This window comes from Ectothiorhodospira lacustris (assembly GCF_022227845.1).
Lineage (GTDB): Bacteria > Pseudomonadota > Gammaproteobacteria > Ectothiorhodospirales > Ectothiorhodospiraceae > Ectothiorhodospira > Ectothiorhodospira lacustris.
Window position 1 is genome coordinate 1 of record NZ_JAJNQN010000011.1, and the last position, 57,671, is coordinate 57,671.

General features: G+C 63.4%; 48 protein-coding genes, 1 tRNA gene and 2 pseudogenes (1 of these 51 running past the window's edge). 21 read left to right on the forward strand and 30 right to left on the reverse strand.

Features of this window, described 5'->3' with window-relative positions:
* Positions 1-95 precede the first annotated feature (95 nt).
* On the reverse strand, positions 96-2,624 hold the full coding sequence (locus LQ956_RS09135; protein ID WP_238629860.1) for a TonB-dependent receptor plug domain-containing protein: 2,529 nt from the start codon (positions 2,622-2,624) through the stop codon (positions 96-98).
* A complete protein-coding gene (locus LQ956_RS09140) occupies positions 2,621-5,728 on the reverse strand; it encodes a carboxypeptidase-like regulatory domain-containing protein (RefSeq protein WP_238629861.1) in 3,108 nt (1,035 codons plus the stop codon). The genes LQ956_RS09135 and LQ956_RS09140 overlap by 4 nt, the downstream gene beginning before the upstream one ends.
* A gap of 320 nt (positions 5,729-6,048) precedes the next feature.
* On the opposite strand from LQ956_RS09140, the gene LQ956_RS09145 reads away from it, so the two are divergent.
* Complete coding sequence (locus tag LQ956_RS09145; protein WP_238629862.1) at positions 6,049-7,269, forward strand: toxic anion resistance protein; 1,221 nt, start codon at positions 6,049-6,051, stop codon at positions 7,267-7,269.
* Between the two features lie 406 nt (positions 7,270-7,675).
* Positions 7,676-8,038, forward strand: coding sequence for a hypothetical protein (locus tag LQ956_RS09150; protein WP_238629863.1), 363 nt, complete (start codon positions 7,676-7,678; stop codon positions 8,036-8,038).
* A 117-nt stretch (positions 8,039-8,155) separates the two neighbouring features.
* On the opposite strand, the gene LQ956_RS09155 is transcribed toward LQ956_RS09150, so the two are convergent.
* Together LQ956_RS09155 and serS are read right to left on the reverse strand one after the other, a co-directional pair.
* Positions 8,156-9,169, reverse strand: coding sequence for a thioredoxin family protein (locus LQ956_RS09155; RefSeq protein ID WP_430733413.1), 1,014 nt, complete (start codon positions 9,167-9,169; stop codon positions 8,156-8,158).
* Between the two features lie 19 nt (positions 9,170-9,188).
* Positions 9,189-10,472 carry a serine--tRNA ligase gene (serS, locus tag LQ956_RS09160; protein ID WP_238621803.1) on the reverse strand — a complete coding sequence of 428 codons (1,284 nt, stop codon included), beginning with the start codon at positions 10,470-10,472 and terminating at the stop codon, positions 9,189-9,191.
* A gap of 139 nt (positions 10,473-10,611) precedes the next feature.
* On the opposite strand from serS, the gene LQ956_RS09165 reads away from it, so the two are divergent.
* The 6 genes from LQ956_RS09165 to LQ956_RS09190 all read left to right on the forward strand — a co-directional run bounded on the left by LQ956_RS09165 (position 10,612) and on the right by LQ956_RS09190 (position 18,527).
* Positions 10,612-12,129, forward strand: coding sequence for an FAD-linked oxidase C-terminal domain-containing protein (locus tag LQ956_RS09165; protein WP_238629864.1), 1,518 nt, complete (start codon positions 10,612-10,614; stop codon positions 12,127-12,129).
* A gap of 342 nt (positions 12,130-12,471) precedes the next feature.
* A complete protein-coding gene (locus LQ956_RS09170) occupies positions 12,472-14,451 on the forward strand; it encodes a propionyl-CoA synthetase (protein ID WP_347402053.1) in 1,980 nt (659 codons plus the stop codon).
* Between the two features lie 140 nt (positions 14,452-14,591).
* Entirely contained in the window at positions 14,592-15,350 is a 759-nt protein-coding gene (locus LQ956_RS09175; RefSeq protein WP_238621800.1) for a GntR family transcriptional regulator, read from the forward strand.
* Between the two features lie 36 nt (positions 15,351-15,386).
* The gene (gene prpB, locus LQ956_RS09180; RefSeq protein ID WP_238621799.1) at positions 15,387-16,271 is read left to right on the forward strand and encodes a methylisocitrate lyase; all 885 of its coding nucleotides are present in this window, start codon (positions 15,387-15,389) and stop codon (positions 16,269-16,271) included.
* A gap of 17 nt (positions 16,272-16,288) precedes the next feature.
* Entirely contained in the window at positions 16,289-17,443 is a 1,155-nt protein-coding gene (prpC, locus tag LQ956_RS09185) for a bifunctional 2-methylcitrate synthase/citrate synthase (RefSeq protein WP_238621798.1), read from the forward strand.
* Positions 17,444-17,564: 121 nt separating this feature from the next.
* Complete coding sequence (locus LQ956_RS09190) at positions 17,565-18,527, forward strand: MBL fold metallo-hydrolase (protein WP_238629865.1); 963 nt, start codon at positions 17,565-17,567, stop codon at positions 18,525-18,527.
* 120 nt (positions 18,528-18,647) lie between these two features.
* On the opposite strand, the gene LQ956_RS09195 is transcribed toward LQ956_RS09190, so the two are convergent.
* The 6 genes from LQ956_RS09195 to LQ956_RS09220 all read right to left on the reverse strand — a co-directional run bounded on the left by LQ956_RS09195 (position 18,648) and on the right by LQ956_RS09220 (position 24,828).
* Positions 18,648-20,822 (reverse strand): malate synthase G, encoded by a 2,175-nt coding sequence (locus LQ956_RS09195; protein ID WP_238629866.1) that lies wholly within the window; start codon positions 20,820-20,822, stop codon positions 18,648-18,650.
* Between the two features lie 60 nt (positions 20,823-20,882).
* Positions 20,883-21,401, reverse strand: a complete 519-nt coding sequence (locus LQ956_RS09200) for a L,D-transpeptidase (RefSeq protein ID WP_238621809.1) — start codon at positions 21,399-21,401, stop codon at positions 20,883-20,885.
* 142 nt (positions 21,402-21,543) lie between these two features.
* Entirely contained in the window at positions 21,544-23,052 is a 1,509-nt protein-coding gene (gene purF, locus LQ956_RS09205) for an amidophosphoribosyltransferase (RefSeq protein WP_238621795.1), read from the reverse strand.
* A 42-nt stretch (positions 23,053-23,094) separates the two neighbouring features.
* Positions 23,095-23,589: a CvpA family protein gene (locus LQ956_RS09210; protein ID WP_238621808.1), complete on the reverse strand. Its 495-nt coding sequence runs from the start codon at positions 23,587-23,589 to the stop codon at positions 23,095-23,097.
* A 77-nt stretch (positions 23,590-23,666) separates the two neighbouring features.
* Positions 23,667-24,242 (reverse strand): SPOR domain-containing protein, encoded by a 576-nt coding sequence (locus tag LQ956_RS09215; RefSeq protein WP_238629867.1) that lies wholly within the window; start codon positions 24,240-24,242, stop codon positions 23,667-23,669.
* Between the two features lie 73 nt (positions 24,243-24,315).
* A complete protein-coding gene (locus LQ956_RS09220) occupies positions 24,316-24,828 on the reverse strand; it encodes a GNAT family N-acetyltransferase (RefSeq protein ID WP_238621793.1) in 513 nt (170 codons plus the stop codon).
* Positions 24,829-24,965: 137 nt separating this feature from the next.
* On the opposite strand from LQ956_RS09220, the gene hpnC reads away from it, so the two are divergent.
* The 4 genes from hpnC to LQ956_RS09240 are packed head-to-tail and all read left to right on the forward strand — an operon-like array spanning position 24,966 to position 28,825.
* Positions 24,966-25,835 carry a squalene synthase HpnC gene (gene hpnC, locus LQ956_RS09225; protein ID WP_238621792.1) on the forward strand — a complete coding sequence of 290 codons (870 nt, stop codon included), beginning with the start codon at positions 24,966-24,968 and terminating at the stop codon, positions 25,833-25,835.
* A gap of 52 nt (positions 25,836-25,887) precedes the next feature.
* Positions 25,888-26,751, forward strand: coding sequence for a presqualene diphosphate synthase HpnD (gene hpnD, locus LQ956_RS09230; RefSeq protein WP_238629868.1), 864 nt, complete (start codon positions 25,888-25,890; stop codon positions 26,749-26,751).
* Entirely contained in the window at positions 26,748-28,082 is a 1,335-nt protein-coding gene (gene hpnE / locus LQ956_RS09235) for a hydroxysqualene dehydroxylase HpnE (protein ID WP_238629869.1), read from the forward strand. The genes hpnD and hpnE overlap by 4 nt, the downstream gene beginning before the upstream one ends.
* Positions 28,079-28,825, forward strand: coding sequence for a YciK family oxidoreductase (locus tag LQ956_RS09240; RefSeq protein WP_238621789.1), 747 nt, complete (start codon positions 28,079-28,081; stop codon positions 28,823-28,825). Before hpnE ends, LQ956_RS09240 begins: the two co-directional genes overlap by 4 nt.
* On the opposite strand, the gene LQ956_RS09245 is transcribed toward LQ956_RS09240, so the two are convergent.
* Positions 28,792-29,457 (reverse strand): endonuclease III domain-containing protein, encoded by a 666-nt coding sequence (locus tag LQ956_RS09245; protein WP_430733414.1) that lies wholly within the window; start codon positions 29,455-29,457, stop codon positions 28,792-28,794. The two genes, LQ956_RS09240 and LQ956_RS09245, sit on opposite strands and share 34 nt — an antisense overlap.
* Positions 29,454-30,245: a 23S rRNA pseudouridine(2605) synthase RluB gene (gene rluB, locus LQ956_RS09250; RefSeq protein ID WP_238629870.1), complete on the reverse strand. Its 792-nt coding sequence runs from the start codon at positions 30,243-30,245 to the stop codon at positions 29,454-29,456. The genes LQ956_RS09245 and rluB overlap by 4 nt, the downstream gene beginning before the upstream one ends.
* A 73-nt stretch (positions 30,246-30,318) precedes the next feature.
* On the opposite strand from rluB, the gene moaB reads away from it, so the two are divergent.
* The gene (moaB, locus tag LQ956_RS09255) at positions 30,319-30,840 is read left to right on the forward strand and encodes a molybdenum cofactor biosynthesis protein B (RefSeq protein WP_238629871.1); all 522 of its coding nucleotides are present in this window, start codon (positions 30,319-30,321) and stop codon (positions 30,838-30,840) included.
* Positions 30,841-30,851: 11 nt separating this feature from the next.
* Here moaB and scpB read toward each other — a convergent pair whose 3' ends face one another.
* The 5 genes from scpB to LQ956_RS09280 are packed head-to-tail and all read right to left on the reverse strand — an operon-like array spanning position 30,852 to position 34,861.
* Positions 30,852-31,427, reverse strand: coding sequence for an SMC-Scp complex subunit ScpB (gene scpB / locus LQ956_RS09260; RefSeq protein ID WP_238621786.1), 576 nt, complete (start codon positions 31,425-31,427; stop codon positions 30,852-30,854).
* Entirely contained in the window at positions 31,417-32,262 is an 846-nt protein-coding gene (locus LQ956_RS09265) for a segregation and condensation protein A (RefSeq protein WP_238621785.1), read from the reverse strand. The genes scpB and LQ956_RS09265 overlap by 11 nt, the downstream gene beginning before the upstream one ends.
* Positions 32,259-33,476: a tryptophan--tRNA ligase gene (locus LQ956_RS09270; protein WP_255722268.1), complete on the reverse strand. Its 1,218-nt coding sequence runs from the start codon at positions 33,474-33,476 to the stop codon at positions 32,259-32,261. The genes LQ956_RS09265 and LQ956_RS09270 overlap by 4 nt, the downstream gene beginning before the upstream one ends.
* A 49-nt stretch (positions 33,477-33,525) precedes the next feature.
* Positions 33,526-34,206, reverse strand: coding sequence for a site-2 protease family protein (locus tag LQ956_RS09275; protein ID WP_238621784.1), 681 nt, complete (start codon positions 34,204-34,206; stop codon positions 33,526-33,528).
* A 28-nt stretch (positions 34,207-34,234) separates the two neighbouring features.
* On the reverse strand, positions 34,235-34,861 hold the full coding sequence (locus tag LQ956_RS09280) for an L-threonylcarbamoyladenylate synthase (RefSeq protein ID WP_238629872.1): 627 nt from the start codon (positions 34,859-34,861) through the stop codon (positions 34,235-34,237).
* Positions 34,862-35,371: 510 nt separating this feature from the next.
* Here LQ956_RS09280 and LQ956_RS09285 point away from each other — a divergent pair.
* Both LQ956_RS09285 and LQ956_RS09290 read left to right on the forward strand, forming a co-directional pair.
* Positions 35,372-35,671 carry a YciI family protein gene (locus LQ956_RS09285; RefSeq protein ID WP_238629873.1) on the forward strand — a complete coding sequence of 100 codons (300 nt, stop codon included), beginning with the start codon at positions 35,372-35,374 and terminating at the stop codon, positions 35,669-35,671.
* A 46-nt stretch (positions 35,672-35,717) separates the two neighbouring features.
* Positions 35,718-36,554 (forward strand): peptidylprolyl isomerase, encoded by an 837-nt coding sequence (locus tag LQ956_RS09290; protein WP_238621781.1) that lies wholly within the window; start codon positions 35,718-35,720, stop codon positions 36,552-36,554.
* A gap of 100 nt (positions 36,555-36,654) precedes the next feature.
* On the opposite strand, the gene LQ956_RS09295 is transcribed toward LQ956_RS09290, so the two are convergent.
* The 5 genes and pseudogenes from LQ956_RS09295 to LQ956_RS09315 form a co-directional block, all read right to left on the reverse strand.
* Positions 36,655-38,016 carry a phosphohexomutase domain-containing protein gene (locus tag LQ956_RS09295; protein WP_238629874.1) on the reverse strand — a complete coding sequence of 454 codons (1,362 nt, stop codon included), beginning with the start codon at positions 38,014-38,016 and terminating at the stop codon, positions 36,655-36,657.
* A gap of 33 nt (positions 38,017-38,049) precedes the next feature.
* Entirely contained in the window at positions 38,050-39,057 is a 1,008-nt protein-coding gene (locus tag LQ956_RS09300; protein WP_238621779.1) for an NAD-dependent epimerase, read from the reverse strand.
* Positions 39,058-40,339, reverse strand: a pseudogene (locus LQ956_RS09305) (nucleotide sugar dehydrogenase).
* Positions 40,340-40,417: 78 nt separating this feature from the next.
* Positions 40,418-43,723 (reverse strand): DEAD/DEAH box helicase, encoded by a 3,306-nt coding sequence (locus tag LQ956_RS09310; RefSeq protein ID WP_238629875.1) that lies wholly within the window; start codon positions 43,721-43,723, stop codon positions 40,418-40,420.
* 141 nt (positions 43,724-43,864) lie between these two features.
* Positions 43,865-44,866 (reverse strand): TIGR00341 family protein, encoded by a 1,002-nt coding sequence (locus tag LQ956_RS09315; RefSeq protein ID WP_238621776.1) that lies wholly within the window; start codon positions 44,864-44,866, stop codon positions 43,865-43,867.
* Between the two features lie 82 nt (positions 44,867-44,948).
* Here LQ956_RS09315 and LQ956_RS09320 point away from each other — a divergent pair, with 82 nt between their 5' ends.
* Positions 44,949-45,434, forward strand: coding sequence for a DUF2721 domain-containing protein (locus tag LQ956_RS09320; protein ID WP_238621775.1), 486 nt, complete (start codon positions 44,949-44,951; stop codon positions 45,432-45,434).
* Positions 45,435-45,702: 268 nt separating this feature from the next.
* Here the strand turns inward: LQ956_RS09320 and LQ956_RS09325 are convergent.
* A pseudogene (locus LQ956_RS09325) lies at positions 45,703-46,119 on the reverse strand (secondary thiamine-phosphate synthase enzyme YjbQ); the annotation flags it as partial.
* A 164-nt stretch (positions 46,120-46,283) separates the two neighbouring features.
* Here LQ956_RS09325 and LQ956_RS09330 point away from each other — a divergent pair.
* Positions 46,284-46,360, forward strand: a tRNA-Arg gene (locus LQ956_RS09330).
* Between the two features lie 132 nt (positions 46,361-46,492).
* Here LQ956_RS09330 and bfr read toward each other — a convergent pair.
* Positions 46,493-46,957 (reverse strand): bacterioferritin, encoded by a 465-nt coding sequence (gene bfr, locus LQ956_RS09335; RefSeq protein ID WP_238621774.1) that lies wholly within the window; start codon positions 46,955-46,957, stop codon positions 46,493-46,495.
* 168 nt (positions 46,958-47,125) lie between these two features.
* Complete coding sequence (locus LQ956_RS09340; RefSeq protein ID WP_238629876.1) at positions 47,126-47,359, reverse strand: bacterioferritin-associated ferredoxin; 234 nt, start codon at positions 47,357-47,359, stop codon at positions 47,126-47,128.
* A 312-nt stretch (positions 47,360-47,671) separates the two neighbouring features.
* On the opposite strand from LQ956_RS09340, the gene LQ956_RS09345 reads away from it, so the two are divergent.
* Together LQ956_RS09345 and LQ956_RS09350 are read left to right on the forward strand one after the other, a co-directional pair.
* Positions 47,672-48,970 (forward strand): citrate synthase, encoded by a 1,299-nt coding sequence (locus tag LQ956_RS09345; RefSeq protein ID WP_238623286.1) that lies wholly within the window; start codon positions 47,672-47,674, stop codon positions 48,968-48,970.
* 47 nt (positions 48,971-49,017) lie between these two features.
* Positions 49,018-49,218: a YgaP family membrane protein gene (locus LQ956_RS09350; protein ID WP_238623287.1), complete on the forward strand. Its 201-nt coding sequence runs from the start codon at positions 49,018-49,020 to the stop codon at positions 49,216-49,218.
* 43 nt (positions 49,219-49,261) lie between these two features.
* Here the strand turns inward: LQ956_RS09350 and LQ956_RS09355 are convergent, their stop codons facing one another.
* On the reverse strand, positions 49,262-49,933 hold the full coding sequence (locus tag LQ956_RS09355) for a hypothetical protein (RefSeq protein ID WP_238629877.1): 672 nt from the start codon (positions 49,931-49,933) through the stop codon (positions 49,262-49,264).
* A gap of 166 nt (positions 49,934-50,099) precedes the next feature.
* Between LQ956_RS09355 and LQ956_RS09360 the strand changes: the two genes are divergently transcribed.
* Positions 50,100-50,798: an MBL fold metallo-hydrolase gene (locus tag LQ956_RS09360; protein ID WP_238623289.1), complete on the forward strand. Its 699-nt coding sequence runs from the start codon at positions 50,100-50,102 to the stop codon at positions 50,796-50,798.
* 317 nt (positions 50,799-51,115) lie between these two features.
* On the opposite strand, the gene nifM is transcribed toward LQ956_RS09360, so the two are convergent.
* From nifM to nifV, 4 genes are read right to left on the reverse strand one after another with little or no spacing between them, the layout of a single operon-like run.
* The gene (gene nifM / locus LQ956_RS09365) at positions 51,116-51,961 is read right to left on the reverse strand and encodes a nitrogen fixation protein NifM (RefSeq protein WP_238623290.1); all 846 of its coding nucleotides are present in this window, start codon (positions 51,959-51,961) and stop codon (positions 51,116-51,118) included.
* Positions 51,958-52,410, reverse strand: a complete 453-nt coding sequence (locus LQ956_RS09370) for a nitrogen fixation protein NifZ (protein WP_238623291.1) — start codon at positions 52,408-52,410, stop codon at positions 51,958-51,960. Before LQ956_RS09370 ends, nifM begins: the two co-directional genes overlap by 4 nt.
* 4 nt (positions 52,411-52,414) lie before the next feature.
* Positions 52,415-52,747: a nitrogenase-stabilizing/protective protein NifW gene (gene nifW, locus LQ956_RS09375; protein WP_238623292.1), complete on the reverse strand. Its 333-nt coding sequence runs from the start codon at positions 52,745-52,747 to the stop codon at positions 52,415-52,417.
* A 41-nt stretch (positions 52,748-52,788) separates the two neighbouring features.
* The gene (gene nifV, locus LQ956_RS09380; protein WP_238623293.1) at positions 52,789-53,934 is read right to left on the reverse strand and encodes a homocitrate synthase; all 1,146 of its coding nucleotides are present in this window, start codon (positions 53,932-53,934) and stop codon (positions 52,789-52,791) included.
* Between the two features lie 528 nt (positions 53,935-54,462).
* Between nifV and LQ956_RS09385 the strand changes: the two genes are divergently transcribed.
* Positions 54,463-57,671 carry the 5' portion of a bifunctional diguanylate cyclase/phosphodiesterase gene (locus LQ956_RS09385; protein ID WP_238629878.1) on the forward strand. Its footprint extends 22 nt past the window's final position, so 3,209 of the gene's 3,231 nt are visible here — the first part of the coding sequence; the start codon lies at positions 54,463-54,465; the stop codon falls past the right edge of the window.

Below are 57,671 nucleotides of genomic sequence, written 5' to 3' on the forward strand. Positions count from 1 at the left end.
TCAGGGCCAAAAGCCCCGCCAGCAGGCACTTGCGTGATCGTGACATGGAAATTCCTCTTGCCGATTCGGGCCGGTGATCACCGGTCAGTGTCGTTTCAGAAGTCATATTTCAGGCTGACCCAGTAGTAGCGACCGATCTCCACACCGCTCTGCCCCGGGGTGACGGTATGGGTGCGTTCGTTGAACAGGTTGTTGATCTGTAATTGGGCGGTGAGCAACGTGGAACGCGGCATTGGCTGGGCATAGCTCAGACGCAGGTCGGTGATGAAGGTGACCGGTCTGCTTTCTCGCTCGTACACATCCAGGCTCTCGTACACCACCTCGCCGCCGGGCAACTCGATGCGATTCCCTTCCACCACCCGGCCGGTGCGGTTGATGATGGAATGGCGCCCCCGATAACGGGTGTTCAGATCCACTACGACCCGCTCACCCATGGGACGGGACAGACTGAAGTTGGCCACCCAGGGACGGGAAAAATCCTCCCTCAGGATGTCCAGCTCGCCGTAGCGGACACGCCTGCCCTGATAGGAGACATACTCACCGGAACCGGTGGCATCCACCGGATCGTCATAGTCGGCATTGGAGGTCCTGGTTTCCGAGTAAGTCAGGTGCAGTCCCACCAGGGTCTGGCCGAACTCCCCGAACCAGGCCGTGGACAGGCCCCGGTAGCGGCTGCGTCCTTCGTTGTTCATGATGTAGTAGCGGTAGCCATCGGGCTGGACAGCGGTAGTGGTGCGGGCAAATTCATCCCGGTTCTCCCGCTGCACCAGCTGCAGGTTGAACAGGCCACCCAGCAGGGCCTGCTGCACACCGATCATGACTTCATCGCTGTAGGGGGTATTCAGATCATGGAAGACGTAGCGGAAGGTGCCCTCCCCTGAATCCAGTTCCCAGTCCCGGACGATGTTCTGGGTGGTCCCCCGATACTCCCGATAGAAGGGTGACCGGGCCTCCCGCAGCTTGTAGGTGAGCAGCGCCGCACCGTAATAGCGGTTCACCCCGGCCCGAACCACGGTACGGCCGTCGCCAAAGACGTCCAGGCTTCCCCGGGTGCGATAGGCCACGTCGTGGTTGCCGAGAAAGTCGTCGTGGTCGTAGCGCAGCCCGAAGGTGCCCGACAAGCGCTGCCAACCCAGGGTGGTCTCTGCGAACAGGCCGGTTTCGTTGAGGGACACCTCCACGTCATCGGCGGGATGCACGTTGCGGGTAGAGAAATACTGTTCCCGCTGCAGACAGTCGTCACTGTTGCCACGGCACTGGACCTCGCTGTTCACCACGGGATTCTGGAAAATGTAGAGATCCTCGTCCCGCTGAAAATGGTAGCGCTGGTGATTGACCTCGGCCCCGAAACGATGACGGATCCGGACCTGGCCGACCTGTCCACCCGGGGTCTGGGCCAGCCAGCGCCCCGACAGGCTGGCCTGCTCCTTGTCGAGATCACCAAAGCCCCCCTGGCGGCTGTTGCCCACATCCGCCCGGCGCCCCCAGTCCACACTGCGGGTATTGGCCCAGTTGAAGAAATCCTTGGGGGCAGAACGGCTGTTTTCACTGTAATTCAGACCCACCCGGAACTGCTGGTCCAGGCGATCCCCGGCGTATTCCAGGTTGCCGGTCATGCTGTAGCCACCGCCTTCGATGGTGAAATCGCTGTCCTTCACATCCGTGATAAAGCGCTCGTTCCGGTAAGGGGCATAGCCAAGACTGAAATCCAGCAACCCCCGATCCCCGGCGGGTGTGGTCAACTTCATCAGCAGATTGGTGTTTTCCTGGTCCTGGGAGCGGCTGCGCCCCAGGGTCACCTCCGGGGTAGAAGATCGGGACTGATTGATGCCCAGCACCAGCCCGGATGCCTCTCCCACTGGCGTGGAATAATTCAGCGCCAGACGATCCCGGCTGAATTCAGGGGTACCGGGGGGCTCCGGCGGCAAGGCGCCGGAATCCGGGTCCCAGTCCCGGGTAAAGGTGCGATAGCTCACCCAGTCGCTGCGGGTGGCGCTGTAGGAGACGCTGCCTTGCGGCGTTGAACCCGCACGCCGGGTCTCCACCTCCACCACACCGCCGGTAAAGCGGCTGTATTCCGCCGGGACGTTGCTGTCGAATACCCGGATTTCACCGATCAGCGCACTGTCAATGAACTGGGACTGCTCATGGCCGGGGATATCGTCGATGGCATTGGGTGTATTGGCCGCGGGATCCAGACGATTGCTGATGCTTACCCCATCCAGCAGGAACTGGTTTTCATAAAAGCGCCCGCCGGAGATGGAAAAGGATTCCGGCCTCAGGTCAAACAGGGATTCCGGCGTCAGCGCCGACTCACCGAACTGGAGTCCCGGCACCAGCCGGAGTACGCCGTCCACGCTGCCGTCGGCGCCCACGAAGCGCTCGATGTAACGGGCATCGAAGCGATAACGACCGGCGGCGGTCGTTTCACCGCCCAGGGGGGTCCGATCGGTGGGGCGCACCTCGATGGTATCCAGTCGGGCGTCGGCAGGCAGTGTCACCACCGTTGCCTCCTCCGCCTGTACCAGGGCGGGCAATCCGGAAATCACCAGGGTCAGTATCCAGACCGGGCCGGGCTTGAAGCCGGCACGGCACATCGGGCATGGATCACAGCGGTTCGTCATGCGTCACAACCGGCGCAATAGGGGGTACGATCCTGGGTATCGGGAATGCCATCCCCGTCGATGTCGTCATCCAGGGACAGGGGAGACGCGGCACGATCCGCCGCACTGCTGCCGGGACTAAAGAAGTCCGGACGCCCGTCGCCGTCAAAGTCGAAGCGAGCCAGGGCCGTGCCCGGGAAGTCATCGGCGGTGCTGATGCCGTTGGCAATATTCAGCAACTGCCGGTGACGCTCCGGCGCCGTTTCAATGCCCATGGCCACCATCCTGGCCGTCTCATACTGGCGGGCGGAGGCCAGCCAATTGACCACTGAGTTGATCTGGGTGGTGCGGTCGTTGGCGGCAAACAAAGCGTCGATCATTGCCAGCGATCCCGGCCAGGTACCCGGCAGGGCGTCATCCCCCGACGCCAGCATGCGTGCCCGTTCCCGGGCCATGGCCACCTGATGGCGCTGGGTCTCATCGGCCCAACCGGTCCGGGTGATGGTCTGGCGAAGATCCCGGGCGACCCGGACGTAGCTCTCCATCAGCGAGTCACGTCTTTGTCCGGTGCGGATAAAGGCCACCAGGTCCAGCGCCTGATTGATGGCGGCCTGATCGCTGGAGGAGGTTGCCACCTGGGTAAGCATCTCCACCGCCTCGTCCAGCGCCGACAGGGCTGCTTCGGGATCGCCACCGCTGCTGCGCAGCAGGGCCACTTCCATGAGGTTACGGATGCGGGCCACCGGATTGCTCAACACGCTGCCCAGGGCATGGAGGCGATCGATCAGCTCTGCCTCTCCCGCCATGTCCAGTTGCTGATAAGCCGCGGCCAGGGACCCGGCCACCCACAGCAAATCATCCGTTGTCACGTTTGCATCGTGAAGGACTGAGTCCACATGCCGACGGCAAGACTGCATGCGATCAGAGGCCAGCGCCTGTTGATCCATGCGACTGAGGATCAACGCGGTCTTCCGGCACCCCTGGTCCAGAAAATTCCGTGCGGAGATGAGTTGATGGGTCAACTCATCCACAAACCGCTCGGACATGGCCAGTTCCCAGGCTGCGTCCATCACCTGCCTGGCTTCATCCAGGGCACCTTGACGCCAGAGCAGCACGGCCAGGTGAGGCGTGCCGACATCACTGGCTCCCATACCCACCTGGGTCAATTGCGTGATGGCGGCCTGTACGGTGTCGGCCTGCGCCGCCACCTGGTTGATGGCCCCTTCAACATCACCGCCGAGCGCACGATCAAGGGCCTGATAAAGCACCGCATTATCCCGGGCCGAGTCGGCGTTGGACTCGTTGATCGGACGGACATGTCCCTCAATCCAGGCCAGATAGGTCTGAATGTCTCCCAGTTCGCCATGAATCGGCGCCATCCGGGGGCTCATGGTGGCACCATAGGTCAGATTGCAATCCGTGGTGGCCAAGCCCCGAAAATCATCAATGGCCTGCCGCATACCCGTGGTGCTACCCAGACGCCGATAGAAATCGGCGTAGGCCGTCACCATCAGGGTCTTCATGGCCTCGCAACGACCAGCCAGCGGCTGACGACCGGTCCCCAGGGTGGCCTCCCGGAAAAAATCCACCGCGTTCAGCGCATCGTTGAACGCCCTACCCGACAGACCCGTCGCTTCGGCCACATCCACGGCCGCCGAGGCAGCATCTCTCAAGCTGACCATAATCCGGCCATAAGCGGTGGTATGGGGCTGCCCCCGCTGGGATTCGATAAACTCCCGCACGGCCAGAAGGGCCGTCTCGGCATCGTCCCTGAATCCGGCGTTGAGCAGATCGCTGTTGAGGGACTGGAAGAACGCGGCGTCATCACCCTCCAGATTGCTGATGCCCTTGCCTTCCCTCAAGGCGGTTTCGTAGGTCTGACGTGAGGCATTCCAGTACACGCGGGCCGTTTCAAGATCGTTGACCCCACTCAACGCCCGGGCCACCTGCAGCTGTGCCATGGCCCGCTCGGTGGGCTGGAAGATGGCGGCCCGCAGGGTCAGTTCGGCCTCATCCAGCAGTCCCGCCGTGGCGAGATTGTAGGCGTTGGCCCGGAACATGGGGTCCAACACGCCGTCATCCAGCACCCCATCGAACAGGCGTTCGGACAGATAAGTGGGAGACACATCGGAGCGGAAGAAGTAGGCGGCCCGGGCATCGTTGTCCATGCCCAGGGTCTCGCCGCCGGCCAGGGGAATGGTATGGTCGATCACCCGCAGGGCGGCCAGATCCCGGAGGATGACATCATGACGGATGTCATCCAGGGGCAAGTCAGCCGCCGGATCGCTCAGATCGCCAGGCATCTCATGCACCTGGAACACGTAGCGGATGATGTTGAGCAGGGCCGGTCCCTCGGCGGGGACGCCTCGTCTCCCCATGCCTTCCCAAAGGGCACCGGACAAAGTGACCAGGTGGTTGTCATGGATGGGTTGCCCCGCAATCTCGAAGAAGCGGGTCAGGCCATGCCCCAGGTTCTGCAACGCCAACGCACGGATCATCTCCTGGGCGGATGCCGCGGCATCCAGGCTCAGCAGATATTCGGCGCGTTCGGCCACGCCTTCAAGCCTGTCACCCACCGGACCAGCGTGATCCAGGGCAAGGCGCTGGGCCACCTGGTCCAGGCGCCCGGGGGCCATGCCGTTCATGGCGTCCTCCAGCAGCTGCCACGGATCGGCCTGGCCTTCCAGTGCCACCAGGATTTCGGTCATCAGCAGGCTGGCCCGCTGGGCGGAGGCATCACCGGCCGGATCGGCCATGACCACCGCGGGACTCAGAGCCAGACGGGAGGCCACGGCGGACAGGGCCTGGTCCCGACTCATGCCACCCTCACGCATGGATCGATCCACCAACGTGGTCAATGGTGATACCAGCATGTCATCAACGGCACCGCCTTCGAGCGGCGCGCTCAACATCAGATTGCCCAGGACCTGGCCCGTCACCGTGTCGATCCCGCCCCGCGCCAGGATCCGGTGCACCTCCCTGGCCAGGTCTTGCGTCAGGGTCACACTGAAGCGGCCATCGCTGCCGGTGAGTTCCAAGGTGGACAGGGCATCGCCCTGGGCATTCACCAGCCTTACCGCGGCCCCCTCGATCGGCGGGTCCGTCACCAGGCCGGACAGATGCACAGAAGCGTCTCCCCCCGAGGAGGACCCTCCCCCGCCCGTGCAGGCGACGATAAGGGCAAGGGACAGTACCGCAGCGGACGTCCGCAGGGACGAAACAATGACAGGAAAACCCATGATCGGCCTCACCATAATAAACACGATCAGGAATTTACAATAAAATACCAATGATAACCAATATCATTTCGATATATTTTCAGGCACCACTTCTTCAGGGCGAATGATCACATAGGGTATACACTAGGCCCAGGAGCATCGACGCCTCTTCCCGGCGGCCTTCTCGGGCAATTGATGCGACGTTGGATCAAAACTCTGGAGGCAGCATGAACCCCAACCACTCAGAGCCCCCCGCAAACCCGGCGTTCAACCTTTCCCTGCCGCCGCTTGCGGAAGTGGAGACGGAGATCAAACGGGACTCGGACCCTGAGCAGACCATCGACGACCCGGAACTCCTGCGCATTGCGGATACCTTCCTGTCGGAGTTGCTGAAAGACCAGGATCAGGCGCAGATTGACCCCCGGCAACGCCGGGCTGTGGACGAGATGGGGCTGGACATACAGCGTCAGGCGGCCCATCGCAGCAAGTTGTTGCAGACCCCCATCCGCAAGCTGGCCCATCAGGGGGATGAGGGTGGGCCGGTGGCCCGTTCCCTGATCGATCTGCGTACCCGCATGCTGGAACTGGACCCCCGCAATCACAATCTGAGCCGTGAAGGGATCGGCCGCATCCTGGCCTTGATCCCCGGGGTCGGCACCCCCCTGCAGCGTTATTTCCACAGGTTCGAAACCGCCCAGGAGGCCCTGGACGCCATCATCAGGGACCTGGAGGCGGGCAGGGACATGCTGCACCGGGACAATCTCACCCTGAGCGATGACCAGCAGTCCCTGCGGGAGAGCCTGGTGCAGCTCCAGCGGCAGATCGCCCTGGGACGGATCATCGACCGCAAGCTGGCCGGCGAGGCCGCCACCCTGCCCCAGGACGCCGCCAAGCGCCGATTCCTGGAAGAGGAGCTGCTGTTTCCCCTGCGCCAGCGGCTCGTCGATCTGCAGCAACAACTGGCCGTCAGTCAGCAGGGCATCCTCGCCCTGGAGGTGGTGATCCGCAATAACCGGGAACTGATGCGGGGTGTTGACCGGGCCATCAATGTGACCGTCTCGGCGCTGAATGTGGCGGTGACGGTGGCCCTGGCCCTGGCCAATCAGCGGCTGGTGCTGGATCGGGTCGAGGCCCTCAACACCACCACCTCCAGCCTCATCGCCGGTACCGCCGAGGCCCTGCGAACCCAGGGGGTGGAGATCCAGAACCGGGCCGCCTCCACGGTGCTGGACATGGAGCAACTCGAATCCGCCTTTACCAACGTCATCGGCGCCATCGACGAAGTCTCCCGCTATCGCCGCGAGGCCCTGCCCAGGCTGGATGCCCAGATTGACCGTCTGGAGGCGCTGGCGGCCCAAGGGGATGCGGCGATCCGGCGCATGGACAAGGGTGACGGGATCGAGATGGACAAGGTGGTGGCCCGGCAGGGCGCAAATGATATCCCGTAGAGGGGCACAGCCTCGCACCGGGGCATTCCCACGTGCGCGGGAATCCAGCTTTGCCCGGCACCACCCGACCGACCAGAAAGCCGTCATTCCCGCGCACGCGGGAATCCAGGCCAGGCCGGCAGTGACCAGCCAGGCGAGGCTCAGTCATTCCCGCGAACGCGGGAATCCAGGGGGGTAGCTGTACTTGCCCTGCTCCCTATCCCGTCATTCCCGCGAACGCGGGAATCCAGTCAACTGTTGAAGGCTGAAAATCCTTGACTCCCGCTTTCGCGGGAGTGACAGCATGGGTAATACGGGAGTGACGGCATGGGTAGCGCCGGAGTGACGAAATATGCAGCGCGGGAATACCTGCGTCGGCGCGATGTCGTAGACTGGATTCCCCTCTCCCCTGCCCGCCTGGAACCCCATGCCTTCGAACCCGACCTCCGACCTGCCTGTCCACCACGCGGTGATCGCCTACTTCTGGGCGCCCTGGCATCTTCGCCGGATGCCGAGGGCCACGCCGGAAGACCGGATGACTCGGGCCGTCTGGTGCCGGGATCACTGCGCCACCCTGGCGGGACGCTGGATCCTGCTGGGCTTTGCCCTGTGGATGATCCAGATTTCCCCGCTGGGCTTTGTGTTCGTGATCGGGGGCTGGCCGGTACTGGGCCTGCTGTTTCCGGTGACCTTCATGGTGGGCATCGGTCACCTGGTGGCCCATCTGGTGGCCCAGAAAAAGGCCGGACCACCGAAGATCGATCCGCCGGTGGAACGGGACGAGGAATGAGCGACCGAACCCGCCGCCGCCGTATCCCTAACTCTCATGAATCTTGGTGGCGATACACCCTCGATGATGAAGGACGGCCATAGGGCGTGTCTGTGACTGAACCCGGCTTCTTTCACGTTAACGGTTGCGCCAGCGCTGGAATGAGGGGTATGCCTCGTAACCCCGGGTGAGCACATATTCCAGCACCGCCTGCAGGCGATGCAGGCGGATCACCGAGTCCACCCGCAGGACCTCCTCTCCCAATTCATCGAAGAACACCAAGGTGGGGGCATAGAACAGGTCCATCTCCTCGGCCCACTGTCGGGCCGTCAGGTGACGGCCATTGGGTGTCACCACCGGGGTGTCGGACCACATGTCCAGCTGCACCACATCGAACAGGGACAACAGTTTCAGCACCTCAGGATCACCCAGCGGCTCGGTGTGCAGCACGTCGCAGGCATGACATTCCCCCTGCTCGAAAAACACCACCAGGGGTCGTTCGGCCGCCACCTGCGAGCGATCCAGCTGATGGGGAGGCGCACTGAAAAAGTCCCGATGATTAAGATCATCGGCATCAAAGCGCGGCGGCGGATCGGCCCGGGCCAGGTAATCTCGGAAGCTCTCGCGCTGGTAGTGGGCGTCGGCCACGTATTCCAGCGCGGCACGGAAACGGTAGGGGGAATGGTAGCCCCGCAGGATGAAGACTGGCTCCCCTTCCAGATCATGGAAGAGGAAGGAGGGGGTAAAGTTCAGGCGCTGCCGGATGGCGAACTCCCGTTCCGTGAGTGACCGACCTTCCAGGGTGATCATGGTACGACTGCCCAGCACGTCCAGGGCCACCACCAGAAAGTGCCGACGGGTGTATTCGACGATGTCCGGCTGCTGGAAATTGACCTGGAACAGGGCCTCGCAGTAGGGACAGTCATCCATGCCCAGATAGACCACCAGCCCGCGCTTGCCCTCATCGCGGGCTGTCTGCAGGTCCTCGCCCAGGTCCAGGAACGACAGATGGAACCAGTCCGGGGCCTGCAGGCCGATGAGCCTGGGACGGTCATCGATCGGCGGCTGGTCGTCAGCGCAGACGACACCGGCCAGGATCAGGACCAGCCATCCGAGAATCAGTCGGGCAAGGCGGGATGACAGTCTCGGCACGGTTCAACCTCCAGCGGGATCAGGCCCCGGGATCAAGCACCGTCATGCCCCCCATGTAGGGCTGCAGGACCGACGGGATGTGAATGCGGCCCTGGGCATCCTGACCATTCTCCACCAGGGCCACCAGGGTGCGGCCCACGGCCAGACCCGAACCATTGAGGGTATGCAGCAGTTCCGGCTTGCCCGTCTCGGGGTTGCGGCAACGGGCCATCAGGCGCCGGGCCTGGAAATCCTCGAAGTTGGAACAGGAGGAAATCTCCCGATAGCAGTTCTGGGCCGGCAGCCACACCTCGATGTCGTAGGTCTTGGCCGCCGCAAAGCCCATGTCCCCGGTGCACAGGGCCATGACCCGGTAAGGCAACTCCAGCCGCTGCAGGATCGATTCCGCATGACCGGTCAGCGCCTCCAGGGCATCCCAGGACTCGCCGGGGCGCACCAGCTGCACCAGCTCCACCTTCTCGAACTGGTGCTGGCGGATCAGACCCCGGGTGTCCTTGCCGTAGGATCCGGCCTCGGAACGGAAACAGGGGGTGTGACAGACAAACCGGGCCGGCATGGCGTCGGCGTCCAAAATGCTGTCCCGGGCCAGGTTGGTCACCGGCACCTCTGCCGTGGGGATCAGGTAGTAACCGGGATCACCACCCATGCGGAACAGGTCGGCCTCGAACTTGGGCAATTGTCCGGTCCCCCGCAGGCTGTCCGCGTTCACCAGGTAGGGCACATAGACCTCCTGGTAGCCATGCTCCCGGGTATGCACGTCCAGCATGAACTGGATCAAAGCCCGGTGCAGGCGGGCCATGGGGCCGCGCAGTACCGCAAAGCGACTGCCGCTGAGCTTGGCAGCGGCCTCGAAATCCATCCAGCCCTGAGGGGCGCCCAGATCCACATGGTCCAGGGGCGTGAAGTCCAGACGTCGGGGCTCACCCCAGCGGCGCACTTCCTGATTCTGGGCCTCATCCCGTCCCACCGGCACGGATTCATGGGGCAGGTTGGGAATTCCCATCATGAAGTCGGACAGGGACTGCTGCAACTCCGCCAGACGGGCCTCGCAGGCCTTGAGTTCGTCCCCCAGTCGCCCCACCTCCGCTTTCAAAGGCTCGATATCCTCACCCCGGGCCTTGGCCTGACCGATGGACTTGGACCGGGTATTGCGCTCGTTCTGCAGTTCCTGGGTCCGTACCTGCAGGGCCTTGCGCTCGGACTCCATGTGGTTGAAGGCCTCCACATCCAGGGCAAAACCCCGGGTGGCCAGGCGGGCGGCAACGGTATCCAGGTCGGTACGGAGGGTCTTGGGATCGAGCATGAGGTCTGGGTCCGGGATTGAATGGACGGTTTGTTTTGGTCTCGGCGATGGTAGCACAGGGCCACCGCCGGTGATTGACCCGGGTGCGCGCCGGGTAGACACTCAGACCTGAATGCCCGGCAAGCGCAAGGAGTCCGCCATGGCTGACCATGATCCCGCTCGCGACCCGCTCTATCCCGACCCTCGGCGCCAGGTCTCCCCCCAGGAGCGAGACGCCCTGATTGCGGCCCTGGACCAGGTGCTCCCCAAGGACGCCCTGCTCCACCACGGGGAAGACCTGCGGCCGTACGAGTGCGACGGCCTGTCCGCCTATCGGCGTCTGCCCCTGGCGGTGATCCTGCCCCATGATCTGGACCAGGCCCGGGCCGCCCTCGGCATCTGCCGGGAGCGAGGCATCCCGGTGACGGCCCGGGGCGCCGGCACCGGCCTGTCCGGCGGTGCCCTGCCCTTTCCCGACGGCGTGCTGCTGAGCCTGGCCCGCTTCAACCGCATCCTGGAACTGGACCCGAACCGCCGTATCGCCCGAGTCCAGCCCGGGGTCCGCAATCTGGCCATTTCCGAGGCTGCCACACCCCATGGTCTCTACTATGCCCCCGATCCGTCTTCCCAAATCGCCTGCTCCATCGGCGGCAACGTGGCGGAAAACTCCGGCGGGGTGCACTGCCTGAAATACGGCCTGACGGTCCACAATGTGCTGGCCGTGCAGATGCTGACCATCGATGGTGAACTGCTCACCTTGGGTGGCGAGGCCCTGGACAGCCCGGGCTATGACCTGCTGGCCCTGGTCCACGGCTCCGAAGGCATGCTCGGCATCATTACCGAGGTCACGGTCAGGCTGCTGCCCAAACCGGAACGGGCACAGGTGCTGATGGCGGCCTTTGATGATGCCCAGAGCGCTGGCGAGGCGGTGGCCGGCCTGATCGGGGCCGGGATCATCCCCGGCGGCCTGGAAATGATGGACAACGACGCCATCCGGGCGGCGGAGGATTTCGTTCATGCGGGCTATCCGGTGGACGCCGCCGCCATCCTGCTCTGTGAGCTGGACGGCACCGAAGCGGAGGTCTCGGAACAGGTGATACAGGTACGCAACCTGCTGCTGGAAAGCGGCGCCACCGAGGTGCGCACGGCCCGGGACGAACAGGAACGCATGCGCTTCTGGGCCGGCCGCAAGGCCGCCTTCCCGGCGGTAGGCAGGATCTCCCCGGATTACTACTGCATGGACGGCACCATTCCCCGGCGCCATCTGGGTAAGGTCCTCGGGGGCATCGCCGAGCTATCCCGCGCCTACGGGCTGCGGGTGGCCAACGTCTTTCATGCCGGTGACGGCAACCTGCACCCGCTGATCCTGTTCGATGCCAATGTGTCCGGAGAGCTGGAAAAGGCCGAGGAACTGGGCGGGCAGATCCTGGAGCTGTGCGTGGAGGTGGGCGGCACCATCACCGGGGAGCACGGGGTGGGCATCGAAAAGATCAACCAGATGTGCGTGCAGTTCCAGCCGGCGGAGCTGACCCAGTTTCATGCAGTCAAGGCGGCCTTTGACCCGAAAGGCCTGCTCAATCCGGGCAAAGCAGTGCCCACCCTGCATCGCTGCGCCGAATTCGGCGCCATGCACGTGCACCGCGGGCAGCTCCCCTTTCCCGATCTGCCTCGATTCTAGGACGCCGGCCAGCCGGCGCAATGCCCGGCCACCCCCGGCAAAACGTTATCAATCGCCCGGCACACTGCCGGGGAGAGCGGGATTTTTTGCTTTTGAAGCCTGCAGGGAAAATACGGAACAAGCGCCCCTGCCCTCCCTCCCGCGCTCGCGGGAATCAATGATTTTCAGCCTGTTACCGGATCCCCGCGGGCGCGGGAATGACTGACTCAGAACATTCTGACCGACGCAGAACAGTCTAAAGGAATGACCTTAGTCCAAAACCTGCACCAGGATTGTTGACACTTTTCAAAAATCCTCTAAGGTCATGCCCTGACAAGATAACCACAAGCACCCCGGCCGAGGGTGCGGACACCACGATGCCGCGCAGACGCAGGCAGCACTACCCCCGCCTGGGGCACTAACAAGCAGGAGCGAGTCATGGGTTATGCAGAGGTTTACGCACGCGCAGTAAACGATCCCGAAGGCTTCTGGGCCGAGGCCGCGCAGGCACTCACCTGGTCCAAGCCGTTTGAGAAAGTGCTGGATGACAGTGCCGCCCCCTTCTACCGCTGGTTCGCCGGCGGGGAGATCAATACCTGTTATAACGCCGTGGACCGGCACGTGGAAAACGGCCGTGGTGAGCAGACGGCCATCATCTACGACAGCCCGGTCACGGACACCAAGCGCTGCATCAGCTTCCGCGAATTACAGGACCAGGTCGCACGCTTCGCCGGCGCCCTGGCCGACATGGGTGTGACCAAGGGTGACCGGGTCATCATCTACATGCCGATGGTGCCCGAGGCCCTGGTGGCCATGCTGGGCTGTGCCCGCCTGGGGGCGATCCACTCCGTGGTGTTCGGCGGTTTCTCTGCCCGAGAGCTGGCCACCCGCATTGACGACGCCACCCCCAAGGTGGTGGTGGCCGCCTCCTGCGGCATCGAACCCTCCCGGGTAGTGAAATACAAACCGCTGCTGGACCAGGCCATCGAGATGTCCACCCACAAGCCTGAGCGGACCCTGATCCTGCAGCGTCCCCAGTCCCCCTGCGACCTGATCCCGGGACGGGACATGGACTGGACCGCGGCCATGGCCGCCGCGGCCCCTCATGACTGCGTCCCCGTCTCCGCCACCGACCCTATCTACATCCTGTACACCTCCGGCACCACCGGCAAGCCCAAGGGGGTGGTGCGTCACAACGGCGGTCATGCGGTGGCCCTTAACTGGAGCATGAAGCATATCTACGGCATGGAACCCGGCGAGGTGTTCTGGGCCGCCTCCGACGTGGGTTGGGTGGTGGGACACTCCTACATCGTCTACGGTCCCCTGCTCTACGGCTGCACCACGGTGGTCTACGAGGGCAAGCCGGTGGGCACCCCGGACCCCGGCGCCTTCTGGCGGGTGATCGAGGAATACAAGGTCTCGGTGATGTTCACCGCCCCCACCGCCTTCCGTGCCATCAAGAAGGAAGACCCCGGCGCCGAACACCTCAAGCGCTACAACCTGGATCAGTTCCGCGCCCTGTTCCTGGCCGGTGAGCGTTGCGATCCGGACACCCTGGAATGGGCACAGAAGATCCTGCAGCGTCCGGCCATCGACCACTGGTGGCAGACCGAGACCGGCTGGGCCATCGCCGGGAACTTCCTGGGGATCGAACAGCTGCCCATCAAGCCCGGTACCGCCGGCAAGCCCACCCCGGGTTATGACGTGCAGATCCTGGATGACAGCGGCAAGCCGGTATCCGCCGGAGAGATGGGGCGGATCATGATCAAGCTGCCCCTGCCACCTGCCTGTCTGCCCACCCTGTGGAACAACGACGCACGCTTCAAGGAGTCCTATCTCAGCGCCGAACCCGGTTACTACCTCACCGGAGACTCAGGCTACATGGACGAGGACGGTTTCCTGTACGTGATGGGGCGGATCGACGACACCATCAATGTGGCCGGGCATCGCCTGTCCACCGGTGCCATGGAAGAGGTGCTGGCCTCTCATCCGGCCGTGGCCGAATGTGCGGTCATCGCCGTGGCGGATGAACTCAAGGGCTCGCTGCCCATGGGTCTGGTGGTGATGAAATCGGGTGTGGACCAGGCCCCGGAGGCCCTGAGCAAGGAACTGGTGAATCTGGTACGCGAGCGCATCGGACCCGTGGCCGCCTTCAAGCTGGTGGCCGTGGTCAGCCGCCTGCCCAAGACCCGTTCGGGCAAGATCCTGCGGGCCATCATGCGCAAGATCGCCGACAACGAGGCCTATCAGACCCCGGCCACCATCGATGACCCGGCGATCCTGGACGAGATCCGGGAAAGCCTGAGCCGGATGGGATATGCAGAGGGTCGGGAAACGGCCTGAAGCAAAGCCCTTCTCCCCTCAGGGGGGAGAAGGGCCTCTGGCTCCGGCAAACAGGGACAGGCGCAGATTGTCACCAGAAATACCACTTTATCTCCAGGAAAAGGCCTGATACCCTAATATTGTCAACAATCGGACGACATATGCCAGATTTCAACGACCAACTCGGGCAACAGGGCGTCACCTTGGCGGATCGGGTCTTCGCGCGCCTGCGCCAGGCCATCGTCGAGGGTGAGATCCCTTCGGGCACCAAGATCAGCGAACCGGAACTGGCCGGCGAATACGGCATCAGCCGTGGCCCGCTCAGGGATGCCATCGGTCGTCTGGAAGCCTGCCACCTGGTGGAACGTCGCCCCAATGTGGGTGCCCGGGTGGTCTCCCTCACCCAGGAAGACCTGCTGGAACTCTACCTGCTGCGAGAAGCCCTGGAGGGCATGGCCGCCCGTCTGGCCGCGGAGCGCATGTCCGGCCGGGACATCGATGAGCTGCGCAAGCTGCTCAAGCAGCACCAGGAACGGGCGGAACTGCAGGAAGGCATCGCCTATTTCCAGACCGAGGGCGATCTGGACTTTCATTACCGCATCATCAAGGCCAGCGGCAATGCCCGCCTGATCAAGCTGCTGTGCGACGACCTCTACCACCTGATGCGCATGTACCGTTTTCAGTTCGGCATGGCCAGCTCCCGGGCCCTGATCGCCTTTCGGGAACATGGCCACATCGTCGAGGCCATTGCCGACCGGGACCCGGAGATGGCAGAACTCATCATGCGCCGCCATATCCGCAGTTCACGGATCAACGTGGAACTGCTGTTTGACGAGAAGGCGCCCAAGGGAGCCAAGGCCACCCCGGCCATCCGCTCCGCCGGCGCCGGGAACAGCGCCGGCGCACCTCCGCCGCTCTGACCACCCCGCATCATCCCCTCAACACAAGGAGATCCAATGACCGAGCCATCCACGCCAGGCGCGCGTCTGCGTCGCGCCGTTGAAGAAGAGCACCCGCTGCAAGTGGTGGGCACCATCAATGCCTATCACGCGATGATGGCCGAACACGTGGGCTACCGGGCACTGTACCTGTCCGGTGGTGGTGTTGCCGCCGGCTCCCTGGCCCTGCCGGACCTGGGTATCAGCACCCTGCACGACGTGCTGGAAGACGTGCGCCGCATCACCTATGTGACCGATGTCCCCCTGCTGGTGGATGCGGATACCGGTTTTGGCCCCAGCGCCTTCAACATCGGGCGCACGGTCAAGGAACTGATCCGCGCCGGTGCTGCCGGCTGCCATATCGAGGACCAGGTGCAGGCCAAGCGTTGCGGCCATCGCCCCGGCAAGGCCATCGTCACCAAGGAAGAGATGGTGGACCGCATCAAGGCCGCTACCGACGCCCGTGACCGGGATTTCGTCATCATGGCCCGCACCGATGCCCTGGCCGTGGAAGGCATGGACTCCGCCATCGAACGGGCCGTGGCCTGCGTCGAGGCCGGCGCCGACATGATCTTCCCCGAGGCCATCAACACTCTGGAGCAGTACCAGCAGTTCGTAGACGCCGTCGGCGTCCCGGTACTGGCCAATATCACCGAGTTCGGCAGTACCCCCCTTTTCACCACTGAAGCGCTCAAGGGCGTGGGCGTGAGCCTGGTGCTCTACCCCCTGTCCGCGTTCCGCGCCATGAACAAGGCGGCCCTGAACGTGTTCGAGGCCATCCGCCGCGACGGCACCCAGCAGGGCGTCATCGATACCATGCAGACCCGCATGGAACTCTACGAGCACCTGGGCTACCACGCCTACGAAGAAAAACTGGACCAGCTATACCGCAAAGGCGGCTAAGACGGAGAATGATGAAAATGAGTGAGACCGAAATCGCCAAGCCCAAACCGAAAAAGTCGGTAGCCCTGTCGGGCACGACCGCCGGCAATACCGCCGTCTGCACCGTGGGCCGTACCGGCAACGACCTGCATTACCGGGGCTATGACATCCTGGACTTTGCCGATGAGGCGGAGTTCGAGGAAATTGCCCACCTGCTGATCCACGGCACCCTGCCCAATGCCGCCGAGTTGGCCCGCTACAAGGCCCGTCTGAAATCCATGCGCGGTCTGCCGGCCGCCCTGCAGAGCGCCCTGGAGCAGATTCCGCCCTCCGCCCACCCCATGGACGTGATGCGCACCGCCGTGTCCATGCTGGGCACCCTGGAGCCGGAAAAGGAAGACATGAACGTGGCCGGTGCCCGCCTGATCGCCGACCGCCTGTTGGCCTGCCTGGGTTCCGCCCTGCTCTACTGGTACCACTTTGCCCATAACGGCCGCTGCATCGACGTGGAGACCGATGACGACAGCGTGGGCGGTCACTTCCTGCACCTGATGCACGGCAGCACCCCACCCGAGGCATGGGTGCGGGCCATGCACACCTCACTGAACCTGTATGCGGAGCACGAGTTCAACGCCTCCACCTTCACTGCCCGCGTGGTGGCCGGTACCAACTCGGATATCTACTCCGCCATCACCGGCGCCGTCGGCGCACTGCGGGGTCCCAAGCACGGCGGTGCCAACGAGGCGGCCTGCGACATCCAGCAGCGCTATCACAACGCCGACGAGGCCGAAGCGGACATCCGCGAGCGCGTGGCCCGCAAGGAGATCGTGATCGGCTTCGGCCACCCGGTCTACACCATCAGCGACCCGCGCAACAAGGTCATCAAGGACGTGGCCCGCCGCCTGTCCGAGCAGGAGGGCTCCATGCGCATGTATGACGTGGCCGATCGCCTGGAAACGGTGATGTGGGACCTGAAGAAGATGTTCCCCAATCTGGACTGGTTCTCCGCCGTGTCCTACCACATGATGGGCATCCCCACCGCCCTGTTCACGCCGATCTTCGTCATTGCCCGTACCACCGGCTGGGCGGCTCACGTGATCGAGCAGCGTCAGGACGGCAAGATCATCCGTCCCAGCGCCAACTATGTCGGCCCGGAAAACCAGTCCTGGCTGCCCCTGGACAAGCGGGCCTGAGTCTGACGGTCCGGCAGTTCGGAAAGCCCCTCTTTCCCAGGTGGAAAGAGGGGCTTTTTTGTCGTGAGCCCTATTTTTTGTAGCCTGGGAACATCATCTCAATCACCCGAGGAGCCCTTTGATGAATCAACCTCACTTCCAGGACCTGGACCATGGCATCACCCTCATCGATGCCCAGGTGGTGCGCCCCGGTCTGGCCGCCAGCTATCTGATCGTGGAAAACGGCCGCGCCGCCTTCGTGGAGACGGGCACATCCCACTCCGTGCCGATGCTGCTCAAGGCGCTGGAACAAAAGGGTCTGTCACGGGAACAGGTGGACTACGTCATCCCCACCCATGTGCATCTGGACCATGCCGGTGGTGCCGGGACCCTGATGGAGCAGCTTCCCAATGCCGAACTGGTGATCCATCCCCGAGGTGCCCGGCACATGATCGATCCGTCCAAGCTCATTGCCGGTGCCACGGCGGTGTACGGTGAAGCGGTCATGGCGCGGGATTTCGGCACCATCCTGCCGATTCCGGAATCCCGAGTCATTCAGGCGGATGATGGTGGGAGTGTGTCGCTGAATGGCCGTGAACTGGTATTCCTGGACACCCCGGGACATGCCCGGCATCACTTCTGTGTGGTGGACGCAAAGGGCCGGGGCATCTACACCGGTGATACCTTCGGTATTGCCTATCGGGAACTGGATACCGAGCGCGGGGCCTTTGTGTACCCCACCACCACGCCGGTGCAATTCGAACCGGAGGCCCTGCATGCCTCGGTGGATCGACTGGTCGGCCAGGGGCTGGATTACATGTATCTGACCCATTTCGGACGGGTGGGCGGCGAGGAATTGAGCCGGCTGCAGACCGAGCAGCATGAGATGATCGAGGAATTTCTTTTGCTGGGTCGCGCCCACAGGAAGGATGGCGAAGGAAGGCACCAAGCCCTGTGCGATGGCATGATGGCCCTGTTCGTGAAACGACTGGCCGCCCATGGCTGCCGGCTACCGGAATCCAGGATTCGGGAACTGCTGGCGATGGACGTGGAACTGAACGTGCAGGGGCTGGAGGTGTGGCTGGACAAGCAGCCGGCGGGGTAGATCGACCTCCCGGGTGCCCTGGGTCCGGCTTATTGCCGAAGGTCGGCCCCCCTCATCCCCGGCCCTTCTCCCCAGGGGGAGAAGGGAGAGGGGTTGGGGTGAGGGGAATCAGGGCTACGACTACCGCAGACCCTTCGCCTTGGCCTCAATGCGACGACGGTGCAGGACCGGCTCGGTATAGCCGTTGGGCTGCTCCCGACCACGGAACACCAGATCGCAAGCGGCCTGGAAGGCCACGGAAGCTTCGAAGTCCGGGGCCATGGGACGGTAGGCCGGATCGCCGGCATTCTGCTCATCCACCACACCGGCCATGCGCTTCAAGGTCTCCATCACCTGCGCTTCGGAGCAGATGCCGTGATGCAGCCAGTTGGCAATGTGCTGACTGGAAATGCGCAGGGTGGCCCGATCTTCCATCAGGCCCACGTTGTTGATGTCCGGCACCTTGGAACAGCCGATGCCCTGGTTGATCCAGCGCACCACATACCCCAGGATGCCCTGGGCATTGTTGTCCAGCTCCTGCTGGATCTCCTCGGCCGTCCAGGCGGGACCGGCTTCCACCGGAATGGTAAGGATGTCGTCCAGACCGGCGCGGCGTTGGCCCGCCAGCGACTCCTGCACCTGGGCCACGTTCACCTGGTGATAATGCAGAGCATGCAGGATGGCCGCCGTGGGGGATGGCACCCAGGCGGTGTTGGCACCGGCCTTGGGATGGGCCACCTTCTGCTGCAGCATCTGCGCCATCAGGTCCGGCATGGCCCACATGCCCTTGCCGATCTGGGCGCGGCCCTTGAGACCACAGGCCAGACCCACGTCCACGTTCCAGTCTTCATAGGCGGATAGCCAGCGGGCCGCCTTCATGGCGCCCTTGCGCATCATGGGGCCGGCCTCCATGGAGGTGTGCATCTCGTCGCCGGTGCGATCCAGGAAACCGGTATTGATGAAGACGATGCGTTCCTTCACGGCACGGATGCAGGCCTTGAGGTTCACCGTGGTGCGGCGCTCCTCGTCCATCACGCCCATCTTCAGGGTGTTGCGCTTCATGCCCAGGACATCTTCCACCCGGGCGAAAAGTTCGTCGGCAAACGCCACTTCCTCCGGGCCGTGCATCTTGGGCTTGACGATGTAGACCGAACCGCAGCGGGAGTTGTGCAGACCGTCGCCGCGCTTGAGATCGTGCAGGGCGATCAGACTGGTGAACATGGCGTCCAGGATGCCCTCGGGCACCGGGTTACCGTCCTGGTCCAGCACGGCGTCGATGGTCATCAGATGACCTACGTTGCGCACGAACATCAGGGAACGCCCCGGCAGGGTCAGGGTGCCGCCCTGGGGGCGGGTGTATTCCCGGTCCGGTTCCATGCGCCGGATCACTTCCCGGCCGGCCTTGTGGAAGCTGGCGGTGAGATCCCCTTTCATCAGGCCCAGCCAGTTGCGATAGACCACTACCTTGTCCTCGGCATCCACCGCGGCCACGGAGTCCTCGCAGTCCATGATGGTGGTGAGGGCCGCTTCCATAAGCAGGTCCTTGATGCCGGCACTGTCGGTCTTGCCGACCGTGCTGGCGGCATCGAACTGGATCTCGAAATGCAGATCATTGTGCCCCAGCAGGATGGCCTTGGGTGCCCCGGCATCGCCCTGGTAGCCGCGAAGCTGTGCCGGGTCCTTGAGTTCACTCAGGCTGCCGTCGGCCAGGGTGACTTGCAGAACGCCCTCCACCACGGCATAGCCCCGGGAACCCACATGACTGCCGCGGGCCAGGGGCGCAGCCTGGTCCAGGAAGTCACGGGCAAAGGCGATGACCCTGTCGCCGCGCTTGGGATTGTAGCCAGTGCCGCGCTCGCAGCCATCATCTTCGCTCAGGGCGTCGGTGCCGTAGAGGGCATCATAGAGACTGCCCCAGCGGGCATTGGCGGCGTTCAGGGCGTAGCGAGCATTCATTACCGGCACCACCAGCTGGGGTCCGGCCTGGCGGGCGATCTCCGGGTCCACCTGTTCGGTGGTGACCTGGAAATCCTCCCCTTCCGGCTGCAGGTAGCCGATCTCGGTCAGGAAGGTCTTGTAGACCGCCATGTCCACGGCACCGAGATGCTGTCGATGCCAGGTGTCGATACGGACCTGGAGATCATCCCGTTTGGCCAGCAGTTCGCGGTTTTTCGGCGCCAGCTCGTGGATGACGGCATCCAGACCGTTCCAGAAGGCATCGGCGGCCACACCCGTGCCGGGCAGCGCCTCGTTATTGATGAAGTCGTGCAGCTCCCGGGCAACCCGCAGGCGACCCGCTGAGACGTAATCATTCATGAAAGCTGTCCTCTGCTCGAAATTCAGGAGGGTGGGTCGTCAACACCCCACGCAACTCGACTACTGGATCACCACCAGCGAGCCGTCGGGCATCAAATCGTACAGTTCTATCACATCCCGGTTGGTCATGCGCACACAGCCCTCGGAAGCCGGGCGTCCGATCAGGCCTTCCTCATCGGTACCGTGGATATAGATGAACCGGGAGAAGGAATCGATCCCCTCCCCCCGATTGATGCCGTATTCCAGCCCTTCCAGCCACAGGATGCGGGTGGTGATGTTGTCCTCGGGGGTGCGCCGGGGGTCGGTGACGATCTCGGCGATGCGGCCGGTATCCACCCGCCCGCGGAACACGGTGCCCAGGGGCGCCTCATCGCCGATCTTCTGGCTGATCCGGTGCACGCCCAGAGGGGTCCGATAGCTGCCCGCCTGGTTGCCGATGCCATGACGGGAGGTGGAAATGGGATATTCCCGCTGGATCCGCCCCTCCCTGACCACATAAAGACGCTGACTGGCCACGTTCACGATAGCCACCGGGTCCGCCATGAAGTATTCGGGAAAATCCGACTCCAGCCGTTCCATGACGGGCTGATACCAGGGCAGCACGATCTTGTCATCGTCATGCACGGGATCGGTCTCCTCCAGCGCCCAGGCCCCCACCGAATTCAAGGGAAACAGACACACACATACCCAGCATGCCAAGGCCAGGCACAGGCGTCTCATGTCAGGCGTTGTTGTGCAGATCCAGGTTGGCGTATTCGCGGTCCTTCTTCCGTTTTGCCAGATCATTGCGGCGTTGTTCCAGGTGTGTCAGGTAGTCGGGGCTGATCTGAGTGACGTATTCACCGGTGAATACGGAACAGTCAAACCGTTCCAGCCGTGGGTTGCCCTTGCGCACGGCGCCCATCAGGTCATCCAGATCCTGATAGATCAGGCGATCGGCCGCAATAGCCTCACAAACCTCGTTTTCGGTCCGCCCGTGGGCGATCAGTTCCTGGGCGGCGGGCATGTCGATGCCGTAGACGTTGGGGTAGCGCACCGGCGGTGCGGCGGAGGCGAAATAGACCTTCCTGGCCCCGGCCTCGCGGGCCATCATGACGATCTCCCGCGAGGTGGTGCCGCGGACAATGGAGTCATCCACCAGCAGCACGTTCTTGCCCTTGAACTCCAGGCCGATGGCGTTGAGTTTTTGGCGCACCGATTTTCTGCGCTGAGTCTGGCCCGGCATGATGAAGGTCCGGCCGATGTAACGATTCTTGATGAAGCCTTCCCGGTATTTCACATTCAGCTCATGGGCCATTTCGATGGCCACGGTGCGACCGGTATCCGGGATGGGGATGATCACGTCGATATCGTGATCCGGCCATTCCCGCAGGATCTTCTTGCCCAGGCGTGTCCCCATGCGCATGCGGGCCCGATGCACCACCACATCGTCCATCACCGAGTCGGGGCGGGCGAAGTAGACATACTCGAAAATGCAGGGAGACAGGACGGGATTCTCCACACACTGCTGCAGATGCACCGTGCCATCCATCTCGATGTAGATGGCCTCACCCGGTGCCAGGTCACGCACCAGCTCAAAGCCCAGGGTGTCCAGGGCCACGCTCTCGGAGGCCACCATGTATTCCGTACCCTCCTCCGTCTCCCGCCGGCCGTAGACCACCGGCCGGATGCCGTGGGGATCACGAAAGCCCAGGATGCCGCGCCCGCAGAACATGGCCACCACCCCATAGGCACCCTGGCAGCGCCGGTGCACACCGTTCACCGCCCGGAACAGGGCCTCGGGATTCAGGGACAGATTCTCCTGACGGATCAGTTCCTGGGCCAGGATGTTGAGCAGGATCTCGGAATCGGATTCCGTGTTGATGTGGCGCCGGTCCTGCAGGAACAGTTCGCGCTTGAGCTCGGCGGCATTGGTGAGATTGCCGTTATGCCCCAGGGTGATGCCGTAGGGGGAGTTTACATAGAAGGGCTGGGCCTCCGCCGAGGAAGCACTGCCGGCGGTGGGATAGCGCACATGGCCGATCCCCATGTTGCCGGTCAGACTGCGCATGTGCTGCTGAGTGAATACGTCCCGCACCAGACCGTTGTCCTTGCGCAGATGAAGATGACCATCCTCGTCGCAGGTCACGATACCGGCAGCGTCCTGACCGCGATGCTGCAATACCAGGAGGGCGTCGTACAGCGCCTGATTGACGGGGCTGCGACCGACTATTCCGACTATCCCGCACATGGGGTGTGCCTCTTTGGTGATTCTGGGAAGACAGGGAGCTGATCAGCCCCCGAAAGAAAAGTGAGACGCCAGATCCGGTGGCAGATAATCGCGCAGCCAAAGGGCGATGCGCTCAAAGTGGGGAACCAGAAGGCTCTCCTGCCACCAGGGTTCCTGCGGAATCACCGTCAGGCCCATGAGCAGGATCACCACGGCCACGATCAGACCGCCGCGGGCCAGACCGAACACCGCACCGATGCTCCGGTCCGTCCCCGACAGGCCCGTCTTCTTGACCATCTGACCGGCCAGGACATTGACGATCCCGCCCACCAGCAAGGTAACGATGAACAGGATGGCAAAGGCAATGCCCAGCCGGAGGGTGGGATCTTCCAGACCGAACGGCAAATGCCCGGCCAGGACACCGGAATAAGCCAGGGAGACCCAGAAGGCCAGAATCCAGGTGGCCAGGGAGATGGCCTCCTTGACGAAGCCACGAAACAGGCTGATCACCGTGGAAACCGCCACGATACCCAGGATAACGAAATCGATCCAGATCATATTCACAGAGATGAAATTATCATGACGCGGAGTTTAACAGAGATTGGGGCGTTCATCGGCAACCGGATGGCGAGCCGTCAGGGATGGCTGACGACAATCCCTCTGAGTGAGTGTTCATGCTGAAGCCTGACCTGCAGGGACTGGGCGGCATGACGCTCCAGTTCCGGGCCCACCTTGACCCGGTAGAAGACGCGGCCATCGGCGCTCGTGCGCTCCACGAAGGCCGGAAACCCTGCCTGGCGCAGCCGGTCCGCCTCGCCTCGCGCATTGGTCTCCTGACCGAAGCTGCCCACCTGGACCACCCAGCCGCCGGCAACCGGTGTATTGGGGTCGGGAGAACGCACCGGAGTCGGACTGCGGGATTCCGCGGGCGGGGGTGGCGGCGGCGACGCCTCCGGCACGGACCGGGCCTGGGGCCGGACCTGAGGGGGAGGCGTAGAAGGCACCGGCGAGTCAACCGGCGACGGCGGGGCCATGGTGGCCGGGCGCCGCTCCTGGATCGGTGCCGGCACGGGGCGCTCAAAGAGCGGTTCCGGCGGCACCGGTTCCGACAGGCTCAGGCGTGCCTCCCGTCCAGCACCATCCAGCAGCATGGGAAGGAAGATGACGGCCAGGGCCACCAGCACGGCAGCCCCGACAAGGCGTTGTTTCAATGGTGTTTCCACGGCTTGGGCGTCCTCGGGCGGCAAGTATAAACCATTCCCCTCCCCAAGGCCCCCTTCCGCTTCAATCCCCCTCATCGAATTCACGTCGCCCCAGCCTCAGATGCATGAGCACACCGGCACGCCCCTGAGCATCCTCATGGCGATCCATGCCGTAGGGCATGAAGCCCTTCTCGTAGCACATGAGCAACGCCGGGACATCCTCGGTGGAGACCCGCACATGCATCTCCCGGCAACGCACCTCCCGAAAGGCGCAACCCATGAGATGGTCCAGCAGACGGGAGCCGATACCACGCCCCCTCAGATCGGCGCGTACCACCAGGTGCCCCACAAAACCCGCCGCCCCCGGCTCCAGGGATTCCAGGGTACCGAAAGCCACCACCTCGCCCCGATATTCCACCACCTGCGCGCGGGCACTGTCGGCAACCACCCTCTGCAGCCATTCCGGCGACACCGGATGGGCCGCGCCGGGAAATACCCAGTCCGCCTCACGGGCATCCTCCGGCAATTGAGTGATGACGCCCAGATCGCTCGACGACACAGGGCGGATGAGAAGACGCGATGGATCGTACTTCACGTTCGATGAAACCTCGTTGGTTTGGTCCGGCAGAGCCGTCCAGGATCCCGGCCCGGGGGCACGTCCCGCAGACGATAACGGTCGCTCCGGTGGCATGGTAGACTGACCCATTCCCACATTGCCTGCGACCCGACGCGATGCACGCCGTTTCACTCAGCACCCGGGAAGCCTATCGCGAATGCCTGCGGCAGGCCCACAGTCACTATGAAAACTTCCCGGTGGCCTCCAAGCTGGTGCCGGCCCGTCTGCGCGGACCCATCGCCGCCATCTACAGCTTTGCCCGCCGCGGCGACGATCTCGCCGACGAGGGGGAGCGCCCCGCCCCGGAACGCCTGGCCGCACTGGATGACTTGGCGGCCCGCCTGGATGCCGCGGTGGCGGGGACGCCGGACCCTGACCCGACCTTCATCGCCCTGGCCCATGCCATCCCCGCCCACGACCTGCCCCCATCGCTGTTCCACGATCTGCTGAATGCATTTCGCCAGGATGTCGTCAAGACCCGCTACGAGGACTTCGGCGAGCTGGTCCAGTACTGCCGCTGCTCCGCCAACCCGGTGGGCCGCCTGCTGCTTCACCTGAGCGGCGAGGCCGACGAGCGGCGCCTTGCCCTGTCCGATGCCGTCTGCACCAGCCTGCAGCTGATCAACTTCTATCAGGACCTGGCCCAGGACTATCACGAGATGGGGCGGATCTACATCCCCCGGGATGACATGGCGCGCTTTGGCGTCACCGAGGCCCATTTCCGCGACCGCATCACCGACCCGCCCTTTCGCAGCCTGATGCGCTACCAGTACCAGCGCGCCGACCAGCTGCTACGCAACGGCGCCCCTCTGGGCGGCCTGCTGAAGGGACGCATCGGCCTGGAGATCCGCCTCATCATTGTGGCCGGCGCCCGGGTCCTGTGGCACCTGCAACGCCAGCAGGACGACCTGTTTTCCCGACCTCGCCTGCGGGCCCGGGATTATCTGGTCATTCTGCGCGACGGCCTCATTCCCCGTCGCCGCTGAAGACCCGACCTGTGGTAGTTTAAGCCCCTGGCGACAACCAGAACCAAGGCCCATGACCCCCGACCAGTACTGTCAGGAAAAGGCCGCCGGCAGCGGCTCCAGCTTCTATTACAGCTTCCTGTTCTTACCCCCGGAACGGCGCCGGGCCATCACGGCCCTGTACGCCTTCTGTCGGGAGGTGGACGATGTGGTGGACGAGTGCCATGACCCGGCCGTGGCCCGCGCCAAGCTGGACTGGTGGCGGGAGGAAGTCACCCGCACCTTCCAGGGTCAGGCCACCCACCCGGTCTGCCAGGCGCTGCAGCCCTTGCTGGAACGCTTCAACCTGCCGCAGGAGCATTTCCGGGAAATCATCGACGGCATGCAGATGGATCTGGACCATGATGCCTATCCCACCTTTACGGAACTCTCCCTGTATTGCTATCGAGTGGCTTCGGTGGTGGGTCTGATGTCGGCGGAGATCTTCGGCTACGAGGATCGCCGGACCACCCGCTACGCCCACGATCTGGGCATGGCCTTCCAGCTCACCAACATCCTCAGGGACGTGCTGGAAGATGCCCGGCGAGGCCGCCTCTACATCCCCCTGGATGAACTCAAGCAGTTCGACGTACAGCCGGTGGACCTGCAAAGACCCCAGACCTCCGAACACCTCCAGGCCCTGTTCGCCTTTCAGGCGGACCGCGCCCGGGAGTACTACCGCCGCGCCTTCGAGCATCTGCCGGAGGGTGATCGCTATGCCCAGCGCCCCGGCATCATCATGGCGGGCATCTACCGCACCCTGCTGGATGAGATTGCCGCCGACGGCTACCGGGTGCTGGAACAGCGGGTCCGGCTGACGCCCCTGAGAAAATTCTGGATCGCTTGGCGGATTGCCCGGCAGGAAAAACGTCGTCACAGAAAGGCCGGACGGCAATGAACCACCCTGATACCGACATCTGTATCGTGGGCGCCGGCTGGGCCGGGCTGAGCGCGGCGGTGCAGCTGGCCCAGGCGGGTCGACAGGTCACGGTACTGGAAGCGGCCCGAACCCTGGGGGGACGGGCACGGCAGGTGGACCTGGACGGTCTTCCCCTGGATAACGGCCAGCATCTGCTGCTGGGCGCCTATACCCATGTCCTGCGGATGATCGAAACCATGGGTCTGCAGGAGTCCCGTATCTTCCTGCGCCTGCCCCTGGACCTGAGCATGCGGGAATCGGGGATGCCGGAACTGTCCCTGTCCAGCCTGTTCCTCCCGGCCCCCTTCCATCTACTGGCCGGGCTGCTCACCGCCCGCGGCATGCCCGGCAAGGACCGCCTGCAGGCCCTGCCCGGCCTGGCGCGGCTGATGCGGTGGAAGGGTCCGGAAGACATGCCGGTATCCCGACTGCTGCATGAACACAAGCAACCCGACACACTGATCCGGCAGCTCTGGATCCCCCTGTGTCTGGCCACCCTCAACACCCATCCCGCCGAAGCCTCGGCCCGGCTGTTCACCGCTGTGCTGCAGGGTACCTTCTCCGGTCATCGCAGCCATGCGGACTTGCTGATTCCCAAGGTCAGCCTGAGCGAGGTCCTGCCGGAGCCTGCCCGCCGCCATCTGGAATCCCTGGGTGGGGCGGTCATCACCGGCGCCCGGGTCCAGGCCGTGCAGCGCGACGGCCACGGTTTCCGGCTGCAGCTGCGGGAAGGGGAGGCATATCGGTGCCGGCAAGTGATTCTGGCCACGCCCCACGGGATCGCCGCCCAGCTGCTGACCGATTTTCCCGCCCTGGCGGAGACGGCTGCCAATCTTGAAGCCCTGCCCTGCGAACCCATCTGCACCGTCTACCTGCGCTATCCGGAAGACACCCGCCTGAGCACGCCTTTCCACGGCATGCTGGGCACCACCGGACAATGGGTCTTCGACCGGCGCTTCACCGGCCAGCCCGGGGTCATGGCGGTGGTCATCTCGGCCTCCGGCCCGCACATGGACCTGGACAATCAGGCCCTGGCGGCCCAGATCCAGGCTGAGTTGCACATGCTCTTTCCCGCCTGGCCCACCCCCCTGCAGCACTGGGTGATCCGGGAAAAGCAGGCCACCTTCAAGGCGGCGGTGAACTGCGACCAACTGCGCCCCGGCAATCGCACCGCCGAGACCGGCCTCTGGCTGGCAGGCGACTACACGGCCAACGGCTTGCCGGCCACCCTCGAAGGGGCGATCATCAGTGGTCTGGAATGCGCCGAATCACTGCTGCAATCGAATGATTCAACCACGGAATACCCATGATCCCGCAACAACTGCTCACCTATTCTCCGGCCCCGGATCTGCTCAAGGACCGGGTCATCCTGGTGACCGGTGCCACGGGCGGCATCGGCCGTACCCTGTCTCTGACCTGCGCCGCCCATGGCGCCACCGTGATCCTGCTGGACAAAGTGATCAAGTCACTGGAAAAGGTCTACGACGAGATCGAAGCCGCCGGTGGTCCCCAGCCGGCCATCTACCCCATGAACCTGGAAGGTGCCACCGCCAAGGACTATCAGGATCTGGCGGAGAACGTGGGCAACGAGTTTGGCCGTCTGGACGGTCTGGTCCACAATGCCGCTTTCGTGGGCTACCTGACCCCACTCAAGCACTATGACCTGGAGCTGTGGGCCAAGGTCATGACAGTGAACCTGCATGCCCCCTTCCTACTCACTCACGCGGTGCTGCCGCTGCTGGAACAATCCCCTGACCCGGCCGTGGTGTTCTCCACCCATGACTGCCAGAAGGCATACTGGGGAGGATTCGGGGTGGCCAAGGCAGGACAGCAAGGCCTGATGGACATTCTGGCCAAGGAGTATCAGGGGGACCGCAAGATGCGGGTCAACGGCGTAGACACCGGCCCGATCCGCAGCCGGTTGCGGGCGGAGCAGTATCCGGGTGAGGACCCCACCACGCTGGCCACCCCTGAAGAGGTCATCGGGCCGTATCTGTATCTGCTGGGACCGGACGCCGGTCAGACCACGGGACAGAACCTCAAGCTGGCCTGACACATCGCCCGCAAGGGGCAGCTTTCGCAACGGGGCCGGGGCCGGCAAAAGGTCTTGCCGTGGGCGACGATCAGGGCATGGAACTCGTTCAGGGCTGGGACATCCTCCCCCAGCACCGCCTCGACTCCGGTCCTGAGCACGTCATAGGGCTCATCTCCCCCGGCCAGTTCCAGGCGGGCAAACAGGCGCCGGGTATAGGCGTCCACCACGAACACCGGCCGCTCAAAGGCGTACAGCAGGATGTCGTCCGCCGTCTCCGGCCCCACGCCCTTCACCGACAGCAATCCCCGGCGCAGGGCCTCGGTGGACCAGCCCCGCAGGGCGGTCTCCCCGCCCTGCTCCAGATACCAACAGCAGAAGGCCTGAAGCCGCCCCGCCTTGACGTTGAAATATCCGGAAGGCCGGATCAGACCGGCAAGATCATTGCGAGACAGGGCCGCCAGGCTCTCCGCGTCCAGCACTTCGGCCGCTTTGAGGTTGGCGATGGCCCGCTCCACGTTGGTCCAGGCGGTATTCTGGGTGAGGATCGCCCCCACCATCACCTCGAAAGGCGTCTCCCCCGGCCACCAGTGCATCGGCCCGTAATGGGCCGATAGCCGTTCCAGGACCGGATGAAGACGCTCCGGATTCACCGCCCGGGGGCTCGACGGGTCTTGGGAGGACGGATGATGCGCGCCTTGCGGGGCGGCTTCCAGGACAGGCCCGCCTGCTGATACAGGGCCTTCATCTCCTGGGACTCCAGCTCCCGCCAACGGCCCAGGCGCAGCCCGGTCCCCAGCTGGATGCAGCCGTAGCGTACCCGGATCAGGCGGCTGACGGTGATGCCCTGGGACTCCCACAGGCGCCGCACCTCACGGTTGCGGCCTTCCTTGAGGGTCACGTGGTACCAGTGATTGGCGCCGGTACCCCCAGCCTCCCGGATATCATCGAAGCGGGCCGGGCCATCCTCCAACTCCACGCCGGCCAGCAGCCGCTGGATTACCGCCGGTTCCACCGCGCCCAGCACCCGCACGGCGTATTCCCGCTCCACCTCGGTGGAAGGATGCATGAGCCGGTTAGCCAGCTCGCCGTCGGTGGTGAACAGCAACAATCCGGAGGTGTTGAGGTCCAGCCGGCCGATGCTCACCCACCGGCCCTGGCGCAGCCGGGGCAGGTGTTCGAACACGGTGGGGCGACCTTCGGGGTCGGAGCGGGTGGTCACTTCCCCTTCCGGCTTGTGATAGACCACCACCCGTTGTGCGGGGGCCTCCACTGAGACGGGGCGCCCGCGCACGGCGATCTGGTCTTCCGGGCCGGCCTGATCCCCTAACTGGGCCACCTTGCCGTTGACGGTCACCAGGCCCTGGGCGATCCAGCGCTCCACCTCTCGACGTGAACCCAGACCCGCCTGGGCCAGCAATTTGTGGAGACGTTCGGTCATGATGTGTTATCCATCGCTGTCAAACCGGTAGTGTACTGATCCGCCCCCCCTTTCCGCCACAGGACGATCCGCCATGAGCGACACCCGCGACTTCATTCCACTGGACATCGCCGTACTGACGGTCTCCGATTCACGCACCCTGGCGGAGGATACCTCCGGGCAGGTGCTGGTGGACGGGCTGACCCAGGCGGGGCATCGGGCAGCCGACCGGCAACGGGTGGCGGACGACATCTACCAGATCAGGGCCGTGGTCTCGGCCTGGATTGCCGACCCGGAGATTCAGGTGATTCTCACCACCGGCGGCACCGGCATCACCGGTCGGGACGGGACACCGGAGGCGGTGGCGCCCCTGCTGGACAAGGAAATCGAGGGGTTCGGCGAGCTGTTCCGGATGCTCTCCCACGAGGAAATCGGCACCTCCGCCCTGCAGTCCCGGGCTCTGGCGGGGGTGGCCAACGGCACCTATGTGTTCTGTCTGCCCGGCTCTTCCGGTGCCTGCCGCACCGCCTGGACCCGGCTGATCCAGTCCCAGCTTGACCACCGGACCCGGCCCTGCAACCTGGTGGTGCTGATGCCCCGGCTGAAGGAGCAATAGGGCTCTGCCCCTCATTTCCGACCCTGCTCCCCCGAGGGGGGAAGCGGGTCAAGGGCTGAGCCCAGGTCCCTTAGTGCCATCAAACTGGGCAACTCATCCAGGGACGACAGATTGAAATAGTCCAGAAACCGGGGTGTCGTCCCGTACAGGGCCGGCCGCCCCGGCACCTCCTTATGACCCAGCACACTCACCCACTCCCGTTCCGTCAGGGTCTTGATGATCTGGGTGCTCACCGTCACCCCGCGCACTGCCTCGATCTCCGCCCGGGTGATGGGCTGACGGTAAGCAATCAGGGCCAGGGTCTCCAGCAGGGCGCGGGAATAGCGGGGCGGCCGTTCTTCCCACAGACGGGCGATCCAGGGCGAGAGCGACTCCCGCACCTGGAAACGGTAGCCGCTGCCCACCTGACGCAACTCGTAGCCCCGGTCGTCACAGGCCTGGGCCAGGGCATCCAGGGCCTTGCGCAGTTCGGCCCGGGAAGGCCGCTCGGCGTCCTCGAACAGCCGTTCCATCTGTTCCAGGGAGAGGGGGCGATCAGCGGCCAGAAGGGCGCCTTCCAGAATGCGGCAGAGCAGTTCAGGTGTCATGGGCAACATCGGCGCGTCTTGCCGCGCTCAGATAGATGGGGGCAAACAGTTCCGCCTGCGCCAGCTCCACCAGATGGGCCTTGAGCAGTTCCAGCACCGCCAGGAAGGTGACCACCACCCCCCGCCGGCCTTCTTCCAAGGTGAAGAGGGCCGCGAACGGCACCGGCCCTTGCCCCAGGGCTTCCAGCACCCGGGACATGCGCTCGCGCACCGACAGGGGTTCCCGCCGGATCTGGTGATGAGTGAACATATCCGCCCGCTGCAGCACCTCGCGCAGGGCCAGCAACAACTCGTCCAGCCCCACCTCCGGCAGCGGTCGCTCACCCGTGAGCGGCGGCGGCGCCAGGGTGGCCGGGAAGAGGTCCCGCTCCAGCCTGGGCAGGTCATCCAGGTCCTGTGCCGCCTGCTTGAACTGTTCGTATTCCTGCAACCGCCGCACCAGTTCGGCACGGGGGTCGTCCTCATCCTCCACCGCGGCGGACCGGGGCAGCAGCATGCGTGACTTGATCTCCGCCAGCATGGCCGCCATCACCAGATACTCCGCCGCCAGTTCCAGACGCATCTCCTGCATCAGCTCGATATACCCCATGTACTGGCGGGTGATCTCGGCAATGGGGATGTCCAGGATATCCAGGTTCTGACGCTTGATCAGGTACAAGAGCAGATCCAGCGGCCCCTCGAAGGTCTCCAGGAAGACCTCCAGGGCATCCGGTGGGATGTACAGATCCCGGGGCACCAGGGTTAGCGGCTCCCCTCGGACAATGGCCAGAGGCGGACCCTCGGCCTGCCCGGCACCGTCCGGCGCCGGTGACAGGGCCGCGGGTTCGGCATTCATCGGTAAGCCAACCCCATGCTGCGCCGGACTTCGTCCAGCGTGTCCCGGGCGATGTCGCGGGCGGCCTCACAGCCTTCCGCCACCACGGACCGGACCAGGTTCGGATCGGCCTCGTATTCGCGGGCACGGGCCTGCATGGGCCGCAGTTCGTCAAGCACCGCATCCACCACCGGCTGCTTGCATTCCAGACAGCCGATGCCGGCACTGCGACACCCCTCCTGCACCCACTGATGGACATCCTCGCCGGTGTAGATCTGGTGCAGGGACCAGACCGGGCACTTGTCCGGATTGCCGGGATCGGTGCGACGCACTCGGGCCGGGTCCGTCGGCATGGTGCGAACCTTTTTCTCCACCTCTGTCGGCTCATCCCGCAGGGAGATGGTGTTGCCGTAGGACTTGGACATCTTCTGGCCGTCCAGGCCCGGCATCTTGGAGGCCTTGGTGAGCATGGGATGGGGCTCGGGCAGGATGATACGTCCGCTGCCTTCCAGATAGCCGAACAGACGCTCCCGGTCTCCCAGGGAGATGTTCTGCTGGCTCTCCAGCAGGGCGCGGGCCACGTCCAGGGCCTCGTCCTCGCCCTGCTCCTGATAGCGGCGACGCAGATCCCGGTACATGCGGGCGTTCTTCTTGCCCATCTTGTTGGCGGCCGCCTCGGCCTTTTCTTCGAAGCCGGGTTCGCGCCCATAGAGATGGTTGAAGCGACGCGCCACCTCGCGGGTGATTTCCAGATGGGCCACCTGGTCCTCGCCCACCGGTACTAAACCCGCCTTGTAGATGAGGATGTCCGCGCTCTGCAGCAGCGGATAGCCCAAAAAACCGTAGGTGGCCAGGTCCTTTTCCTTGAGTTTTTCCTGCTGATCCTTGTAGGTGGGCACCCGCTCCAGCCAGCCCAGGGGGGTGATCATGGACAGCAGCAGATGCAGTTCCGCATGTTCCGGCACCCGGGACTGAATGAAGATGCGCGCCGAACCGGGGCTCACGCCCGCCGCCAGCCAGTCCACCACCATGTCCCAGACGCTCTCGCCGAGGATGCTCGGATCTTCGTAATGGGTGGTGAGGGCGTGCCAGTCGGCCACGAAGAACAGACATTCGTAGGAATGCTGCAATTCGACCCAGTTCTTGAGGACGCCGTGATAATGACCCAGATGCAGTCGGCCCGTCGGGCGCATGCCGGACAGGACGCGCTGATTTTGTGCAGGCAGGGAACTCAAGTGGACTCCTTGGGTGTGTTCAGTCGCAGGGGTTTGAAGGGAAAGGGTGCTACATGCGCCATGACGGCAGCGCAAACAGGGTCTGGATCAGGTCCACGAAGAACCCGAAGACAGGAAGGAGGATCGCCCACAGCACGCCCGTGAGCAACAGACCCAGGACGATCACCAGACCATAGGGCTCCACACGCTCGTAGCGGGCGGCGATCCGGGCCGGCAGGAAACCGGCCACCACCCGCCCCCCGTCCAGAGGCGGGATGGGTAATAGATTCAGCACCATCAGCAGGATGTTGATGGTGATCCCCGCCATGCCCATGTAGATCAGCGGCACGGCCGCCCAGTCGAAGGACCCCTGCAACAGCAGGCCGATCTTGATCATCAGCGCCCAGAACAGGGCCATGAGCAGGTTGGCGGTGGGGCCGGCGGCGGCCACGATGGCCATGTCCCGCTGGGGATTGCGCAGATTCCGGGTGTTCACCGGCACCGGCTTGGCCCAGCCGAAGACAAAGGGAGGCGCCGGGGTCAGGGCCGTGAAGATCAAAAGACCGATGGGCACGGCGATGGTCCCCACCGGATCGATGTGCTTGATGGGGTTGACGGTCAGACGACCCAGCATCTTGGCGGTGGGGTCTCCCAGCTGCTTGGCCACCCAGCCGTGGGAAGCCTCGTGCAGGGTAATGGCGAACAGCACCGGCAGGGCCCAGATGGCGATGATCTGCAGGATACCGTCCATCAGCCGCTCCTCCGTATCGCCACCGGCATCACTCCTCCACCCCGGGAGGCACTTCGCCCTTGCCGCGACGCACCAGTCGGGGGACATCGCTTTCCATATCGATCACGGTGGTGGGCTCCAGGCCACAGGGACCCCCATCGATGATCAGGTCAACCTGGGGGGACAGGCGTTCCTGAATCTCGTAGAGGTCGGTCAGCGGCAGATCATCGCCGGGCATCTCCAGACTGCTGCTCATGAGCGGCTGGCCCAGGGACTTGAGCATGGCCTGGGTGATGGGATGATCCGGCACCCGCAGACCCACGCTCTTGCGTTTGGGGTGCTGCAGCCGTCGGGGCACCTCATGAGTGGCCTTGAGCAGGAAGGCGTAGGGACCGGGGGTGAGGCTCTTGAGCAGTCGGTAGGACGTATTGCCTACTTTGGCATAGGTGGCGATCTCGGACAGATCGCGACAGACCAGAGTGAGGTAATACTGTTCATCCAGCTGGCGGATGCGACGGATGCGCTCCATGCCGGACTTGTTGCCGATGGCGCAACCCAGGGCATAACAGGAATCCGTGGGGTAGACGATGACCCCTCCGCCCTGTACCACCTCCACCACCTGCTGGATCAGGCGGGGCTGGGGGTCTACCGGATGGATCTCGATCACGCGGCTCATGGCAATTCCAGGTTGTTCGGTATCGGAGGTTGATTTTATCAGACCTGCGGGCTTGTGCCCGAATGATCTTGGCAGTTCTGAAAAAGCCAACCCTTCACGGCCATCCCCTCGTCACCGTCATTCCCTCCTCACCGTCATTCCCCCTCACCGTCATTCCCTCCTCACCGTCATTCCCTCCTCACCGTCATTCCCGCGAAAGCGGGAATCCAGGGGTGTCTGTCGGCCCCGCACTGGATTCCCGCTTTCGCGGGAATGACGTAGTTCTGGACCGTAGCGTCCTCAGCCTTCAGGAATGACGCAGTTCTGGATCGTAGAGTCCTCAGCCGTCAGGAATGACGTAGTTCTGGACCGTAGCGTCCTCGGCCATCAGGAATGACTGGGTTCCGAACTATAAATCCTCAACCACGCGGGAACGAAGTCCTAACTGAATTTGGTGACCCGTACCCTGTGCCGACCCGCCGCCATGCGCTACCCTAAGCGCCATGATCCATCAACCAGGGAACCCCATCGATGCTCTACGCCATCATCAGTCAGGACGTGGAAGACAGCCTGGAGCAGCGCCGCGGCGCCCGGCCCGCCCACCTGGAACGCCTGCAGATCCTGCAGGATGCGGGGCGTCTGGTACTGGCCGGACCTCACCCGACCCTGGACACGGAAGACCCCGGCCCGGCGGGATTCACCGGCAGCCTGGTGGTTGCCGAATTCGATTCCCTGGATGCCGCCAAGGCCTGGGCCGACGCGGACCCTTATGTGGCGGCCGGTGTCTATGCCCAGGTGATCGTCAAGCCCTTCAAGCAGGTGTTTCCCTGATCCCCCTGCCTGGAACCCGCCCATTTCAACAAGGACCCCATTGCAGATGCACCCCTTCAAGCTGATTCCCCTGGCAGCCGCCCTGGCCTTCACGCTGTCGGCCTGCTCCGGCAACGACCCCGAAACAACGATCGATGCCGGGCGCGGCGAGCCGGTGGCCATGGTCAACGACACCCCCATCTATGAAAGTGATCTGGCCGACTTTCTGTCGCTGAGCCGCATGTCCGGCCACCAGGGTGGCATGCAACCCCCGGAGATGGCTCTAAATGAGCTGATCAACATGGAACTGCTGCGCCAGACAGCGGTGAAGGCCGGCCTGGACAAGGAACCCGAGGTGATGCGCCAGATGGAGCGCATGCGCACCAATCTGCTGATCAATGCCCAGGTGGAGCGGTACCTGCAGAACCTGCGCTTCACCGAGGCGGATCTGCGCGCCGAATATGATCGCCAGGTGGCGGAGATGGACACCCAGGAGTTCAGGGCCCGTCATATCCTGGTGGCGACAGAGGAAGAAGCCGCCGCCCTGATCGCACGCATCAAGGCGGGAGAAGACTTTGCGACCCTGGCCCGGGAACATTCAGAGGATGGCTCCGCCGCCGCCGGCGGTGACCTGGGCTGGTTCAGTCGGGACATGATGGTCCCGGATTTTTCCGATGCAGTACTGGCGTTGGGCGATGGCCAGTTCACCCAGGAACCGGTGGAAACGGAATTCGGCTGGCATGTCATCCTGCGGGAAGGCGCCCGGGAGAGCGAGCCGCCGGCCTTTGAAGGCGTACAGGACCAGTTGGAACAGATCCTGACCCGGCAGTCCCTGCAGGATTATGTGGACGGGCTGTGGCAGGACGCGCAGGTGGAGGTGTTTGAGGATCGCCTGATGCGCTGATCCCGTCTTGTGTGTGCGGCCCTTCTCCCCCGAGGGGAGAGGGGAGCAAGACAAGCCCCTCGCCCTTTGGGAGAGGGGTTGGGGTGAGGGAAAAGAGGACTCAGGCCTCCTGAATCAAGCCGGATAGCAGCGCCGTCTGGGTGCGCATCAAGGCCTCGTCACCCCGTGATTCCACATTCAGCCGGATCACCGGCTCCGTGTTGGAACCCCGCAGGTTGAAGCGCCAGTCGCCAAACCCCATGCTCAGGCCGTCTGTGTCATCCTCTTCCAGGGCCCGACCCCGGAATGCCGAGCCAATTCGGGCAATGGTCCGCCCTACATCGACCACCCGGAAATTGATCTCGCCGCTGCAGGGAAAGGCCTGCATCCGCTCATCCACCAGGGCCGAGAGGGGCTGGCCGGTCCGGCACAGGCGCTCGGCCACCAGCAGCCAGGGGATCATGCCGCTGTCGCAGTAGGCAAAGTCCCGAAAGTAATGATGGGCCGACATCTCCCCGCCATAGAGGGCATCTTCAAGACGCATCCGCTCCTTGATGAAGGCATGTCCGGTCTTGCTCATCACCGGCACCCCGCCGGCTGCCTGCACCATCTCCAGCGTGTTCCAGGTCAGACGGGGATCATGGACGATCTTCTCTCCCGGAGAACGTTCCAGCAACTGGGCCGCCAATAGTCCCACCACGTAATAGCCTTCCACGAACCGGCCCTGCTCATCGAACAGGAAACAGCGGTCAAAGTCACCATCCCAGGCGATCCCCAGATCCGCCCCGTGGGCCTTCACCGCGTCGGCGGTGGCGCTGCGATTGTCCGGCAGCAGGGGATTGGGAATGCCATTGGGGAACCGACCGTCCGGCTCATGGTGCACCCGGGTTACCCGGAAGGGCAGCCGGGCGGCCAGGGCATCGAAGGTGGGACCAGCGGCCCCATTGCCCGCATTCACCACCAGATGCAGGGGCTTGAGCACCGTCCCATCCACCAGACCCAGTACCCGTTCCACATAGCCGGGCAACACGTCCAGCGGCTCATCCCGTCCCGCTTGAACACCGGCCTCGACCGGGACGGGATCACGGGCCAGTACCTCGATCTCGTTCAGACCGCTGTCACCGCTGACGGGCACGGCGCCCGCCTGCACCAGCTTCATGCCGTTGTAGTCCATGGGATTGTGGCTGGCGGTGACCATGATGCCGCCCCCCATGCCGTGCAGTGACGCGGCATGGTAGACGGTCTCCGTGCCGCACAGGCCCAGGGATCGGGTATCCACCCCGGCCTCATTCAACCCCTGCACCAGCGCTCGCGCCAGCGCCGGACTGCTCAGACGGATGTCCTCCCCCACCGCCACCGGCCCCGCCGGGCGGATGACACGGGCATAGGCCCGACCGATGCGCCGGGCCAGTTCCGGATTCAGTTCATCGGGGACACGACCGCGGATGTCATAGGCCTTGAAACAGGCAAGACGCTCAGTCATTCAATCATCCTTATGCTGACACCAGGAAAAGGATCAGACCCGGTAGAAATCCCGATACCAGCGCACGAAGTTTTCCACCCCCTGCTCCACCGGCGTGCAAGGTCGATAGCCCACGTCTTTCGCCAGGTCCTGCACGTCTGCGTAGGTATCCGGCACATCTCCCGGCTGCAGGGGCAGCAGGTTCTTTTCCGCCTTCATGCCCAGGCAGTCTTCCAGCACCTGGATGTAGTGGAGCAGTTCCACCGGCTGATTGTTGCCGATGTTGTAGAGCCGGTAGGGGGCAAAGCTGGTGGCGGAGTCGGGGTCGGCTCCGGACCAGGCAGGGTTCGGTGCCGCCACCCGGTCCAGGGTACGGATCACCCCTTCCACGATGTCATCAATGTAGGTGAAGTCCCGGCGATGGCGACCGTAGTTGAAGACATCGATGGGTTTGCCCTCCAGGATGTTGCGGGTGAACATGAACAGGGCCATGTCCGGGCGCCCCCAGGGGCCGTAGACGGTGAAGAAACGCAGCCCCACCGTGGGCAGGCCGTAGAGAGAACTGTAGGTATGGGCCATGAGTTCGTTGGCCTTCTTGCTGGCGGCGTAGAGGCTCATGGGGTGATCCACGTTGTCGTGGACGGAGAAGGGCATGGTGGTGTTGGCCCCGTAGACGGAGCTGGAGGAGGCGTAGACCAGATTCTCCACCCCGTGGTGACGGCAGCCTTCGAGGATATTGATGAACCCCACCAGGTTGGTTTCCACATAGGCGTGCGGATTCTCCAGGGAATAGCGTACCCCGGCCTGAGCCGCCAGATTCACCACCCGCTGGGGCTTGTGACGGGCGAACAGGTCTTCCATGGCGGCCCGATCGGCGATATCGGCCCGCACGTCCGTGAAGCCGGGATGGGCCTTCACCCGCTCCAGGCGGGCCAGTTTCAGGTTGACGTCGTAATAGTCGTTGAGATTATCGACACCGATGACCTCATCGCCCCGCGCCAGCAGGCGCAGGGCCAGGGCCGAGCCGATGAATCCGGCAGTGCCGGTGACCAGAATTTTCATCTACAGACTCCAGTAGGCCTGGGAGGCCCCCACCACGGACGGAGACAAGGCCGATTTCACGTCGATCAGCACGCCGCCGGAAACCAGGCGTCGGGCAAAGCTGTCGGGCCCCGCCGCCAGATAGGCCCGGTGAGGCACGGCCAGGATCAGCCCGTCCAAGTCCTGGAAGGACTCCAGGGGCGAGAGGGTCAGACCATATTCATGGTGCGCCTCCCGGGCATCTGCCAGTGGGTCGTGGATCAGGGGTTCGATGCCGAACTGACGCAGCTCCTTGATGATATCGGGCACACGGGAGTTGCGAAGATCCGGGACGTTTTCCTTGAACGTAAGCCCGAGGATACCCACCCTGCCCTGCTTCACCGGACGGTCCTGCTCGATGAGCAGCTTCACCAGGCGTTGGGCCATATAGGCCCCCATGCCGTCATTGATGCGTCGCCCGGCCAGGATCACCTGGGGGTAGTACCCCACGGCCTTGGCCTTGGTGGTGAGGTAATAGGGGTCCACCCCGATGCAGTGCCCCCCCCACCAGACCGGGACTGAAGGGCAGGAAGTTCCACTTGGTACCGGCGGCGGCCAAGACATCCCGGGTGCGGATGCCCAGACGATCGAAGATCAGCGCCAACTCGTTCATCAGGGCGATGTTCAGATCCCGCTGGGTGTTCTCGATCACCTTGGCGGCTTCGGCCACCTTGATGGTGGGTGCCCGATGCACGCCGGCCTCGACGATGCGCCCGTAGGCCTCGGCCACCCGCTCCAGCGTCGCCTCGTCCTCGCCGGAGACCACCTTCACGATGCGGGTCAGGGTATGTTCCTTATCACCGGGGTTGATGCGCTCGGGAGAATAGCCTAGCTTGAAATCCACGCCCTGACGCAAGCCGGAAATGCGGGCCAGGAGTGGTCCGCAGATCTCCTCGGTCACCCCGGGATAGACCGTGGATTCGAACACCACCACCGCTCCGGGGGACAGTACCCGCCCTACGGTCTCGCAAGCGGACAGTACCGGTCGCAGATCGGGCTGACGATTGTCATCGATGGGGGTGGGGACGGTGACCACGAAGAAGGTGGTTCCCACCAGATCCCGAGGATCGGTGGTGCATTGGAGGGTACTGGCTCCGAGTTCTTCGGGCGTGACCTCACCCGTGAAATCATGGCCTTCCCGGAGTGTGCCGACCCGACGTTCACTGATATCAAAGCCGACCGTTCCCGGATAATGGGCTGCAAACCCCATGGCCACGGGCAGCCCGACATACCCGAGACCGATGACACCGATCTTTTCGCTCATTGCGTTGGGTTCCTTGGAAAGGGAGTGTTCCTGAATGTCCGCAAGATACCGGAAATCCCAGGTGCTGGCGACAGGACATCAGGCCCCCAGCAGGTCTTCGATCATGCGGGCGTCGATGGGGGGTGAATCCGGCGCCCGCTCGCCACCGCGATAGATCTGATCCGCCAGTTGCTGCTTGCGGGCCTGCAGGGCCAGTATCTTCTCCTCCACCGTATTCTCGGTGATGAGTTTATAGACGAAGACCGGCTTGTCCTGACCGATGCGATGGGCCCGGTCGGTGGCCTGCGCCTCCACGGCGGGATTCCACCATGGGTCGTAGTGAATGACGGTGTCCGCCTGCGTGAGATTGAGCCCGACCCCGCCCGCCTTGAGACTGATCAGCATCAGCGGGACGTGACCGTCACAAAAGCGGCTGATCACTTCTTCCCGTTTGCGGGTCTGACCGGTCAGTTTGGTATAGGTGATCCCTGTCGGGGCCAGTTCCTGTTCGATCAGTCCCAGCATGGTGGTGAACTGGGAAAACAGCAGCACGCGCCGCCCCTCGCTGATCAGCTCCGGCAGCATCTCCATGAGCATCTCCAGCTTGGCCGAGGGGACCTTCTTCCCGCCGCCCCCGCGCAACGCCTCCGGCAACAGGCGGGGATCACAGCAGACCTGACGCAGTTTGAGCAGGGCATCCAGGATGGTGATCTGACTCCGGGCCAACCCCTTTTGCGCAATGGCATCGCGCACCTTCTTTTCCATGGCCAGGCGGATGCTCTCATACAGCGCCGCCTGCTTGCCGCCGATGGGGGTACTTCGCAACAGCTCGGATTTCTCCGGCAGTTCCCGGGCCACCACATCTTTGGTGCGTCGCAACATGAACGGGGTGATGCGCCGGGTGAGCCGTTGCAGTTTCTCACCATCACCGTGTTTTTCGATAGGCGTGCGGTAGTTGCGGGTGAACAGTTCCTGAGTGCCCAGAAAGCCTGGCAGCAGAAAATCGAACTGAGCCCACAGTTCGCCCAGATGATTTTCCATGGGAGTACCGGTCAGGCACAACCGGTGATCGGCCTGCAGGCGCCGAACCACCTGTGCGGCTTGGGCGCGGGGGTTCTTGATCTGCTGGGCTTCATCCAGAATCAGATGGGAAAAATGCTGCTCCAGCAGGCGCTTGCTGTCCCGGGGGAGCAGCGGATAGGTGGTGAAGATAAGATCGTAATCATCCAGGGTGTCGAAATGGGACTTGCGATCCACCCCGTGCAGTACCAGGGTCTTGAGCGCCGGACAGAACTGGGCCGCTTCGCGACGCCAGTTGCTCAGCAAACTGGTGGGAGCCACGATCAGGCTGGGTCGGGTGAGCCGTCCGGCCGCCTTCTCCACCATCAGATGAGCCAGGGTCTGAACGGTCTTTCCCAGGCCCATGTCGTCCGCCAGCACGCCGGCCAACTCGTGTTCCCGCAAGAACTGCATCCAGTCCAGACCATGCTGCTGGTAGGGACGCAGCCGACCGACAAACTCCGGCGGGAGCGGCACCGTGCGCAGGCCGTCGAAGTGGGCAAGCTGCCGGGCCAGTCGTTCGATGCCCTCGCCACCTTTCACCGGAATCGGCCCCAGTTCCAGCACCCGAGGGGCATCCAATCGTGACAGGCGCAATTCGTCCTGATCCGCGCTCAGGTGATCATGCAGATCCACCAGGGTCTGCAGCACTGGTTCGATTTGTTCCCGGGCTACTCTCACATACTGCCCCCCCTCCATGGGCAACCACAGGGTCTCCGGCAAGGTGCCGGGCACATAATCGGCCAACAGGTGGGTGACTAGGGGCAACAGGGGGATCCTGCGCCCATCCACCTCCAGGTCAAACCTCAGATCAAACCAACCCTGACCCTCCTCCACCCGGGCCTGCAGTGCATCGGCCCGCAGCAAACGGGGGGCATCGCCCTGGACATGTTTGATGCGCCAGCCCTGGACTTGCAGGCGCGGCAGCACCGTGTCCAGCACCTCGAACCAGCGACCCAGGGCGGTCTGGCGATCCACCTCGCCCATGGCGGGGCGCCACAACTCCGGCCGCTGGGGCCAGGGTTCCAGCCCCTCGGCGCGGATCACGTCCAGTGCTTGCTGTTCGGCGGCCCGGTGGCGGTGAACATCCAGCAGTTCACCGTTCGCTTCCCCCCTGACCAGGTCATGGGGGGCATGGGGCATCACCACCACGTCGTCTTCATAAATGAAATGGAATAACAATCCCGATTGCAGCAGATCCGGGTCGTACAGCATCACCGCCAGGGCCGGCGTCGGCGCCTGGTCACGGATCTCGCGTCGGGACACCGGCGTGGGCGTGGGTAAATCGGGAAACTGTCGTGCCAGACCCAGGCTGACCTGTTCCACCTCGGTGGCGGCCACCGGCGGTGAGCTGGGTATCCTGGCCAGGCAGGCCGGGTCCATGCCTGTTGGGATTTCCAGGGCACCAACCTGAAGATCCAACGGGTCCAGATAACAGAATGGGTGAACCAGAATCAGATGGATCTTGCGGTCCTGGTTGGCCCGCGGCACCAGGCGATACTGATCATCGGCAACCTCCCAGGCCAGTTCTAGCTGTCGTGATGCGCCTCGCGTCAACGGCCGATCCGGCACTTCCGACCAGTACAGCCGTCCGGAATCGAGCATCATCTCCAGTGCCAATGCACCGGCACGGCCCTTGAGACGGGTGCCTTGGCCATCACGAGCATGGCGGTGATAGGCGGTACGTTGATAAGCCGTATTGCTCCAGCTTGACAGTTGCTGCGCGATATCCCTGTCCAGTTCGGTCATCGCTCGCTGGGTGGACCCATAGGGTTCCAGCAGACTGGCCAGCCTCACCTCCCGCCCTTTGGTCGGTGTGCCGTCCTTGCGGTATATGGCCACCCGGAAGCTCACGCTGGTACTGCCATCGGCGGCATGGAAGGTCAGCTGGTACAGCAGACATTCCTGGTTCGGCACAGCCTCCGCGGCCTGATTGGATGCCTGTGATGACTGCTCGGACACGTGTTCCAGCCACTGCAGGAACATGGGTCTGCCCAGAGAGGAGGCCGCCAGGTCATATGTCTGTTCACGCAGGGCCAGGGCTGCCGATACGACGTGCTTACAGTTATCTCCCACGGGGCAGCCGCACTCACCATGCAGCACCACAAGCTCCTGCCCATTATCCGTCTGCAGACGGATGAACCGGACGAACTGTTCATAGGTGCGGCCATCACTGCCCTGTGTCACCGCCTGACAGCTCAACTCCTTCTCGTCGCGCCGGATGATCCTGACTTGGCCGGTACGTCCTTCCTCGAAATAGCGGGTACCGCGCTCGTAGCTTCTTTGTCCGCAATCGCGACGAATGCCGCTCAGGCTAATCCACTGTTTCTGTTTTTTCGAGGCCATGGGGTCCAATCTTGAGTTCTTGAGTGTCGAAAGCGCCTGGGGGATATTCGCGGATCCGGGATTGGCGCCTCTACGCGTTAAATCCCGGGAATTTTTGCACAGCTTTGGGTATGTCATCGAAGCATAACGAGCGCCTGCGTGTCAGGGCATCCCACGCGAGAGGATCAGAAACACCAGGCCAGCCAAGAGGAGCGTGCCAATCAACAGCCAGATGAACCAGTCCTTCGGGGTGAATCGCTCTACATGCCCTACGCCCACCCACCGACGAGGCCTGACACCCTGGAACAGGAATACGAACTGGGCTGCGATAACCACGCAGATCACATTGACGCCGAGCAGTAGCGCCGCACCGGTGGCCAGCTCGAATTCCCCTTTGCCCAGCAGCATGCCCAATACGGAAGCAGGCGGTAGCAAGGCAACGGCCACCATGACCCCCACCAGTCGGGTGGTGATGCCGCTGGTGAGGGCGAGGACACCCGCGGCACCCGCGGTGAGGGCAAGCACCACATGAGCCAGATTGACCCCGGTGCGCGTCATCACTTCCTGGCTGCTGATGCTCACCGGCCACAGATAACCGATGATCAGGCTCAGCAGGATGGCCAGGCCCAGCCCGACAACCGCAGTGAACAGGGCGCGCATGGCCAGGGCCCGCACGCCCATGGAGATACCGAAGGCAAAAGTGATGACCGGTCCCAGCAATGGGGCAATCACCATGGAACCGATGACCACCGCCGTGTTGTCTTCGGCCAGGCCGATGGTGGCGGCAATGGTGGACAGGAAAATCAGCATCACATAGTTGCGATCCAGATTTCCCTCCTTGGCCATCCTGGTATACAGCTCCTCAAGGGTGAGATCCCTGCCCCCCGGGGTGTTGGGCCGGGGGGCAGTGCCCGGTTGCCCCGGCATCGGCACCGTGGTTTCAACGGGCAGCACGACGATGCGCGCCGTGGGTTCTTTCAGCATCGTGCCCTGCAGGGCCTCCATCAACCGCTGGGTATTTTCCGCGCCGACGACCATGCGCACGGAGATTCGGCCGTCCTCATTGGTGGCCCCGCACCAGGCGTCGATGGCATGATGGGCGTGTGCCAATGCCAGCAAACGTGGCCGCAGATACTCGGGGCTGATGACTTCTATGAGTCGCATGACGTATCTCCATGCTCCTGCCCCCCGTGGCCTGCATTGCGGTATCGGAAATCACATACCTCAACCGCAAGGAGCCTTTCAGATGACAGAAGGCACTTCACCGGTCCTGATTTCTCAGGTCATCCAGTTTTCCGTCGCCCCGGTGTTCCTATTGGTGGGAATTGCCGGATTCATCAATGCCTTCGTGGTGCGTCTGGCCAGGATCGTGGATCGTAAGCGGGAACTGGCAGACAGGTTGCGGGCGCCCGAACCCGTGCGGTTTGAACTGCATCGCCGGGAAATAGACATCCTGGATGAACGCGCGGGCCTGATCAACCTGAGCATCAAACTCAGCATCGCCACGGCCATGCTGGTCTGCCTGACCATCCTGACCGTGTTCATCGATTTCCTGCTGAGCATGGAACATCCGCGCCTGATCGGCACCATGTTCGTGTTTGCCATGGCAAGCCTGATCGCCTCCTTGGGGATGTTCGTGCGCGACCTGCAGCTGGCCTCGGCGGCCATGGCACTGGACGACGAGGACGTGCCGCGTACCCGGAACACTGCCCCGGACACACCGGCACAATGACCCCCGGGCCGGCGATGTGCCGGTGGCCCGAGACTGACAAGACTCAGCCTCCGCCGATATCCCGCAGTCGTGCCATGATGGCCTGCAGCTCCGTCCGGGTATCCTCCGAGGCCTGGATCCGGCCCTGCATCTCCGCCAGGGCCGCCGTGGCCTTCTGCAGTTCGGCAAGGGCCTGATCCCGTTCCGCCGTCAGGGTCGTCAGGGCCTGCCGCAGTTCATCAGCGTCCTCATTACGGCGCTCCGGCAGCGTTCCCGGTGACGCCGGTGCCTCTCCCTGGCAAGTCACGATCACCCGGCGGCCATGGCCATGGGTGCGATGCTCCCACAGGAAAATTCCCTGCCAGGTTCCCAGGGACAGACGCCCCCGGGCGAAGGGCGCGGTCAGGCCGGCGCCGGTCAGCACGCTGCGGATGTGGGCCGACATGTCATCCGGCCCCTCCATGTCGTGAGCATACCGGGGATCACCGTCGGGAATGGTCCGGACCAGATGTCCCTCCAGGTCCTGCAGTACCGTAGGATCCGCGTTTTCAGTGATGGTCAGAGACGCACTGGTGTGGCAGCAGAACACATGACACAGCCCCGTTTCCAGGCCGGACTGCTGCAGGAGTTCATTGACACGGTGGGTGATCTCGACCGGGCCACGGCCCAGGGTGGTGACGGCGAACTGCGCTTGGTGAATGGGCATGGGCATCGTCCGGGGCTTTGGCATGGCATGAGTCTATCCTGTCCCGGCGGCAAAATGGCGATATGTCCCGCGGCCGAGCGGCGGGGACGGGATGCTCTCCTTGCAGGGAATTTGTGCCATAATTATCGACGTTCGCGCTCCGGCACCCGGAGTGCTTTTTTACTGCCCCGGTAGCTCAGGTGGATAGAGCGTCCCCCTCCTAAGGGGAAGGTCCCACGTTCGAGTCGTGGTCGGGGCGCCAAACAGGCTGCCAGCCCGAAGAATCCCGCATGGGTCGTTCCTGTCGGCCTCAAGCTTATTGCCGGCATTCACTTTCCCGGGCGGTTTTTTGCGAGAGGACCGTGGGGAACTGGTTCCCCACGGTGGACCCCGACTACAGCATGGACTGTTCGTACTTGGTCAGTCCCAGGCGCTCTATCAGCTCCAGCTGAGTCTCGATCCAGTCGATGTGCTCCTCCTCCTCGGCCAGGATGGCGGCAAACAGATCCCGGCTGGGATAGTCTCCCACCTTCTCCGCGTAGGCCACGGCCTCCTTGTAAACGGCATGCCCCTCATGCTCCAGCTTGAGGTCGCACTCCAGGATTTCCTTGGTGTTTTCACCGATGTAAAGCTTGCCCAGATCCTGCAGGTTGGGTAGGCCCTCAAGGAACAGGATGCGCTCGATGAGCTTGTCCGCATGCTTCATTTCATCGATGGACTCGTGATATTCGTATTCGTCCAGCTTGGTCAGCCCCCAGTTCTTGAATATGCGGGCGTGCAGAAAATACTGGTTGATGGCGGTGAGTTCGCCTTTGAGGGCCTTGTTCAGGTATTCGATGACTTTCTTGTCGCCTTTCATGGTGGGATCTCCTTTAAAGCGGATTGGGCCTGGATCGGCACCTCTATCTCTATAGCTCTCTATAGCTTGCTCTATAGCTTGCCTTTCCAATAAAGACTTAGAATTACTCTAAAAGTTTAACCCAAGACCGCAAGGACGTCACCCGCTACCCACCACAGCGGGCAGTCCTCAGCCCACCACACACCGCGGCACGTCACACCGCGGCACATCTGCCAGAGGCATATTGACGGCGGGCGCCGTATTCAGGGTGTCGCGAAGCAGACGATTAGCGCAAACGCCACATTTACCACAGTCGGTGCAGACCCCGAGCTGTCGGCGCAGATCCCGCATGCTATCGGCGCCTTCGGCCACCGCCCGGCGGATCTGATGATCCGTAATTCCCTTGCAAAGACAGACATACATGCCGTTAAATCCTCGCCAGTTTATCCGACACCACAGCTAGGAATTTGCTCCTGAATGGTAATCAATGTCAATATCATCTGATCTGATTTTCTTGCGCATCGCCGTCTAACCGGTTAGAAAGCACGATCTGGACCAACCGGGCATCTCCTGAACACCGCCCTTTTCTTGCAGGAAAACATGGACTCAGGGTGCTGCATCGCAATAAAGTGTGCCCCCTCGGGGCCACCTGCAAGGGCTGGTCACAAGAATAAGGGTCGGGACCTGACAGGTCCCTGAACCTCCAAACTGAACAACGGATGACGAGGACAACTCATGAAACCCCGTACCGTCACGGTCATTGATAACGCAACCGGCAAGCAGGTAGAGCTACCCGTCCTGGAGGGCACCGTCGGTCCCGCCACCGTGGACATCCGCCCCCTGTCCAAGGAACTGGGCTACTTCACCTACGACCCGGGGTTCATGTCCACCGCCAGCTGTCGCAGCGACATCACCTACATCGATGGCGACAAGGGCATCCTGATGTACCGCGGCTATCCCATCGAGCAGTTGGCCGAACACAGCAGCTACCTGGAAACCTGCTACCTGCTGCTCTACGGTGAATTGCCCACCGCCACCGAGCTGGAAAATTTCACTCGCATCATCCAGAAGCACTCCATGCCGCATCAGGCCATTCGCCGTTTCTATGACGGTTTCCGCCACGATGCCCACCCCATGGCCATCATGGTCGGCGTGTTCGGTGCCCTGTCCGCCTTTTTCCACGACAGCACCGATGTGCACAATCCCCGGCATCGGGAGATCTCGGCCCACCGCATGATCTCCAAGATGCCCACCATCGCCGCCTGGTCCTACAAGTACGCCATCGGCCAACCCTTTCTGTATCCGGATAACGAACTGGGCTACGCCGAGAACTTCCTGCGCATGATGTTCGGTGTCCCCACCGAGCGTTACGAGCCCAATCCCATCTTCGCCAAGGCCCTGGATCTGATCCTGATCCTGCATGCCGACCACGAGCAGAACGCATCCACCTCCACCGTGCGGCTATCCGCCAGCTCCGAGGCCAACCCGTTTGCCGCCGTGTCCGCCGGCATCACCTCCCTGTGGGGTCCCCTGCACGGCGGCGCCAATGAGGCGGTGGTACGCATGCTGGAGCAGATCGTGGAAAGCGGTCAGGGCGTGGATCATTTCGTCAACCGCGCCAAGGACAAGGATGATCCCTTCCGTCTGATGGGCTTTGGGCACCGGGTGTACAAGAACTACGATCCGCGGGCCCGGATCATCCGCAAGATGTGTCACGAACTGCTGGCGCAGATGGGTGCCGACAACCAGCCCCTGTTCGAGGTGGCCATGGAGCTGGAGCGCATCGCCACGGAAGACGACTACTTCAAGGAGCGCAAGCTGTACCCCAACGTGGACTTCTACTCCGGTCTGATCCTGCGGGCCATGGGCATCCCGCTGAACATGTTCACCGCCATTTTCGCCCTGGCGCGCATCGTCGGCTGGAACGCCCACTGGTGCGAGATGATGCAGGACCCAGAATCCCGTATCGGTCGCCCGCGTCAGCTCTACACCGGCGCAGCCGCCCGGGACTACGTGCCCATTGAGAAGCGCTAGATCCACCTGTATATTAGGAAAACCTAAAAAACAGGAGAGCCATGCCCATGACGATTGATCGTGCTGTATTTGCCTTTGCCGGTGGAATGATCCTGCTCAGCCTGCTGCTGTCCCTGGCCAGCCCGCTGTGGCTTTGGCTGACCGCCTTTGTGGGCCTGAACCTTCTGCAGTCGGCCTTCACCGGGTTCTGCCCGCTGGCCATCGTGCTGAAGAAGGCCGGCTTCAAGCCGGGGCAGGCGTTCGATTGATCTAAAGCGGCTCTGATCGGTGCGCCCTTAAGGGCGCACCGGTTTATTTCGTTCTTGTCCGACCATAATTCGTCCCCGGCGGCAGAATCCGCTGCAACTGGATGGCCGGCTCATTCCATTCCCTGTCCTCTGCCCTGCCAAGGCGACGCTTCCCACCCTTTGCAACGCCGTTCGCACGAGACGTTCCGGGGGCACCCGAACGCCCGCCGTTATCCGATGGGTCACCCGGTTTCCGTCGCAGCAACATCTCCAGCGTCGGCTCAGGCTCCTTGGCCGTGTTCGCGGGCAACGGCAAGGCATCTTTCAATGACGGCCCCTGAAGCCACGGGCTGATGCCAAGAGCAGCCACGCCGCCGAGAAATATCAACCCCGGCACCCATGCCGACACCCCCATGACGGTCAAATAGACCGCCAGCAGCACCCCGCCCACCCCGGCCATCTCTGCCCAGCGCCGGCCCTGCCCGTACAGCACGGTTCCAGCCGCCGCCAGCATCAGCAGGGTCCCAAGACCCACCGGCAGCCCATGCTGCCAGAATACGGGCACGAGGATGCCGGCCAACAATTGGGCATCCATGTCGGGCGTGCTGAAGCTGAAGTCCCTCTTCAGGGCCGCTTCAAACAACGCCAACAGCAGGACCGTCAAAAGATGCAGCAATGCCGCCAGAGCGGCCGCCATCATGGCTATTGCCGCCGCAGGCCGGGCCAGACGGTCCACCAATGGAGATGCCTTTTCGCTCGGGTCTGTCTCCTCGTTCATCCTGCCAGCACCTCCTTCCGATCGGCCCCACGCTCTTCCCGGTCAATATACCTGCCTGTTCCAGTAACATGGACCCCTGCCCGGCCAACCGGCCGGCCCATGTTCGGCATTTGGGAGCCCTTTCATGACTAATGACAAGCCTTACCGGATCCACGCCCTGGAACTGGGCCCCATGAGCAACCGGATCTATCTTATTGAGGATAGCGCCTCCGGCACCGCTGCCGTGGTTGATCCAGCCTGGGAAGTGGAAGAAATCACCGATCTGGCCCGCGCCCGACGACTGCAGATCACCCATATCCTGCTCACCCATACCCATCAGGATCACGTCAACGGCCTTGAGCGCCTGCGGACACAGGCCCCTGATGCCCGGGTGCATCTGCTCCGGGCCGAGGCTGCGCTATGGAGCGACTGCCCGGCGGATGCACACCTGCACCAGGACGGTGATCTGATCCCTCTGGGCGACACCACGATCCGGGTGCTGCATACCCCCGGGCATACGCCGGGATCGGCCTGCTACCACTTGGGCGATGACCTCATCAGCGGTGACACCCTGTTTGTTTTCGGCTGCGGTCGCTGTGACTTGAAGGGAGGGGACCCCGCCGTCATGTTCCATACCCTGGCCCGCCTGCGGCAGACACTACCCGGCGATACCCTGATCCATCCGGGCCACGACTACGGCGTGAAGCCGCAGTCCACACTGGAGGAACAGGCGGAGGGGAATCCGTTCATGCAGTTTGATGACGTGGCGGCATTCACCCGGTATCGGATGCATGACCATGATCAAATACGAGATATGCCCTATGGGCCGGTGAGGTTGCGGTAATGCGCATGCCGCAGCATCGCCATTCCGGCGAGGAGACTGCTGACGCCCCGGATCGTCATTCCCGCAAGTGATGCTGCTGATGCCCCGGATCGTCATTCCCGCGCAAGCGGGAATCCAGTGGCAGGCTGAAAATCATGGACTCCCGCTTTCGCGGGAGTGACGGCAGAAGGGGACGGGAGTGACGGCAGAAGGGACGGGGGTGACGGAAAGAGGGCCGGAGTGACGGACATGGAATTAGGTAACGGACAGGGGTTTAAGGTGTGCGGGACAGGTCGGGGAGTAACGAACAGGTCGGGGAGTAACCCAAAGGGAGTGGGTCACCCCAGGGACTCCAGCCAAGCCCGCCGGCAATTGGCCTGGCGCCGCTGCTCCAGTACCTGACGGATGCGGCCTCCGGCTTCGTCCAAAGTGACCAGCCCGGGGGGGTGAATGGTTTCGCAGTAGAGCAGATGCAGGCCCACCTCCGTCTGTACCGGGTCGCTCACCGTGCCGGCCGCCATCTTGAACAGCACGTCATCCAGTTCCGGGTAAAGATTCCCCTCGGGCATCCGCCCCAGCAGACCGCCCTTGAGGGCGCTGGGACACTCGGAATGGCGCATGGCCAGATCGGCGAAGGTCCCCAGGTCACTGAGCAAAGTGTCACGGATCATCTCGAGACGTGCCCGGGCCGCCTCCGAGGTATTTTCAGGGTAATCCGGATTGATGGTGATCAGGATCTGCCTCACCGTGCGGGTCTCCGGGCGCTCCAGCCGGGTCTTGTGGCACTCATAGTATCGGGTCACCTCCTCGTCCGTCACCGGTTCGGCCCGGGCGGCAACCCGCTCCAGCAGGACCTCCAGACGCAACTCCCGGTAAAGGGCCTGCCGCAGGGCCTCCCGGTCCAGGCCATGGTGCCGCAGCTCTTCCTGGAACTGCTTCGGCTCCGGATAGCGCGACTCGATCTCCTGCAAGGCCCGGATCACCTGCCCCTCGGGCACATGGATATCCCTGGCCTCGCTGGAGGCCAGGGCACGCGCGCCGATGTCATAGGCCTTGAGGGCACGATTGCGAACGATCTTGCGCTCGTCATCGGAGAGACTGCCCAGGGGCTTACTGAAGTAGTCCAGGGCGGCCCGCAGTTCGATGTAGAGCAGTTCGGGACGCTGTTCCAGTACAAGGGTCATGAAGGGTACTCCTCGGACGGGTCGGTCAGCGCCTTTTCCGGCACCTGCAGGACCCGTCCGTCAAAGTTCACGTGATAGGCCACACCATCGGGCAGATCCCGCAGGACCTTGCAGACCTCGCCCACGGTCCCCGGCGCCACCACCGCCTCGCCGTTGATGCCCAGGGGGATCGCCGGGGTGACCTTGTCGCGAAACTCGTACCGGGTGGGCACCCAGTGGGCATCGGCGTCGATCAGTTCTTCCTGGCGGCAGCCCACCACACGGCCCGCGTCCAGAAAGTTGACGGTGTAGATCACCTGATCCTGCAGGAAGGTGCCCCTGCCGATGACCACCCCGACACTGCCCCTAGGCACCAGCAGCTCGCCCCGGTCCATGCCGGGATAGGTGCCGTCGTTGCGCAAGGGTCGAACCACCCTGACCTGCTCACCGTATTCTCGATATTGCTCCATGGGACTATCTCCGGATGAATGCCTGTTCCAGCGGCACCACGGTGACGCCCGGGGCCGCTCGTTTGAAGACCTTGAACACCTTTTCGGTGCGGGCATCGGATTCCACGAAGTCCGCATAGGCCTGCATCAGCAGACTGCGATAGACATCCCGACGGGCCGACAGGTCCGTGGGCAGGTTGTCCAGAGTGCCGGAGAGGTAATCATGAAAACGCTGCAGGATATGCAGGCGATTCACCCGTACGACGGCTTCATCGTAAGGAATGTTGAAATACTCCAGAAACTCCTCGGCGGACCCCATTTCCTGCAGGTCTTCTTCAAGTTCGGTGGTGTCAGTCATGGTTCAGACCTCGATGGTGGATATCAACGAAAGAGGAGGCCTCATGCCACAGCCCCGCTTAGATGGGTGAGTTCCGCATACCAGGTGGCCAGCTCATGCTCCGTCGGCGGCCGCTTGGATTGGGAAACGGATCGACGCAGACGGCTCAGCAGCAGGGCTGCCTGGGCCTTGTCCAGTGTCACCCCCATACGCGCATAGGCCGCCATCACGCCATGGGCGCCGGAGTGCTTGCCCAGCACCAGGCGGTGCTCCCGCCCCAGCTCAGCCGGGTCCACCCCCTGATAATTGACGGGGTCCTTGAGCAGGCCGTCCACATGAATGCCGGCCTCGTGGGTGAACACCCCCTCCCCCACCAGGCTCTTCTGCCAGTGGATGGGACGGCCGGAAGCGGTCTCCACCAGGTGGGACAGGGCCGGAAAGCGGCGCAGCTCCACGCCGGTCTCGATGCCGTGGAGCCGGCGCAGCCCCATGACCACCTCTTCCAGGGCGGCGTTACCGGCCCGTTCACCGATACCGTTGACGGTGGTGTTCACGTGGGTGGCGCCGCCGAGGACGGCAGCCAGGGTGTTGGCGGTGGCCAGGCCCAGGTCATCGTGGGCATGCATCTCGATCTCCAGATCGGAGACGGCGCGAAGCTGCCGGATACGCGCCAGCACGCCGAAGGGTTCCATGATGCCCACGGTATCGGCGAAGCGGAAACGCCGCGCCCCGGCGGCCTGGGCGGTTTCTATCACTTGGCAGAGGAAATCGGAATCGGCCCGGGAGGCATCTTCTCCCCCCACACCCACCTCCAGTCCCAGCTCCAGGGCCTGGGCCACGTGCCGACGGATGCTCTTCAGCACCCAGTCACGATCCCGACCCAGCTTGCGCTGGATCTGCTGATCCGAAACCGGTATGGACAGATCCACCATCTGAACCCCCAGATCCGCGCAGTCGGCCAGGTCATCGGCGCGCATGCGGCTCCACACCAGCAGACGGGCCTTGAGTCCCAGCTGAGCCAGCAGGGCGATGGATTCCCGCTCCTCGGGGCCCATGGAGGGAATGCCGATTTCCAGCTCGGGAACGCCCAGGTCGTCCAGCCCCTTGGCGATGGCCACGCGCTCGGCGTCATTGAAGGCCACGCCAGCGGATTGTTCGCCGTCTCTCAGGGTGGTGTCGTCGATGACGATGCCGGGCGGGGTGGTCATGGATGTCCTCGTTGGGCTGGTAGGGCCATGCAGAGGATTTAGCGATTATCGTGCCAGGTCATCAACCTAATGATTTGGAATGATTATTTAATGACGGAGTGATGGTGGTTGTGTGACCTGACGGGGTAGATTGTGGGATTTACTACAAAGCACCTTACCTTGACATCCTCCCCTCCCTCTCGCTGATGCTCGCCGCCCGAGGGCGAAAACGAAGGGGATTCCTACCGTGTTCAGCCCGCCAGGGTTGAATCACCTCGGTGGGTTCCTGCTGCTGGCGACCTGACTGCATCGCTCACTTCACAGGCGAACCGGGCGTGTCCCGCCCTTAAAACGGTCAAGCTGGAAGCGGCAACCGCCATCGGTCGGAAGAATGGCAGGGTTCCATCCTGATCGTGAATTCGCGCGCACGGTAAATGATATAAGTGGGGAAGACACTTCCCGTCGGGGCCGGCCATGGCGACACCAGAGTGACCCGCCTCCATACACGTTTCGGGAGATATCCTAGATGCCTGCGCCAGAACAACCTCGGTGACCCAAAGCCCGCCGCCTGGGGATGACCAGCACCGTCACATCGCGCTCAAGGCCTGGATACTCTATCTGGGCTTTTGCCTGGCGCTGGCCCTGGTGATCGCCTGGGACCTGACCACCTCCAGAGCGCAGGACATGGAGGCCGCCCGCCAGCGCACCCATTCCACCAGCGTACTGGTGAGCGAATGGCTGTATGCCGCCTTTGAGACCAGCGGTGCCCTGCTCAGCAGCATGGCCGGCGAGATCCGCCCCGAGCACCTCCCTCCGCCCGATGACGACCCCGAAGCCCACGCCCGAATCAACCAGTGGCTCGAACGGCATCTGCGTCTCCTGCCCCATGCCCAGGCCATCGCCCTGTTCGATCACGAAGGGGTGATGACGCATACCTCCGGCGGCCCCCAAGAGATCGATCACGACATCAGCGATCACAGCCATTTTCAGGCCCTGCGCGCTGATCCCGGCCTGGAGCGCCAGGTTTCCCGCACCTTCTGGTCCCCTGAGGGCAAACGGTTTCTCGTCGCCCATGCCCAGGCCCTTCGTGATACCGAGGGCCGGTTTGCCGGGCTGCTGGGGGTACGGCTGGACCTGGGGTTTTTCGACCACTGGCTGGAGCGTACCGAGCTCACACCCGGTAGCAGTCTGACCATCCTGGATCGCGAGGGCAGGTTGCTGGCACGGCGACCCCGGGATAGCGTCCCGGACTTCGAAGCCCAGCTCGGTCACCCGGTGGGGGACGGCGAAGTGGAACCCCTGCTCCATAACGCGTTGGATACCGTGCATTTCAACATTGTCTCGCCGGTGGACGGGATGCACCGCTCCTACACGGCCCAGATAGTGCGAGATCTGCCCTTCCTGGTGGTGGCCGGCGAGGCGCGACACACGATCATGGCCGCCTGGTGGCGGAAATTGTGGACGTTGAGCCTCGCCTGGCTGGTCATTGCCGGCCTGGGTTTGCTGTTACTGCACGGCTATCTGCGCACCCTGCGGTCCGATCTGGAACTCCAGCGCAGTCATCGCTCCCTGGAAAACGCCAACCAGATACTGAGCCAGGGGATCCATGAGCGTCAGTTGGCGGAACGGGCCATCAAGTCCAGCGAGGAACGCTTTCGGGCCTTGTTCGACAACTCCCTCAGTGGTGCGGCCATGCACGACATCATCCTGGATGAGCGGGGCGAACCATGCGACTACGTCTTCACCATGGCCAATCCGGCCTTCGAGAACCACACCGGCATGAAGGTCGCCGACGTACTGGGTCGACGCGCCACCGAGATCTACCCGGTGCCGGAGCTGCCGCTGCTGATTCGTCGATTCGGGCAGGTGGCGCTCACGGGAGGGGCTATAGCCTTTGAGCAGCACCTGGAGTCCGTGGATCAGTATTTCAGCATCGGCGCCTTCCAGATCGGCCCGGGCAGTTTCGCCGCCATCTTCGACAACATCACGGCGCGCAAGCACACGGAAATGGATCTGCGGCGTTCCGAGGAGAAATACCGCTTTCTGGTGGAAAACAGTTACGACATCATCTATCTGTTTTCCCCCGATGGACATATCCGGTTCGTTTCGCCCAGCTGGAAGACCCTCATGGGTCACGATCCTGAAAGTGTCCTGGGTCGCCATTTCTCCGAATTCGTCCACCCGGAGGATCTCCACATCTGCCGGCAGACGTTTGCCGACGTCATGCACCACGGCCACCATGTGCAGGATATCGAATACCGGGTGCAGCATTCGGATGGCAGTTGGCGCTGGCATAGCTCCAGTGCCCTACCCTCACGGGACGAGGCGGGCCAGATCACCGGCTTCCAGGGGATCGCCCGGGATATCACCGCCCGCAAGCAGGCCGAGGACGAGATCAGAACCCTGGCTTTCTACGACCCGCTGACCCAGTTGCCCAACCGGCGCCTGCTCACCGAACGCTTGGAGGCGTCCGTCGACCTCTGCCGGCACGAGAACCATCATGGAGCGCTGTTGTTCATCGATCTGGACAACTTCAAGATCCTCAACGACACCCTGGGTCATGACCAGGGTGACCGCCTGCTCACGCAGGCGGCCAGGCGCATCAGCGGCTGCGTGCACAAGGCCGACACCGTGGCCCGTTTGGGTGGAGATGAGTTTGTGGTCATGCTGCACAGACTCAGCCACGAAGCCCAGGAGGCCACGCAACAGGCAGAGATTGTCGCCGACAAGATCCTGGCTGCTCTGAACCATCCCTATCTCCTCGGCAGCCAGGAGCATCACAGCACCGCCAGTGTCGGCATCACCCTGTTTCATCGTGAGCCGGTGAGCGTGGACGAACTCATGAAGCGGGCCGACCTGGCCATGTATCAGGCCAAGGCGGCAGGGCGCAACACCCAGCGGCTGTTCGACCCGGCAATGCAGGCCTCAGTGACGGCTCGAGCCGCCCTGGAAAGCGACCTGCGCCGGGCGCTCACGGAAGAACAGTTCCTGCTGCATTATCAGGCCCTGGTGGACGACGACGGCCAGTTAACGGGTGCCGAAGCCCTGCTGCGCTGGCGGCACCCGGATCGGGGCCTGGTGCCCCCCGGAGAGTTCATTGCCCTGGCGGAGGACACGGGGCTGATCCTGCCCCTGGGGCAGTGGGTGCTGGAGACCGCCTGTGCCCAATTGGCCGAATGGGCCCGGGACCCTTCCCTGAAACACCTGAAGGTCGCGGCTAACGTGAGCGCCCGCCAGTTCCGGCATCCGGACTTCGTGCCGGGTGTGCTGCGGGCACTGAATACCACCGGTGCCGACCCTCACCGTCTCAAGCTGGAGATCACCGAAAGCCTGTTACTGGAGGACGTGGAGGAAGTGATCGGCAAGATGCGGCAGTTACGGGCCCGGGGCGTCACGTTTGCCCTGGATGACTTCGGCACGGGCTACTCTTCCTTGAGCTATCTCAAGCGCCTACCCCTGGACGACGTGAAGATCGACCAGTCGTTCGTCCGCGATGTGCTCAACGATCCCAACGACGCGGCCATTGCCCGGACCATCGTGGCCCTGGCAGGTACACTCGGCCTGAGGGTGATCGCCGAGGGGGTAGAAACCCGGGAACACTGGGAGTGGCTAAGCCGCAATGGCTGCCACACCCACCAGGGCTATTATTTTGGCCGCCCGGGGCCGGTGGGGATCATCCAGGAGGCCATCCCGAACCGGACCCCTCCCACCCAGCGGGCAAGCTCCCCGATACGGGCTAACCCCCGGCCGGATGCGGA

What these genes read in the sequence shown, in the direction of transcription:
- prpB (WP_238621799.1), top strand. Translation starts at nt 15,387, where the DNA reads ATGACCGAGCCATCCACGCCAGGCGCGCGTCTGCGTCGCGCCGTTGAA.
- hpnC (WP_238621792.1), top strand. Translation starts at nt 24,966, where the DNA reads ATGCACGCCGTTTCACTCAGCACCCGGGAAGCCTATCGCGAATGCCTG.
- LQ956_RS09150 (WP_238629863.1), top strand. Translation starts at nt 7,676, where the DNA reads ATGCCTTCGAACCCGACCTCCGACCTGCCTGTCCACCACGCGGTGATC.
- LQ956_RS09175 (WP_238621800.1), top strand. Translation starts at nt 14,592, where the DNA reads ATGCCAGATTTCAACGACCAACTCGGGCAACAGGGCGTCACCTTGGCG.
- LQ956_RS09280 (WP_238629872.1), bottom strand. Translation starts at nt 34,861, where the DNA reads ATGAGCCGCGTGATCGAGATCCATCCGGTAGACCCCCAGCCCCGCCTG.
- LQ956_RS09295 (WP_238629874.1), bottom strand. Translation starts at nt 38,016, where the DNA reads ATGACTGAGCGTCTTGCCTGTTTCAAGGCCTATGACATCCGCGGTCGT.
- LQ956_RS09275 (WP_238621784.1), bottom strand. Translation starts at nt 34,206, where the DNA reads ATGGACGGTATCCTGCAGATCATCGCCATCTGGGCCCTGCCGGTGCTG.
- scpB (WP_238621786.1), bottom strand. Translation starts at nt 31,427, where the DNA reads ATGACACCTGAACTGCTCTGCCGCATTCTGGAAGGCGCCCTTCTGGCC.
- LQ956_RS09310 (WP_238629875.1), bottom strand. Translation starts at nt 43,723, where the DNA reads ATGGCCTCGAAAAAACAGAAACAGTGGATTAGCCTGAGCGGCATTCGT.
- bfr (WP_238621774.1), bottom strand. Translation starts at nt 46,957, where the DNA reads ATGAAAGGCGACAAGAAAGTCATCGAATACCTGAACAAGGCCCTCAAA.
- purF (WP_238621795.1), bottom strand. Translation starts at nt 23,052, where the DNA reads ATGTGCGGGATAGTCGGAATAGTCGGTCGCAGCCCCGTCAATCAGGCG.
- hpnD (WP_238629868.1), top strand. Translation starts at nt 25,888, where the DNA reads ATGACCCCCGACCAGTACTGTCAGGAAAAGGCCGCCGGCAGCGGCTCC.
- LQ956_RS09290 (WP_238621781.1), top strand. Translation starts at nt 35,718, where the DNA reads ATGCACCCCTTCAAGCTGATTCCCCTGGCAGCCGCCCTGGCCTTCACG.
- LQ956_RS09320 (WP_238621775.1), top strand. Translation starts at nt 44,949, where the DNA reads ATGACAGAAGGCACTTCACCGGTCCTGATTTCTCAGGTCATCCAGTTT.
- LQ956_RS09370 (WP_238623291.1), bottom strand. Translation starts at nt 52,410, where the DNA reads ATGGAGCAATATCGAGAATACGGTGAGCAGGTCAGGGTGGTTCGACCC.
- LQ956_RS09300 (WP_238621779.1), bottom strand. Translation starts at nt 39,057, where the DNA reads ATGAAAATTCTGGTCACCGGCACTGCCGGATTCATCGGCTCGGCCCTG.
- LQ956_RS09285 (WP_238629873.1), top strand. Translation starts at nt 35,372, where the DNA reads ATGCTCTACGCCATCATCAGTCAGGACGTGGAAGACAGCCTGGAGCAG.
- LQ956_RS09145 (WP_238629862.1), top strand. Translation starts at nt 6,049, where the DNA reads ATGAACCCCAACCACTCAGAGCCCCCCGCAAACCCGGCGTTCAACCTT.
- LQ956_RS09340 (WP_238629876.1), bottom strand. Translation starts at nt 47,359, where the DNA reads ATGTATGTCTGTCTTTGCAAGGGAATTACGGATCATCAGATCCGCCGG.
- LQ956_RS09200 (WP_238621809.1), bottom strand. Translation starts at nt 21,401, where the DNA reads ATGGAACGGCTGGAGTCGGATTTTCCCGAATACTTCATGGCGGACCCG.
- LQ956_RS09360 (WP_238623289.1), top strand. Translation starts at nt 50,100, where the DNA reads ATGACTAATGACAAGCCTTACCGGATCCACGCCCTGGAACTGGGCCCC.
- LQ956_RS09195 (WP_238629866.1), bottom strand. Translation starts at nt 20,822, where the DNA reads ATGAATGATTACGTCTCAGCGGGTCGCCTGCGGGTTGCCCGGGAGCTG.
- hpnE (WP_238629869.1), top strand. Translation starts at nt 26,748, where the DNA reads ATGAACCACCCTGATACCGACATCTGTATCGTGGGCGCCGGCTGGGCC.
- nifV (WP_238623293.1), bottom strand. Translation starts at nt 53,934, where the DNA reads ATGACCACCCCGCCCGGCATCGTCATCGACGACACCACCCTGAGAGAC.
- LQ956_RS09165 (WP_238629864.1), top strand. Translation starts at nt 10,612, where the DNA reads ATGGCTGACCATGATCCCGCTCGCGACCCGCTCTATCCCGACCCTCGG.
- nifW (WP_238623292.1), bottom strand. Translation starts at nt 52,747, where the DNA reads ATGACTGACACCACCGAACTTGAAGAAGACCTGCAGGAAATGGGGTCC.
- moaB (WP_238629871.1), top strand. Translation starts at nt 30,319, where the DNA reads ATGAGCGACACCCGCGACTTCATTCCACTGGACATCGCCGTACTGACG.
- LQ956_RS09350 (WP_238623287.1), top strand. Translation starts at nt 49,018, where the DNA reads ATGACGATTGATCGTGCTGTATTTGCCTTTGCCGGTGGAATGATCCTG.
- LQ956_RS09135 (WP_238629860.1), bottom strand. Translation starts at nt 2,624, where the DNA reads ATGACGAACCGCTGTGATCCATGCCCGATGTGCCGTGCCGGCTTCAAG.
- LQ956_RS09265 (WP_238621785.1), bottom strand. Translation starts at nt 32,262, where the DNA reads ATGAATGCCGAACCCGCGGCCCTGTCACCGGCGCCGGACGGTGCCGGG.
- prpC (WP_238621798.1), top strand. Translation starts at nt 16,289, where the DNA reads ATGAGTGAGACCGAAATCGCCAAGCCCAAACCGAAAAAGTCGGTAGCC.
- LQ956_RS09345 (WP_238623286.1), top strand. Translation starts at nt 47,672, where the DNA reads ATGAAACCCCGTACCGTCACGGTCATTGATAACGCAACCGGCAAGCAG.
- LQ956_RS09240 (WP_238621789.1), top strand. Translation starts at nt 28,079, where the DNA reads ATGATCCCGCAACAACTGCTCACCTATTCTCCGGCCCCGGATCTGCTC.
- rluB (WP_238629870.1), bottom strand. Translation starts at nt 30,245, where the DNA reads ATGACCGAACGTCTCCACAAATTGCTGGCCCAGGCGGGTCTGGGTTCA.
- LQ956_RS09210 (WP_238621808.1), bottom strand. Translation starts at nt 23,589, where the DNA reads ATGATCTGGATCGATTTCGTTATCCTGGGTATCGTGGCGGTTTCCACG.
- serS (WP_238621803.1), bottom strand. Translation starts at nt 10,472, where the DNA reads ATGCTCGATCCCAAGACCCTCCGTACCGACCTGGATACCGTTGCCGCC.
- LQ956_RS09190 (WP_238629865.1), top strand. Translation starts at nt 17,565, where the DNA reads ATGAATCAACCTCACTTCCAGGACCTGGACCATGGCATCACCCTCATC.
- LQ956_RS09315 (WP_238621776.1), bottom strand. Translation starts at nt 44,866, where the DNA reads ATGCGACTCATAGAAGTCATCAGCCCCGAGTATCTGCGGCCACGTTTG.
- nifM (WP_238623290.1), bottom strand. Translation starts at nt 51,961, where the DNA reads ATGACCCTTGTACTGGAACAGCGTCCCGAACTGCTCTACATCGAACTG.